At 52.6% G+C, this 49,553-nt stretch carries 43 protein-coding genes, 5 tRNA genes, 1 other RNA gene and 1 pseudogene; 32 read left to right on the top strand and 18 right to left on the bottom strand.

What is annotated here, in order from left to right; genetic code table 11:
- From QZV76_RS05200 to QZV76_RS05175, 6 genes are all read left to right on the top strand, one after another.
- Positions 1 to 2,636 (top strand): UPF0182 family protein (locus QZV76_RS05200; RefSeq protein WP_290598798.1); only part of this gene is annotated, 2,636 nt, incomplete at its 5' end.
- 64 nt (positions 2,637 to 2,700) lie between these two features.
- Positions 2,701 to 2,774: transfer RNA gene (locus tag QZV76_RS05195), tRNA-Met, on the top strand.
- A 961-nt stretch (positions 2,775 to 3,735) separates the two neighbouring features.
- Positions 3,736 to 5,364: an alanine/glycine:cation symporter family protein gene (locus QZV76_RS05190; protein ID WP_290598797.1), complete on the top strand. Its 1,629-nt coding sequence runs from the start codon at positions 3,736 to 3,738 to the stop codon at positions 5,362 to 5,364.
- A 126-nt stretch (positions 5,365 to 5,490) separates the two neighbouring features.
- Entirely contained in the window at positions 5,491 to 6,981 is a 1,491-nt protein-coding gene (locus QZV76_RS05185; protein ID WP_290598796.1) for a DUF1846 domain-containing protein, read from the top strand.
- A 5-nt stretch (positions 6,982 to 6,986) separates the two neighbouring features.
- Positions 6,987 to 7,499 (top strand): GNAT family N-acetyltransferase, encoded by a 513-nt coding sequence (locus QZV76_RS05180; RefSeq protein WP_290598794.1) that lies wholly within the window; start codon positions 6,987 to 6,989, stop codon positions 7,497 to 7,499.
- A gap of 58 nt (positions 7,500 to 7,557) precedes the next feature.
- The gene (locus QZV76_RS05175) at positions 7,558 to 8,148 is read left to right on the top strand and encodes a TIGR01440 family protein (RefSeq protein ID WP_290598793.1); all 591 of its coding nucleotides are present in this window, start codon (positions 7,558 to 7,560) and stop codon (positions 8,146 to 8,148) included.
- A gap of 56 nt (positions 8,149 to 8,204) precedes the next feature.
- On the opposite strand, the gene thiD is transcribed toward QZV76_RS05175, so the two are convergent.
- Positions 8,205 to 8,993, bottom strand: coding sequence for a bifunctional hydroxymethylpyrimidine kinase/phosphomethylpyrimidine kinase (gene thiD / locus QZV76_RS05170; RefSeq protein ID WP_290598791.1), 789 nt, complete (start codon positions 8,991 to 8,993; stop codon positions 8,205 to 8,207).
- A gap of 215 nt (positions 8,994 to 9,208) precedes the next feature.
- Here thiD and QZV76_RS05165 point away from each other — a divergent pair, with 215 nt between their 5' ends.
- The gene (locus QZV76_RS05165) at positions 9,209 to 12,184 is read left to right on the top strand and encodes an aminodeoxychorismate/anthranilate synthase (RefSeq protein ID WP_290598790.1); all 2,976 of its coding nucleotides are present in this window, start codon (positions 9,209 to 9,211) and stop codon (positions 12,182 to 12,184) included.
- Between the two features lie 66 nt (positions 12,185 to 12,250).
- On the opposite strand, the gene QZV76_RS05160 is transcribed toward QZV76_RS05165, so the two are convergent.
- From QZV76_RS05160 to QZV76_RS05150, 3 genes are all read right to left on the bottom strand, one after another.
- Positions 12,251 to 13,099: an inositol monophosphatase family protein gene (locus QZV76_RS05160; RefSeq protein ID WP_290598789.1), complete on the bottom strand. Its 849-nt coding sequence runs from the start codon at positions 13,097 to 13,099 to the stop codon at positions 12,251 to 12,253.
- Between the two features lie 122 nt (positions 13,100 to 13,221).
- Positions 13,222 to 14,079, bottom strand: a complete 858-nt coding sequence (locus tag QZV76_RS05155) for an inositol monophosphatase (RefSeq protein WP_290598788.1) — start codon at positions 14,077 to 14,079, stop codon at positions 13,222 to 13,224.
- A 29-nt stretch (positions 14,080 to 14,108) separates the two neighbouring features.
- The gene (locus tag QZV76_RS05150; RefSeq protein ID WP_290598787.1) at positions 14,109 to 15,380 is read right to left on the bottom strand and encodes an AMP-binding protein; all 1,272 of its coding nucleotides are present in this window, start codon (positions 15,378 to 15,380) and stop codon (positions 14,109 to 14,111) included.
- A gap of 74 nt (positions 15,381 to 15,454) precedes the next feature.
- On the opposite strand from QZV76_RS05150, the gene QZV76_RS05145 reads away from it, so the two are divergent.
- From QZV76_RS05145 to ssrA, 9 genes are all read left to right on the top strand, one after another.
- Positions 15,455 to 16,609 (top strand): aminotransferase class I/II-fold pyridoxal phosphate-dependent enzyme, encoded by a 1,155-nt coding sequence (locus QZV76_RS05145; protein WP_290598786.1) that lies wholly within the window; start codon positions 15,455 to 15,457, stop codon positions 16,607 to 16,609.
- 112 nt (positions 16,610 to 16,721) lie between these two features.
- Positions 16,722 to 17,243 carry a low molecular weight phosphatase family protein gene (locus QZV76_RS05140; RefSeq protein ID WP_290598785.1) on the top strand — a complete coding sequence of 174 codons (522 nt, stop codon included), beginning with the start codon at positions 16,722 to 16,724 and terminating at the stop codon, positions 17,241 to 17,243.
- 118 nt (positions 17,244 to 17,361) lie between these two features.
- Entirely contained in the window at positions 17,362 to 18,489 is a 1,128-nt protein-coding gene (gene prfB / locus QZV76_RS05135) for a peptide chain release factor 2 (protein WP_290598783.1), read from the top strand.
- Between the two features lie 60 nt (positions 18,490 to 18,549).
- Complete coding sequence (locus QZV76_RS05130) at positions 18,550 to 19,488, top strand: mechanosensitive ion channel family protein (RefSeq protein WP_290598782.1); 939 nt, start codon at positions 18,550 to 18,552, stop codon at positions 19,486 to 19,488.
- The gene (locus QZV76_RS05125) at positions 19,488 to 19,985 is read left to right on the top strand and encodes a hypothetical protein (RefSeq protein WP_290598781.1); all 498 of its coding nucleotides are present in this window, start codon (positions 19,488 to 19,490) and stop codon (positions 19,983 to 19,985) included. Before QZV76_RS05130 ends, QZV76_RS05125 begins: the two co-directional genes overlap by 1 nt.
- 90 nt (positions 19,986 to 20,075) lie before the next feature.
- Positions 20,076 to 20,762, top strand: a complete 687-nt coding sequence (locus QZV76_RS05120) for an ATP-binding cassette domain-containing protein (protein ID WP_290598780.1) — start codon at positions 20,076 to 20,078, stop codon at positions 20,760 to 20,762.
- A gap of 11 nt (positions 20,763 to 20,773) precedes the next feature.
- A complete protein-coding gene (locus tag QZV76_RS05115) occupies positions 20,774 to 21,721 on the top strand; it encodes a permease-like cell division protein FtsX (protein ID WP_290598779.1) in 948 nt (315 codons plus the stop codon).
- 34 nt (positions 21,722 to 21,755) lie between these two features.
- Complete coding sequence (smpB, locus tag QZV76_RS05110; RefSeq protein WP_290598778.1) at positions 21,756 to 22,280, top strand: SsrA-binding protein SmpB; 525 nt, start codon at positions 21,756 to 21,758, stop codon at positions 22,278 to 22,280.
- A gap of 91 nt (positions 22,281 to 22,371) precedes the next feature.
- Positions 22,372 to 22,744: a transfer-messenger RNA gene (gene ssrA / locus QZV76_RS05105) on the top strand.
- A gap of 87 nt (positions 22,745 to 22,831) precedes the next feature.
- Here the strand turns inward: ssrA and QZV76_RS05100 are convergent.
- The 3 genes and pseudogenes from QZV76_RS05100 to nrdI all read right to left on the bottom strand — a co-directional run bounded on the left by QZV76_RS05100 (position 22,832) and on the right by nrdI (position 25,311).
- A complete protein-coding gene (locus QZV76_RS05100; protein ID WP_366664346.1) occupies positions 22,832 to 23,377 on the bottom strand; it encodes a trypsin-like serine protease in 546 nt (181 codons plus the stop codon).
- A gap of 444 nt (positions 23,378 to 23,821) precedes the next feature.
- Positions 23,822 to 24,832: a class 1b ribonucleoside-diphosphate reductase subunit beta gene (gene nrdF / locus QZV76_RS05095; RefSeq protein WP_290598777.1), complete on the bottom strand. Its 1,011-nt coding sequence runs from the start codon at positions 24,830 to 24,832 to the stop codon at positions 23,822 to 23,824.
- Positions 24,833 to 24,889: 57 nt separating this feature from the next.
- Positions 24,890 to 25,311 (bottom strand): annotated as a pseudogene (gene nrdI, locus QZV76_RS05090) (class Ib ribonucleoside-diphosphate reductase assembly flavoprotein NrdI).
- 247 nt (positions 25,312 to 25,558) lie between these two features.
- Here nrdI and QZV76_RS05085 point away from each other — a divergent pair.
- The 4 genes from QZV76_RS05085 (at position 25,559) to QZV76_RS05070 (ending at position 27,945) form a co-directional block, all read left to right on the top strand.
- Positions 25,559 to 26,242 carry a hypothetical protein gene (locus QZV76_RS05085; protein WP_290598776.1) on the top strand — a complete coding sequence of 228 codons (684 nt, stop codon included), beginning with the start codon at positions 25,559 to 25,561 and terminating at the stop codon, positions 26,240 to 26,242.
- Positions 26,243 to 26,304: 62 nt separating this feature from the next.
- Positions 26,305 to 26,859 (top strand): MauE/DoxX family redox-associated membrane protein, encoded by a 555-nt coding sequence (locus QZV76_RS05080; protein WP_290598775.1) that lies wholly within the window; start codon positions 26,305 to 26,307, stop codon positions 26,857 to 26,859.
- Positions 26,860 to 26,902: 43 nt separating this feature from the next.
- Entirely contained in the window at positions 26,903 to 27,679 is a 777-nt protein-coding gene (locus tag QZV76_RS05075; RefSeq protein ID WP_290598774.1) for a thioredoxin domain-containing protein, read from the top strand.
- Positions 27,680 to 27,872: 193 nt separating this feature from the next.
- Positions 27,873 to 27,945 (top strand) — tRNA-Ala (locus QZV76_RS05070).
- A 125-nt stretch (positions 27,946 to 28,070) separates the two neighbouring features.
- On the opposite strand, the gene QZV76_RS05065 is transcribed toward QZV76_RS05070, so the two are convergent.
- Together QZV76_RS05065 and nadE are read right to left on the bottom strand one after the other, a co-directional pair.
- Positions 28,071 to 28,910, bottom strand: a complete 840-nt coding sequence (locus QZV76_RS05065; RefSeq protein WP_290598773.1) for a trypsin-like serine protease — start codon at positions 28,908 to 28,910, stop codon at positions 28,071 to 28,073.
- A 138-nt stretch (positions 28,911 to 29,048) separates the two neighbouring features.
- Positions 29,049 to 29,882, bottom strand: a complete 834-nt coding sequence (gene nadE / locus QZV76_RS05060) for an ammonia-dependent NAD(+) synthetase (protein WP_290598772.1) — start codon at positions 29,880 to 29,882, stop codon at positions 29,049 to 29,051.
- A 133-nt stretch (positions 29,883 to 30,015) separates the two neighbouring features.
- On the opposite strand from nadE, the gene QZV76_RS05055 reads away from it, so the two are divergent.
- The 5 genes from QZV76_RS05055 to serB all read left to right on the top strand — a co-directional run bounded on the left by QZV76_RS05055 (position 30,016) and on the right by serB (position 36,131).
- Positions 30,016 to 31,443 carry a sugar porter family MFS transporter gene (locus QZV76_RS05055; protein ID WP_290598771.1) on the top strand — a complete coding sequence of 476 codons (1,428 nt, stop codon included), beginning with the start codon at positions 30,016 to 30,018 and terminating at the stop codon, positions 31,441 to 31,443.
- Between the two features lie 146 nt (positions 31,444 to 31,589).
- A complete protein-coding gene (gene ykgO, locus QZV76_RS05050) occupies positions 31,590 to 31,712 on the top strand; it encodes a type B 50S ribosomal protein L36 (protein WP_290598769.1) in 123 nt (40 codons plus the stop codon).
- A 321-nt stretch (positions 31,713 to 32,033) separates the two neighbouring features.
- Entirely contained in the window at positions 32,034 to 32,267 is a 234-nt protein-coding gene (gene nrdH, locus QZV76_RS05045; protein WP_290598768.1) for a glutaredoxin-like protein NrdH, read from the top strand.
- 335 nt (positions 32,268 to 32,602) lie between these two features.
- Positions 32,603 to 34,750, top strand: coding sequence for a class 1b ribonucleoside-diphosphate reductase subunit alpha (gene nrdE, locus QZV76_RS05040; protein ID WP_290598767.1), 2,148 nt, complete (start codon positions 32,603 to 32,605; stop codon positions 34,748 to 34,750).
- 175 nt (positions 34,751 to 34,925) lie between these two features.
- Complete coding sequence (gene serB / locus QZV76_RS05035; RefSeq protein WP_290598766.1) at positions 34,926 to 36,131, top strand: phosphoserine phosphatase SerB; 1,206 nt, start codon at positions 34,926 to 34,928, stop codon at positions 36,129 to 36,131.
- Positions 36,132 to 36,138: 7 nt separating this feature from the next.
- Here the strand turns inward: serB and QZV76_RS05030 are convergent, their stop codons facing one another.
- The gene (locus tag QZV76_RS05030; RefSeq protein WP_290598803.1) at positions 36,139 to 38,184 is read right to left on the bottom strand and encodes an ATP-dependent DNA helicase; all 2,046 of its coding nucleotides are present in this window, start codon (positions 38,182 to 38,184) and stop codon (positions 36,139 to 36,141) included.
- 104 nt (positions 38,185 to 38,288) lie between these two features.
- Positions 38,289 to 39,617 (bottom strand): nicotinate phosphoribosyltransferase, encoded by a 1,329-nt coding sequence (locus QZV76_RS05025; protein WP_290598765.1) that lies wholly within the window; start codon positions 39,615 to 39,617, stop codon positions 38,289 to 38,291.
- Positions 39,618 to 39,834: 217 nt separating this feature from the next.
- On the opposite strand from QZV76_RS05025, the gene murI reads away from it, so the two are divergent.
- The 5 genes from murI (at position 39,835) to QZV76_RS05000 (ending at position 43,356) form a co-directional block, all read left to right on the top strand.
- The gene (gene murI, locus QZV76_RS05020) at positions 39,835 to 40,764 is read left to right on the top strand and encodes a glutamate racemase (RefSeq protein WP_290598763.1); all 930 of its coding nucleotides are present in this window, start codon (positions 39,835 to 39,837) and stop codon (positions 40,762 to 40,764) included.
- A 213-nt stretch (positions 40,765 to 40,977) separates the two neighbouring features.
- Positions 40,978 to 41,703, top strand: coding sequence for an MBL fold metallo-hydrolase (locus QZV76_RS05015; RefSeq protein ID WP_290598762.1), 726 nt, complete (start codon positions 40,978 to 40,980; stop codon positions 41,701 to 41,703).
- A 12-nt stretch (positions 41,704 to 41,715) separates the two neighbouring features.
- Positions 41,716 to 42,495 carry a ribonuclease PH gene (gene rph, locus QZV76_RS05010; protein ID WP_290598760.1) on the top strand — a complete coding sequence of 260 codons (780 nt, stop codon included), beginning with the start codon at positions 41,716 to 41,718 and terminating at the stop codon, positions 42,493 to 42,495.
- A 31-nt stretch (positions 42,496 to 42,526) separates the two neighbouring features.
- The gene (locus QZV76_RS05005) at positions 42,527 to 43,180 is read left to right on the top strand and encodes a non-canonical purine NTP pyrophosphatase (RefSeq protein ID WP_290598759.1); all 654 of its coding nucleotides are present in this window, start codon (positions 42,527 to 42,529) and stop codon (positions 43,178 to 43,180) included.
- Between the two features lie 94 nt (positions 43,181 to 43,274).
- Positions 43,275 to 43,356, top strand: a tRNA-Leu gene (locus tag QZV76_RS05000).
- 69 nt (positions 43,357 to 43,425) lie between these two features.
- On the opposite strand, the gene bcp is transcribed toward QZV76_RS05000, so the two are convergent.
- Complete coding sequence (gene bcp, locus QZV76_RS04995; protein WP_290598801.1) at positions 43,426 to 43,905, bottom strand: thioredoxin-dependent thiol peroxidase; 480 nt, start codon at positions 43,903 to 43,905, stop codon at positions 43,426 to 43,428.
- 126 nt (positions 43,906 to 44,031) lie between these two features.
- Here bcp and QZV76_RS04990 point away from each other — a divergent pair, with 126 nt between their 5' ends.
- On the top strand, positions 44,032 to 44,265 hold the full coding sequence (locus tag QZV76_RS04990; RefSeq protein WP_290598758.1) for a DUF3618 domain-containing protein: 234 nt from the start codon (positions 44,032 to 44,034) through the stop codon (positions 44,263 to 44,265).
- Positions 44,266 to 44,397: 132 nt separating this feature from the next.
- Here the strand turns inward: QZV76_RS04990 and QZV76_RS04985 are convergent, their stop codons facing one another.
- The 6 genes from QZV76_RS04985 to QZV76_RS04960 form a co-directional block, all read right to left on the bottom strand.
- Positions 44,398 to 45,561 carry an Ig-like domain-containing protein gene (locus tag QZV76_RS04985; RefSeq protein ID WP_290598757.1) on the bottom strand — a complete coding sequence of 388 codons (1,164 nt, stop codon included), beginning with the start codon at positions 45,559 to 45,561 and terminating at the stop codon, positions 44,398 to 44,400.
- 278 nt (positions 45,562 to 45,839) lie between these two features.
- A tRNA-Lys gene (locus QZV76_RS04980) sits at positions 45,840 to 45,912 on the bottom strand.
- A gap of 171 nt (positions 45,913 to 46,083) precedes the next feature.
- Positions 46,084 to 46,311, bottom strand: a complete 228-nt coding sequence (locus QZV76_RS04975) for a CsbD family protein (RefSeq protein ID WP_290598756.1) — start codon at positions 46,309 to 46,311, stop codon at positions 46,084 to 46,086.
- Positions 46,312 to 46,569: 258 nt separating this feature from the next.
- Positions 46,570 to 46,642 (bottom strand) — tRNA-His (locus QZV76_RS04970).
- A 59-nt stretch (positions 46,643 to 46,701) separates the two neighbouring features.
- On the bottom strand, positions 46,702 to 47,340 hold the full coding sequence (gene orn, locus QZV76_RS04965; protein WP_290598799.1) for an oligoribonuclease: 639 nt from the start codon (positions 47,338 to 47,340) through the stop codon (positions 46,702 to 46,704).
- 2 nt (positions 47,341 to 47,342) lie between these two features.
- Positions 47,343 to 48,152: an SDR family oxidoreductase gene (locus QZV76_RS04960; protein ID WP_290598754.1), complete on the bottom strand. Its 810-nt coding sequence runs from the start codon at positions 48,150 to 48,152 to the stop codon at positions 47,343 to 47,345.
- A 308-nt stretch (positions 48,153 to 48,460) separates the two neighbouring features.
- Between QZV76_RS04960 and QZV76_RS04955 the strand changes: the two genes are divergently transcribed.
- Positions 48,461 to 49,060, top strand: coding sequence for an HNH endonuclease family protein (locus QZV76_RS04955; RefSeq protein ID WP_290598752.1), 600 nt, complete (start codon positions 48,461 to 48,463; stop codon positions 49,058 to 49,060).
- Positions 49,061 to 49,553 lie beyond the last annotated feature (493 nt).

Raw genomic sequence — 49,553 nt, 5'->3', positions numbered from 1 at the left:
TATTCATTACTGTCGCCGTCATTGTGGGTATTGTCTTTGGTTTTTCGCTGCAGCTTAAGTGGCAGCAGATTAGTATCTTTTTCCACTCCACATCTTTTGGGGTGAAAGATCCACAATTCAACCATGACCTTAGTTTCTATGCTTTCCAGCTACCGTTCCTCACTATCCTTTTTGGGTGGCTTATTGGTGTGGCCAGCATAGGTATTGTCCTTAATATTCTGCTTCACTATTTCCAGGGCTCTCTGGAGTTCCGTGTGCGTCAGGGTAAACAGCGTGGCGGTGTTATTTTGGCGGATAAAGCGCGTAAGCAGATATCTATTCTGGGCGGCGTGCTGCTTGTTCTGGTGGGTGTTAGGTATTGGCTGGACCGCTACGAACTACTATCGGGGGATATTAAATTCAAGGGGCAGACGACCACTGGTGCCGGCTATACCTCCGCGAATGTTCTTATTCCGGCGAAACTGCTGCTCACTGTTATCGCGGTGTTGTGTGCGATAGCGTTTTTTGTCAGCTTTGTGGTTAAAGATTTGCGTGTACCCGCATTAGCAACCGCCATCATGCTGATTGGTGAAGTGGCCGTGGGTGGTGTTCTGCCGTGGGCGGTGGAGCAGCTGTCGGTTAAACCTAATAAGGCTAATAAGGAAGCGGAGTTTATTGCACGTAATATTAAGGCCACTCGGTTCGCCTATAACTTGCGTGATGACAATCTCACGGTAATGCCTAGTTTCGGCAAGGAGAATGCTCCGGCGCCGCAACCGGGGGGAAAGGGTGTAGCGTCTACTCTTTCTAATATTCGTCTTTTGGATCCTAATGTTTTGTCGCCTGCGTTTACGCAGTCGAAGCAGTTGCGGTCTTTTTATGGCTTCCCCGATACGCTTACTATTGATCGTTATCATGTGGGTAATGAGTTGCAGGACTATGTGGTAGCGGTACGCGAGATTAATCCAAGTGCATTGTCGGGTAACCAGACGGACTGGATTAACCGCCATACGGTGTATACCCACGGCAATGGTATTGTGATGGCTCCTGCGAATACTGTGGACGCCATTGTTACGGATGCGGGTGACCGTGGCGGTAATCCGAAATATGAAGTGTATGACTTGCAGTCTCTCGCTGCGAAGCAGGGGCAGCAGCATACTACTGCCAATAATGGAACGGCGCACCTCGATCTACGTGAACCGCGTGTGTACTATGGGCCGCTTATCGCTAAGCAGGATCCTGATTACGCCCTCGTTAAAACCGCTGGCGATTCGCAAGAGTATGACGTTGAGGGGGAAAACTACACGTATCAGGGTAAAGGTGGCGTTCATGCGGGTGGTTTCGCGAACCGTCTTGCCTACGCCATTGAATACCATGAGTTGAATTTCATTCTTTCCAACCTCATTAACGGAAATACGAAGATTCTTCTCAACCGGGATCCGCGTGCACGTGTGGAGGCAGTTGCCCCATGGCTTACGGCCGATACGTCCGCATATCCAACTGTTATTGATGGGCATATTAAGTGGATTGTTGATGCTTACACCACTTTGGATTCACTACCGTATGCGCAGAAAATTAATCTTGGTGAGGTTGATACGGACTCACAAACTGCGCGGCGGGAATGGTCCCCCACTATGAAGCAAGTATCCTATCTGCGCAATTCTGTGAAAGCGGTTGTTGATGCCTATGACGGTACTGTGCAACTGTATTCTTTCGATGAGAAGGACCCAGTGTTGCGTGCGTGGAAAGGTGTTTTCCCGGGTTTGGTAAAAGAAAAGTCGGAGATGTCTGAGCAGCTTCGTCAACATATCCGCTACCCGGAGGATATGTTTAAAGTGCAGCGTGAAATCCTCTCCCGTTACCATGTGACGAACCCTATGGGCTTCTACACGGGGGGCTCTTACTGGCAGGTTCCTAATGAACCGACGATGAGTGACAATGAGGCCGCTGTGGGTGCAGACTCGCACGGTATTTTCGACCAACCACCGTACTACGTGGTTTCTGCGGATCCTCGTACGGGCCGGCCCAGCTTCCAGCTGACAACCCCTATGTTGTGGAATCAGCGTGAGTTCTTATCTTCACAGATTTCTGTTTCGTCAGATCCAGATAATTATGGGCACATTACTATTAGGCAGTGGCCTACTAACACCACAACGCAGGGACCTAAGAACGCGCTTGACCGGATGACCTCAGCCGGCGGTTACCAAACCGAGAAACTGCAGCTGGAGGGCGCTAACACTATCATCTACGGTAACCTGCTTACCCTCCCTATTGGGGATGGCGGTGTGCTTTACGTAGAGCCACTTTATGCACAGCGGAAGGGACAAGATTCCGCTTACCCGAAGCTCATTCGTGTCATGGTGATGTATAACAACCGTATGGGGTATGGCAGGTCCCTTGCCGATGCGTTGGAGCAAGTGGGGCTGGACGGGTCGCTAGTTGAGCAGCCAGAAGGTGCCGAAAACGACAGTAGTGTTCCCCCCGTCGCTAAGAAATCCACGCCAGATCGTATGACGCGTGATGCTGCCGCTGCGAAACTAGATGAGGCACTGGCCAATCTGAAACAGGCGCAAGCATCAGGCGACATGAGTGAGTTTGGCAGGGCTTTGGAGAATCTTGATAAGGCGGTACAGGACTACCAAAACGCAGGAAAATAACTCAATAGTTCATGATTAATTTGCTTATTAACCCCACGGTGAACTAACGTTATCCATACAACATCGCGGGGTGGAGCAGCTCGGTAGCTCGCTGGGCTCATAACCCAGAGGTCGTTGGTTCGAATCCAGCCCCCGCTACTAAGAAGGAAGAACTCGGTTCCTAGAAGGAACCGAGTTCTTCCTATTTACTAGAGTTGTTTTTAGTACTCGAACAATACTTTTCATAATCAATTCAATAGAATTTATATTTTTCAAAAAATATTCTTGTTACTATAAATACTGAGTCGGCACGAAATTACTTGTATTGCAGTCTTTTCAAGATAATTTCCAGTAAAGCAGTAGATACTGGCAACCACTGAGATGTTGTCGTAGCGCAAAGAAATTAGATTCGAGGAGTTCAGTTGAAACCATCCATAGCTCTCACGATGGCAGTAATAGCAGTTTCGTGTGGCTTTTCGGTGATAGCTGTTGAACTTACTGTACCCGGTGTTTGGTCTGTTCCTACTTTCATTGGTGCCGTAGGTTCTGTGATTATTGGAGCTTCAGCAATTTTCCGTGTAGTCGGAGGACTTCAAAAAGAACATCAGACCAGTAAAAAATCTCAATTGGAAAATCAGTAGGGATTGGATCTGGAGAGTTTAGTTGAAGAGATCTGCTGTAATTTTCGCGCTATCGATAGGATCAGATGTACTTGTTTTAGCGGCACTCATTATTGTACTCACTGTGCCTGGTGCTTGGTCTCCCTTGAATTTTGTTTTCTGTATGTGCATGGTTTCGTCTGCCGATGTAGTGACTTTTCAGGTTTTTAAGAGGATGAAAGAGGACCAGAGCAGTGACGATCGTCAGTTGGAGGATCGATAACCTCTAGAGGTCGGTCTAGGACAGTCTGTCTCCGTAAATGGTTTTATCCCATTCGGTGATGCTGCTCTGGGTGTCGTTAAGAAGAACTCGGTTCCTAGAAGGAACCGAGTTCTTCTTATTCGTGGGTTTGTTCTCAGTGTGCGAACACGGGCTTTTTATCGTTTTGTTATCTTGCGTGGAAAAAAGTGATCACGTTAGGCTGGGAAAATCTCCTGTTGTGAAGGACGACTTTAATTTTATGATTCTTGCAGCTAGTCCTATTAATAACGCTATAGAAACAGTGATGGTGCCTATTTCCCATGCGGTGTCATCTGTTGTTTTCTGTGATATTCCCATAGGGAGCAATAGGCTCCCTCTTATTCTTGTGTGGCTTCTTGCCGGCTCCGTCTTTTTTACTGTTTATCTTGGAGTTCAGCAGCTTCGCCCTCATTCGCAAAAGCTTTCCTACAATCTTATCCGTGGTCGTTTTGCGCGGGAGACGGATCCTGGTGAGGTAACGTCTTTTCAGGCGTTAGCGACGGAGCTTTCGGGTACTGTCGGGTTGGGCAATATTGCGGGTGTGGCTATTGCTATTACGGCTGGGGGGCCGGGTGCTGCCTTGTGGATTGCGGTAGCGGGCGTGTTGGGAATGTCCGTCAAGATGGCGGAAGCAACCTTGGGGTCGAAGTTCCGTATTGTTCGTGAGGACGGTACTACTGATGGTGGCCCCATGTACTATCTGCGGGATGGTTTGAAGCAGCAGGGGCACGAAAAATTAGGTAAGGTCCTTTCCACTATATTTGCTGTCACAACTGTTTTCGGTATGACTGGCGCCGGTAATATGTTTCAGGCGAATCAGGCCACGTCACAGATTGTGGCTGTTTCCGGGGGAGCGTTAGAGTCTTACCGGTGGGCTATTGGGGTGGCTATCGCAGTTTTGGTGGCCCTAGTTATTTTGGGTGGTATTACCAAAATCGGTAGTTATACGTCCCGCATTGTGCCGATTATGGCGGGTATCTATGTGGTGACGTGTTTAGTGGTTATCGGGTGTAATATTCACCAATTACCTGCCGCATTCCGTGCTATTTTCGAGGGGGCTTTTACTGGTAGGGGCGCCGCAGGGGGAATTGTTGGGGCCATGATTATTGGATTCCGTCGTGCCGCATTTTCTAATGCTGCAGGGGTGGGGACGGCAGGTATTGCCCATTCGGCTGTGAAAACTCGCCGTCCGGCATCGCAGGGTTTTGTAGCTATGTGGGAGCCTTTTGTGGATTCTGTGGTGGTCTGCTCTATTACGTCCCTCACCGTGGTTATTACTGGAGTGTGGCAGAATGTGGGGCCGGGGGCAGAGGGGGTCTCTTTAACGTCTAAAGCGTGGTCAACTGCTGCACCATGGTTGTCGTATGTGCTGGCTGTGGCGGTTGCACTTTTTGCTTTTTCAACAATGTTGTCCTACTCCTTTTATGGCTGCAAGGCGGTAGGTTTTCTCTGTGGGGGATCTCGTAAGGCCGAAAAGATCTACAACATTATTTTTATTCTTCTTATTGTGGTGGGTGCTACAACGTCACTGGCGCCTATTGTGGATTTCTCCGACGCCATGCTTTTCCTCATGTCAATCCCTAATTTGGTGGGACTTTACTTCCTGGCACCGGTAGTGAAGCAGGAAATTTTTGGTTTTGTAGGGCGTGTGAAAGACGGCGATATTGGCCCGGTGGCAGAAGAACACCAGTTGGGCATGCTGTATAGCAAAAGTAGTGATGAGGATCCGGCGGTAACTGTTGGGAATATTCCCGATGGTGGCGGTTCTATGGGGGAAGTTCCTACCGGTTCGGAACCTGGCGAATTTTGTGATGATTTCTACAGTGATGAAGTGCCCTCGGAAGATTAAGTAGTGTCTTAAAAAGCTAGCTGGCTGTTGTTCCGCATAGTGGGAGAGCAGCTGTGTGAAAGAATAATAGGGACAATTCTGTCCAAATTTCATAGGTGAATTCATAATCGAAGAGGAGACGTCGGAGTGAATACTATTGGCTTTGACCGTCAGAAATACATTGCTCTGCAGTCGCAGCATATTAAGGAGCGTCGCGCCCAGTTCGGTGGACGTCTTTACCTGGAAATGGGGGGAAAACTCTTCGACGATATGCACGCATCGCGTGTTCTTCCCGGTTTCACCCCGGACAATAAAATCCTCATGTTGGAGTCGATGAAGGATGAGATGGAAATCCTCGTCGTTCTTAACGCGGAGGATCTCACTCGTAATAAGGTTCGTGCGGACTTGGGAATCTCCTATGAGGAGGATGTTCTTCGCCTGGTGGATGTTTTCCGCTCGCGCGGTTTTCTTGTTAATAATGTTGTTATTACTCGGTGGAGTGATGACAATGCGCAGGCCCAGGATTTCCGTCGCAAACTGGACCGTATGGGGGTGACGGTGCGGCGCCACTATCCTATTGCCGGCTACCCCAATAAGATCAGCCGTATTCTCTCCGATGAAGGCTACGGTAAAAACGAGTACGTGGACACTACCCGTGACCTTGTTGTGGTGACGGCGCCGGGCCCCGGGTCCGGGAAGATGGCGGTGTGTCTTTCCCAGATTTATGCGGAGAATCAGCGCGGTATGAAGTCTGGTTACGCCAAGTTTGAGACGTTCCCCATATGGAATCTTCCCCTGGACCACCCCGTCAATGTTGCGTACGAGGCGGCTACTGCTGATCTGGAAGACGCTAACATTATCGACCCCTTCCACCTGGCTGCCTACGGTAAGCAGGTGGTGTCCTATAACCGTGACGCGGATGTTTTCCCTGTTCTGAAACAGCTTCTGGAAGGCGTGATGGGGGAGTCCCCTTACCAGTCGCCTACGGATATGGGTGTCAATATGGCGGGGTATTGCATCAGTGATGATGAGGCGTGCCGGGAGGCTGCGAAGCAGGAGATCATTCGTCGCTTCTATCATGCGCAAGTGTATGAGAAGCAGCAGGCTCTGGAATCCACCCAGTCTGATCGCATCGCCCTTCTGATGAGCAAGATGCATCTCAGTACGGAGGATCGTGCCGTAGTGACACCTGCCTTGCAGGTTGCCGCCGAAACAGACGCGCCAGCAGCCGCTATCCAGCTAGCGGACGGCACTATTATCACGGGTAAGACGAGCCCGCTACTGGGGTGTTCCTCGGCTATGTTGCTGAATGCGTTGAAGTATTTGGCGGGGATACCGCATGAGGTGGAATTGCTTGCGCGTGAATCTATTGAGCCTATTCAAACTCTTAAAACTCAGCATTTGGGATCCCGTAATCCGCGGCTGCATACAGATGAAGTACTGATCGCATTGTCAGTGTCTGCGAATACCGATGATTATGCGCGCCGGGCATTGGAACAACTGCGCGCATTACGTGGGTGCGATGTTCATACCACTACTATCCTGGGATCAGTGGATACTGGTATTTTCCGTAACTTGGGTGTTCTTGTGACCTCCGAGCCGGTGTACCAGCGTAAAACCCTCTACCGAAAGCATTAATACTTATGACGTTCCCTATTATCAGGCGCGCCACTATTGCTGACGCCCCCGTTATCTACGATCTTGTGTGCAACCTTGCCGAGTTTCAAAAAGCCTCTGACAGGGTAAGGACGTCTCTTGAACAGATTGTGGAGACAATGTTTGGGGACAATCCGCAAGTGTGGGCTGAACTGGTGGAGGACGAAGACGGTGTGCAGGGTATGGCTCTCTGGTTCGTCACCTATTCCACCTGGGAGGGTTCCTATGGAATCCACATGGAGGATCTTTTTGTCCGTCCGGAAGCACGTGGGAAAGGCTATGCGTCACTTCTCTTTCAACGGTTAGCGTTGATTATGGAGGAGAAAGGCTGGGCACGTATGGAGTGGACTGTTATCGACTGGAACCAGCCCGCTATTGACGTGTATCAGCATATGGGCGGGGAAGAAATAGAGGGATGGTACGACTATCGAATGATCGGAGAACCAGTGCATGCACTCGCTGAGCAGGGGCGTCAGAACGGTCTTACCGCTGAGCTTTAGGCTCCAGTTTTCAGCTTCTAGCTTTAATTCTCACTAACCGTATAGGAGGATGACGGATATGTCAGGCTCACTTAAAGAGATTCACCAGCAGGTGTGTGACGCCGCTAGCGAATTATGTGAGAAAAGCGAGATACCAGCCGGCACTCTCTTCGTTGTGGGGTGTTCCTCCTCGGAAATTAGCGGCCACGCTATTGGTGCCCAGCCTGCCCCCATAGTGGGGAAAACGGTAGTGGACGCACTGCTGGAAGTGTTGCAGCCGCGTGGTATTCACCTGGTGGCACAGTGCTGTGAGCATTTGAATCGTGCTCTTGTCGTGGAGCGTGAAGTGATGGTGGGCCGCTGGTGGGCGGAGGAAGTTAACGCCCGGCCCATCCCCACCGCCGGCGGGTCTTTCGCCACTGCCGCCTATGAGACTTTTACACACCCCATGTTGGTGGAGTCCATGCGGGCGGACGCTGGCCTCGATATTGGTTCAACGCTAATCGGTATGCATTTACATGCTGTCGCTGTCCCCGTTCGCTTGGAACACAACCGGGTTGGGGAGGCGTATGTTACTGCGGCTCGGACTCGCCCGAAGTATGTGGGTGGTGTGCGGGCACAGTATAACGATGCTCTCGCACATACACCGGGGTGCCCGCCCCGCCACTAATGTAGCGGTTTGATAGTTCGGCAGCCGGGGCGCCCGTCACACACTATCCCTGCCAGCTATCCCTGCCAGACAACTCCGAAGGGTGTACCGGCACTGAAGGACTGCTCAATACCGTGGGTGACGAACTCTTTTGCAGTAGTAACAGCCGTGTGCAGGTCATTTCCCTTGGCTAGTTCTGCCGTAATGGCGGCGGCCAGGCTATCGCCCGCACCCGAAACACGCAGTTCACCCACCTTAGGGGCGGAGAAGATAGTGGCCTCGCTACCGTCCCACAGCACGTCCACAGCCTTATCCCCGGGAAGGTTCGCGCCGCCTTTAGCCAGAACAGCCTTGGCACCAGTATCAGCAATGCGTTTAGCGGCTTCCGTCAGCTCCTCCACAGTGCTGATGGTATCCATTCCAGAAAGAATTTCTGCCTCAACAAGATTGGGAGTAAGGACAGTGGCGAGGGGAAGAATCTTCTCCCGCAAAGCATTATCAATATCCAGTGCGGCGCCGGGCTCTTGCCCCTTACAGATGAGGACGGGATCCACAACAACGTGGGGGAATGCGTTTGTGGAGAGAATGTCGGCGGTGGCCTCAATTGCGGGGACAGTGCCGAGCATGCCGATTTTGACGGCGTTAATATCCCAGCAGGCCAGAGTGGCTTCCGTTTGATTCTTGATGACGGCCGGGTCGATGGGGACGAAACGGTGGTCCCACCCATTCTGGGGGTTGAAGGCAACAATGCAGGTAAGTGCGCAAGCGCCATAAACACCTAGCTGGTGGAATGTGCGTAGGTCAGCCTGGCAGCCGGCACCACCAGTGGATTCAGAACCGGCGATATCAAGAACAAAAGCGGTCATTCGTGCTTCCTTTTCCTCTCGTAGCGTTACAAGAGGGGCAGTAGCGGGTACTACTCTCCAGCAACAGCAACATGTGGTTTTAGTATACGGGTGCCTGAACACTGTGCTTTAATAGAGCGCTTTAACAGAGTGCTCTTTAACGGGGTGTTGTAGCAGGGGCTTTTAGCAGAGTGTTTCAATGGGGTGTTTTGGTGGTATCGGGATAATGTCAAAGCATGCGTATCCTGCTCGTTGACCATCATGATTCCTACACCCATATTTTGAGCCATCTTTTCTATAGCGCTGGTCAGCAGTTGGGGTATGCGATTGATGTGGATATCGTTCCGCATGATTGTCCCTCATGGCAGGCTGCGCGCATAGAGGAACTGGCGCAGTACCAGCCGGCGCAGTATCAGCTAGCACAGTACCAGCTCATTGTGCTCTCACCTGGCCCGGGCAGTCCGCTTGTGCCGGAAGATGTGGGAGTATCCCGCTGTCTGCTGCACTCGCAGGTGCCGGTGTTTGGCGTGTGCTTGGGGCATCAGCTTATGGCGGTTGTGGAGGGCGCGCAGCTGCAGGAGGGGCATGGTCCGCATCATGGGGTGGTATCGCATGTACGGCATAACGGTGACGGTATATGGCACAGTATTGAGCAGAATGCGCAGGTGGTGCGGTACCACTCGTTGGCGATCGCGGAGCCTCTTCCTACAGGAATAGAAGCAACTTCCTGGGCGGAGGACGGTACCGTCATGTCGCTGCAGTACCAGGCGCAGCGGTGCCAGTGTGCGGGGGCGCCGCGGTGGGGTGTGCAGTTTCACCCGGAGTCCATTGATTCCCCTTGCGGTGTGCAGATAGTGATGAATGTGCTGCGGCTAACCCAAGAGTGGTGGGATCGGAATGGTAGCGGTAACGGTAACGGTAGCGATAACGCTAGTGGTTATAACGATGGTGGATGCAGCATTCGTGAAAGCGTCAGCGTTGAGGGTGTGGCGCCTGCTGAGAGTATAGCAAGGGCTAAGGGTGTGGAGACTGTTGGGGGCGTGACTGCGGAGCAGATTGCTGCGGTGTTCCGGGAGGAAGTACAGGCGGGGGAGAGTCTGCGTTGGTTGGACGACAGTCTAGGGGAGACGGCAAGTCTTATCGCTATATGTGGGGAGCCGCAAAAGTCGGGGCAAAAGCTAGGCTTGCCAGACATTCAGCCTATTCAGCCCATGCGGCCTATCCAACCTATGCAGCAGAGCTCCCCGGCCTATCCTTATGCGGGCTGGATAGGGGTTGTGGACTATGAGGACGATTACACGAATTTTGCTCACACGGAGGTAGTGGCGTGGGGGAGGAGGAACTGTTGGCAGCTTGCTGGCGCGGATCCTGCCCGGGTTACTGTACTGTGTGAGCGCTTGCATGATTGTGTCGGATCCTCGCAGGTAGACGATATGGCAGAAGCAGCTACAGCAGTACCGTCTACAGAGACGCCGACAATACTTGGAACAGAAAGAGTCGCCGCGGTAGCGGTCAGCCCGGCCCGCTATAAAAAGTCCTTCACCACGTGCCAGAATCTTCTTCGCCGTGGTGAAAGCTACGAAATCTGTCTAACGGATACTATTCGCCTACCACGCCGGCTCACCCGCCACCCGTGGGAGGCCTACCAGCAGCTACGACATATTTGCCCCACAAACTTTGGTGCATATCTAGAGTTTCCAACTGGCCCGGTGGAGGCCATAGCGTCTGCCTCCCTCGAACTTTTCCTCCATGTCAGCAAAGATGGGCGTGTCACCACCAGACCGATGAAGGGGACTGCGCCGCGTTGCTTGGATGATCCTGCTGAGGATAAGCGCCGGGCGTTCGCCTTACAGACTGACCCTAAAACGCGAGCCGAAAATCTCATGGTTATCGACATGGCACGAAGCGATGTGGCGCGCGTCTGCCGGCCGGGGAGCGTCACCGTCCCCAAAGATCGGGTTGTGGAAACATACCGCACAGTGCACCAGCTTGTTACAGAAATAACGGGTACACTCCTGCCCGGTTTCACCGTCTGCGACGCACTGCGCGCCTGTTTTCCGCCGGCAAGTATGACGGGTGCTCCCAAAGAACGAACAGTGGAATTGCTTAAAGATATTGAGGCGCAGCCACGCGGAGTCTACTCTGGGATTCTCGGGTTTTTAGGAGATGACGGATCCGCGTCATTCTCCGTTATTATCCGCACGGCCTCCTATATGCGCAGTGGGGATGTGCTGATTGGTGCCGGTGGCGCGATTACCGCAGATTCCTCCTGCCACGCCGAATATGAGGAGATGCTGCACAAAGCCAACTATGTGGTTGGTACGGTAGTGGACCCCGCGCAGTGGACAATGCCTGTAGTGGACTCGTTCTACCTTGTTGACGGCATGTTCGCGCAGGCGGAAAACCTTACGGCACGGATCGGGCAAATGTGGGGGAACGCTGGCACTGTATTTCCATACGCCAACGGTGATGAACGGCGCGGTAGTGATGCTGGCCAAAACAGCAGTGATGCTGCGCGATGGGACAAGCGTCTGCGGGAGCTTCATCAGCAACGGTTTGTGTCCTCCGTCGAGGCTATGTACGGGGTGGAGGCGGCCACGCAAGCTGCAGATTTTTACCAGGACTGTCTCGCCCACTTACCTACAGAGGGAGAGTTCTTCCCGCAAATCCGGTGGGGCGGAACAAGCGCTGACACTATCCAAGCTGCCGCCGCTCAAGCCGATGCTATCCAAGCGACTCACACTAGCACTGCCCAAGTTACTGCCACCCAAGCTGGCAGCGCGGATCTTTTTCGTCCGTGCCCGCCCCGGCTTACCGAGATTGTAGGCATTGTGGGAACAGATCCCGTTTTCAAAGAAACCTATGCGAAACTCGTCACGCCGCGGATCAAAGGCCCCGACATGCCCGCCTATGGGAAACTCCGCTCGTTGGCTATGGAAGGGGGAGCTCATGAAGTGGTCCTTGTTGACCGGTGGGGGATGGTTCGGGAGGGAAGTCACTCCGCTATTCTCTGGTGGGATGGTGACGTGCTGTGTGCACCTCTGCAGGATGCCGTCATGCCCTCCACTATGCGCACTGTAGTGGAGGAGGCGGCGCATCGGCAGGGGTTCCGCGTGGAGGAGCGGTGGCTGCCGGCGGACGAGTTACAGAACTATCGAGTGTGGTCGGTGAATGCTCTGCACGGGATACGGGAGATCACCAGCTGGATATAGCGGGCTGGCTATAACGGGCTGGGTGTGTCTCTGGGCTAGCGGCATCTCTGGATAGTATCGCCGCCGTTACTTGCGCGGAGGGAGTTCACCCAGATTAATGGCGCGCAAAACCTGGTCGTGGAGCAGTCCGTTAGTAGCGACAGCCTCACCATTGTGGGGGCCGGGGCGGCCATCCAGTGAGCTGAAACGTCCACCGGCTTCACGCACTAAAACATCTAGGGCTGCTAAATCCCAGAGGCATACTTCCGGCTCGGCCGCCACATCTACAGCACCCTCGGCCAGGAGACAGTAGGAGAAGAAGTCCCCGTAGCCGCGCATTCGCCAGGAGTAGTTCATCATATTGATGAAATTCTCCATAAGGTTCTTCCGCTTCCAGCCAACCAAGCTGGAAAAAGAAATGGAGGCATGGCAGAGGTTGCTCACTTCGGAAACGTGAATGCGTTTCGCGGGTGAGCTAGCGCAGCAGCGGTAAGCCCCCGCACCTTCAGCCGCCCACCAGCGACGGTGCAGGGCTGGTGCGGACACAACACTCATGCGGGGAACCCCATCTACCATCAGCGCGATAAGAGTGGCCCACGTGGGGACGTTGCGCACAAAATTCTTGGTGCCATCAATGGGGTCAATAACCCACTGTCGTCCTACATATTCCGCAGTGCCGCCGAATTCCTCCCCCACAATGTCATCGTCGGGGCGGTGCTCCTGGAGGTGTGTGCGGATAGCGCGTTCAACAGCTAAATCCGCGTCAGAAACAGGGGTGAGATCGGGTTTAGCATCCACACGGAGGTTCTCTGCCTCGAAGCGATCCATGGTGATGCTATCTGCAATGTCCGCGAGTTCCCACGCAATACGGAGGTCATCATGGTAGGTACCTTCCGTACCGGGAAGAGTGTTGAAGGCGGGCGGGTAGGCATTCACTGCCAGATTCTCCTTATGTTGTGGACCGGGTGGTTACATCAATTCCACTCGCTGTAACCTGCGCTACAACCTGCACAGATTTCTTAAGGCTAGCCTACTACTAGGCTCAGAGTGTACACAGGTTAGTCCCTTTGTAATGCGGCACCTTGTAGCGCAGCAGTCGCTTCCTTCACAAGATGCGGCGCGCCCGCAATAGTCCACACTTCCCCCGCAACCTCAACATCCTGCACGGCTCCACCCACACCTAGTACTAGTGCTGCGCCGGGCAGGCGGTCCCAGTCGGGTAGGCGGTGCTGTATCCAAAGGTCGGTGTCTCCTTCTGCAGTGGAGGCTAGATCGACTGATGCGGAGCCCATCATGCGGTAGGTGGCGCAGCGTTCAATAACGCGGAGGAAAGCCGCATAAACCTCGGGGTTGTGGTAGAAAGTGGGGTGTAGGTAGGTGTTGATGCAGGCAGAGGCGAGACTACTAGGGGTTTCTCGTGCGGGGTCGCCGAAGTGGGGGATGGGTTGCCCGTTGCGGGTGGTGGGAATGTTCTTTCCGCCTACCCAGAGGTTATGGGTGCAGGGCTGGTAGACGGCTCCTGCGGTGACGGTGTTGGAGGGGGAGAGGTAGCGTTCGCGGCTGCGGAGTCGTACCGGATCAGTGGGGTCGTTTTCGGTGAAGGCGATGGCGGAGCACCAGTATTCAAAATTGTTGGCGAAGTTGTAGGTGCCATCTACGGGATCAATGGTCCAGCGGGTGCCGCTTTCCCCTAGCCGGAGGGTGCCTTCCTCGCCCAGGACGGAGTCGTCTGGGCGTTGTTGGATGAGTGTGGAGGTGACGTATTCTTCCGCGGCCCGGTCGGCTTGTGTCACGACGTCGGAGATGGATGTTTTGGTGTCGATGGTAAGGCCTTGTCCTCGCATTCTGTAGGCGAGGTTCCCAGCAGTGTAAACAAGGTGAGTAGCGAGGTGTATGTTGTCGATCGTCGTATTCACACTGTCCACGGTAGTGTCTTTTGGGGTGATTATCGAGGGTGGGAAGAGTGTTTCTGTTGGGCAAGGCTTACCAGTAGTTGGCGGTTGAGTTTGCCGTTACTGCGGTGTGGCAGGTGGGGCAGGATAATGAGGTCTTTCGGGAGGGAATAGTAGTCAAATGTGGATTCGAGTACACCGCATATTTCGTCCAGTGTTGGTGGTGTGGCACCGTCTTCCGGCACGATGACGGCGGTAACGCGGTGCCCGAAATGTGGGTGGGGAAGGCCTATGATGGCGCAGTCTTTCACCTGTGGGTGGGTGAGGAGGAGTTTTTCGAGGGGTTGTGGGATAACCATAATTCCGCCGCTGTTGATGGCTTCGTCGAGGCGTCCGTCAATAATGAGGCGTCCGTCGGCTGTCCAGTGTCCCAGGTCGTGCGTGTGATACCAGCGTCGGCTGTTACTTTGGTCGTCGCTTTCGCAGTTGTCCCCGCTGCTCTCTACAGTCCAGTCGGGGTGGGTGTCCATACCGACGTAGCCGTCTGCGAGGGTATCTCCGCTAATGCTTATACGGTGGGTGGTGGGGTCAACACGGATTTGTGTGGCGGGGCCGGGGCGGCCGTCGAAAAGGACTCCGCCGGCTACTTCTGAACTGCCGTAGCCGCGCACAATGGTGAGTCCGGCAGCGGTGAGGTAGTCGTCTATGTGTTGGGGTAGTGGTGCCCCTCCGGACAGAATGGCATCTAATTGAGCGCATGCGTGGAGGGCTTTTTCGGCAGTGCGGCGAGTGTCTGGACGTGATGAGTGAAGATCCTGGTAGAGGGTGTCTAGTTGGTTGGGAACCAGTGACGCATAGTGTCGCCGCTGTGGCTGTGACTGTGACTGTGTCTGGGGTTGAGACTGAGGTTGAGGCTGGGTGTGGTGACCTTCTAATAGTTCGGTGATGGCGTCGGGGAGGGCAGCTAGTTGGAACCCGTCATCGATGGGCATGGTGACGGGTGGGTAGCCGGTGTGAAGGCTGCGGAGAAGTACTTGCATGCCGATAATGTGGTGGGCGGGGACGGCGAGTAGCCAGCGTCCTGGTCCGCCGAGTGCGGTGTGGGTGCTGTCGATGGAGGCGCGTAGTGTGGCGGCGGAGAGGCGGGCGCCTTTGGGTGTTCCGGTGGTACCGGAGGTTGTCATAATGAGTGCGCTACCCGGCGCGGGTTTGCCAACGAAGTGGTGGTGTAGTCGTTGTGCTTCGACGGGGTTGGCGGGGAGTACGACAAGTGGGGGTGTGGTGCCTCGTAAACACTCTCGTAGAAGTGGGTAGATGGAGTCCATGCGAGAGTATGAGGGTAGATAGAGTGGTTCGATAAAGTGCTGCACAGAGCAATTATTGAACACTGTATAGGTGAATGCAATATGCTTACACCATGCACACTATGCACAATGATGTTCCCCCACCGCTTAGCCAAATGTTTTATGATTCCCCGCATATTATTCGCCATGATGAAGCCCGTCCAACAGAGAGACATTTCATTGACTTAGCGAGTAATAACTATCTCGGTCTAGCGAAAGACCCACGCGTTTGTGCCGCCGCACAGCAGGCAATAGAACAGTGGGGAGTAGGCGCTACCGGATCGCGCGTTGTGTGCGGCACTGTTCCGCCTCACCATGAATGCGAGGAAGCATTAGCAGACTTTCTAGGTTTCCCCGCTGCACTGCTTTTCTCCTCCGGGTATACGGCTAATCTGGCAGCTGTTACATCATGTGTGCAGCCTGACGACACTCTTATCTGTGATGTGCGAAACCATGCCAGTCTTATCGATGCATGTCGGCTTACTAAAGCACCACGAATAGTGTGTGACTGTACAGACCCTCGTGCTCTTACCAATGCACTCCAGTCTGCTGCGTCGGCGGTAGTGGTATGCGATGTTGTCGATTCAACAGACGGCAGTGTCCTCGATATCGCAACTATTTACCAGGCCACGCATGCAGCAGGCCCCCTCCTTATCGCAGATTTCGCCCACGGATTGGGCACTTTAGGAGACGATGGACGTGGGAACCTACACACACTATGGGCTAGGGACATCGCGCCAGATGATTGTGTCATAACGTGTACTCTTTCGAAAGCATTGGGAAGCCAGGGCGGTGCAGTACTGTGTTCTCAGCAGTTACGGGACCATATGGTCACCACTGCTCGTTCCTTCATCTTTGATACGGCATTAGCCCCCGCGTGTGCTGCTGCGGCCACAGAAGCACTCCGTATTCTGTCCGCAGAGCCAGATCGTGTACAGGCATTACATCAGCAGATGAACATGTTTGCGCATGTCCTGGATCTACCTGCTACACGCACAGGGGTAATGGCTATTCCGTTAGGCGATCCGGTGTCTGCATTGGAGGCGCAACGGTGTCTTAGTGCGATGGGGGTAGAGGTTGGTTGTTTCCGTCCGCCCAGTGTGCCATGGCAGCGAAGTGGGTTGCGTATTGGTGGCTGCGCCGGTTTATTTCCATCACAGGCACAACGGGCTATCAGTACCGTAAAAAATGTATTAGACCAGTTGAATTAGTAGATAGTGCTAAATTGCGCTAGTACTTATGTAACTATTAACAGTTGATATGTTGTCTAAAATGCCACATTTGTCTTGGGAATTAGGTAGGTGTGGTTTTAGTATGGGCGGCATGAGCACTACTGAAAATCTCCCTATCGTCTACTTCCTAGGCGCTAATAATGTTGAAAAGAGCGCTATGGCGGAAGCGATTACCAATGCTCGCCACGGCCATCTTTTTAAGGCATACTCTGCAGGCACCGACTGCGAAAAGGGTCTTTCCCGAGACGCGGATTGTGTAGCTGCCTGCGCCGAGATTGGTATCACCCTTGATGGTGTCTCCACCCCTGTTGACGAAGACCTTTTCAAAAAGGCGGATTTCGTTATCGTCGTTTCCTGCAAGATGACTGTTGATCCTGTCCCTGACATGAAGGGCGTCATTTTGCGGTGGGGTGTTGATGAACCCTCCGAGCAAGGCATCACCGGACGTGAGCGTGCCAACCTACTCCGCGACTACCTCATTCGTCGCGGTGACGCACTCGCTGTTGGCGCCATGACAAGTGATGGAACCCTCCGCTCCGGCTACCGCGGAGAGGACATTCTCGACCAAACCGGTGGAGAGAAATCCAGTCGTCGTCTCACTGGCGTCAAGTAATTCACGCACCCAGTCATTCACCTGTACCAATTATTGAGGAAGTCCCCCGCAGCCTACTGTGGGGGACTTCCTTTGTCTCTGCTACCACCTGGTAGTGTGCAGCCGGTATCCTGGCTCTATGACCCCTGAAATTTCCGCTGATATTGAGGATCTTAAAAGCCGGCTTGTTTCCATTGAAAAAGTTCTTAACCCGGAAGAATTACGCCGCCGGGTGGAGGAATTAGAGCAAAAGGCCGCCGATCCAGACTTGTGGAATGACCAGGATTACGCCCAGCACGTCACCAGCCAACTTTCTCAGACACAGGCGCAGCTGAGAAAAATGACGTCTCTACGCGACCGGCTCAATGATCTCCCCGTCATGTACGAGTTAGCAGAAGAAGAGGACGACGCGGCTGCACAGCAGGACGCCAATGATCTTGCCGATGCGGAGCGAAGCGCACTGCGGACGGATATTGAATCTGCAGAAATAACCACACTGCTATCCGGTGAGTTAGATGAACGTGATGCCGTCGTTAACATTCGTTCCGGGGCGGGCGGTGTTGACGCTGCAGACTTCGCAGAAATGTTGCTGCGTATGTATATTCGCTGGGCGGAAAAACGGGGGGCAAAAGTCGATTTATATGACACTTCCTATGCGGAAGAAGCCGGCATTAAATCGGCCACGTTCGTCGTGCATGAGCCGTATGCGTATGGAACCCTCTCCGTAGAACAGGGTACGCATCGCCTTGTTCGTCTCAGCCCCTTCGACAATGCACACCGCCGGCAAACATCCTTTGCAGAGGTAGAAGTACTGCCGGTCGTGGAACAGACTGATCATATCGATATTCCCGACTCGGATATCCGCGTAGACGTGTACCATTCGTCCGGTCCTGGCGGGCAGTCGGTGAACACCACGGATTCTGCAGTACGCATAACGCACTTTCCCACTGGCATTGTTGTTACCTGCCAGAATGAGAAATCCCAGCTACAAAATAAGGCGGCTGCTATGGCAGTGCTGCAATCTCGCCTTCTAGAAAAGAAGCGCCAGGAGGAGAAGGAGGCGCTGCGGGAACTTGGTACCGGCGGTAATGCCAGCTGGGGTAACCAAATGCGCTCCTACGTATTGCACCCCTACCAGATGGTGAAGGATCTGCGAACCGGCTACGAGGTGAATAATCCGCAGGCGGTCCTCGATGGCGATATTGATGGTTTTTTGGAGTCCGGTATTCGCTGGCGCGCAACTGGCGAAGCAGATGCACAAAACTGAGAGAATAACTCGTTAAGCTGTTAGCTGCCCCGAATATATCGTGTGGGAAGAGAGATTATTATGTCTAAGTCTTGGTGGGTTTCTGTTGTCACCTGGCTTGGTACCCAGGGGCTGCAAATCCTCCTCATCATTATTGGGTCCATTCTGCTGGCTCGTCTGGCCGGGTTCGTTAGTCACCGTGTAACACGCAGTATTGCGCGGGGAGAAAAAGACCGCGACAGTCTCGTCCAGTCAGAAACCGCGAAGCACCGTTATGCGGTGGCACAAGTTATTACCTATGTGGTGGTGGCTCTTATTGTCGTCGTTGCGGCAGTAGGGGTTGTTGACCGTCTAGGGGTGTCGCTGACCTCCCTTGTGGCACCCGCTACCGTGCTTGGTGCTGCCCTCGGTTTCGGTGCGCAGCGTGTTGTCCAAGATTTTCTTGCCGGATTTTTTGTGGTGACGGAACGCCATTATGGGTACGGCGACGTAGTGACCATTTGGATTTCCGGGTGTATTGAACCGGCAGAAGGCACAGTAGAAGACGTCACCTTACGCATTACCCGAGTGCGCACCGCAGATGGTGAAGTTGTCACCGTCCCCAATGGGCAGATCATTAAAACAATTAACCGTTCTAAAGACTGGGCGCGTGCAGTTGTTGACGTACCAGTGCGGAATCAGTTTATTTCTGAGGCTACGCAACAATTGCATGACCTCTGCGACGACATTATTAAAGAGCAGCATTTCCGGGATCTTCTACTTGATAAACCCACTGTTATTGGGGTGGAAGAAATTGGTTCGGAAGAAACGGTATTGCGTATTGTGGCCCGTTCTCTTCCCGGTAAACAGTTTGAAGTATCCCGCGAATTGCGGGCACGAGTAGCCCGTAGACTCGCTGATCTGGGAGTGGACTCCACCAAAGTTCACGCAGTGGACTCCATAGGAGATACCGGCACTAGTGTTTCCGAAAACAGTGAGGACGCTACTGCTTCTGCGGGTGTTGGAGAGGAGGATGACTAATGGAGGAGGAAGGAACTGCAGAAACAACAGCAACGGAAACAGTAAAACACCTGCCGACAAAAGATGAGCACGCGTTCGGTACACATCTTAAAGAAGAACATAGCCGTGAGCATCGCGGAAAAACCACGTCAACTATCATCCTCACAGTTGTTTTTATTGCGCTACTAGCAACATATATTTATCTCCACGGATCAGACCGTTTCGACGTTTTTCAGCCAAAACCAACAAGCAGTACCGTACAGCCCGTTCCCATCATTCCCTGGGAAGATTACAAGAAGCAGCATCCGCAGCAATCGTCAACGCCGCAGCCATCGGTCACATCGCCGCAACCGAGTGATAGTTCCACACCATCAAAGACACCCGCTGAGCCTTCACCAGGGGAGAGTACGGGTGAGAATGGGGCAGAGACTCGGCAGCTGTTCCCGCCGGTACACGCACCGGATAATAACGAGCCATCGGCGCCGCCGTCATCCCCAGACTCTGCTGCACGGCCATAGGCTCTGCCACACGGCCATAGTGTCAGTTTTCCCTTATCTTATGAGTTTGGTGGCACTAACCCCTACAAACCTTTTAGAGTGATAACCGTGATGATCGACGTTCAGAATGTATCAGTTGAATACCGAGGCGCCACCCGCCCCGCGCTCGACAGTGTCAGTTTTCAAGTAGATAAAGGCGAATTCGCTTTTATTATCGGGCCATCTGGTTCAGGTAAATCTACTGTGCTATCTGCACTCCTCGCAGACCAGAAGATCCGTTCAGGCACCATCACGGTTGCCGGCCAGCGAGTAGATAAACTCCGCGGCGGGGCAATCTCGCGTTACCGTCGAAACATTGGGTGCGTATTCCAGGATTATCGCCTGCTGGAACGCATGACAGTGGAAGAGAATGTTGCTTTCGCACTACGTGTTATTGGTAAACGGGATCGCTTTATTAAGGATGCCGTGCCCGAGGCCCTCGATATGGTGGGTCTAGCAGGTAAAGGACGTCGATTCCCCAACGAACTTTCCGGTGGTGAACAACAGCGGGTTGCTATTGCGCGCGCATTCGTTAACCATCCACTCGTTCTGCTGGCCGATGAGCCCACAGGTAATCTAGACCGTGCAACTAGTGACGAGATTGTCTCTTTGCTGCAGAAGATTAACCGCACTGGGACAACTATTCTCATGGCCACGCACGACGATCGTATTGTTGACGAACTGCGTCAACACGTTATTGAGATGCGTCACGGCAAAGTTGTTCGTGATGAAATGTCCGGCGTCTATGGGCGCGTGTAAGGAGCCTACCAATGAATGCAAAGTTTCTTTTCGGTGAGGCTTTCCGAGGGCTACGACGTAATCTCACCATTACATTCGCCATGATCGTCACAGCCTCCATCTCCCTCGTAATGCTGGGTGTGGGCATTCTGATTGCGGGAATGGCCGATAATTCTAAACAAGAATGGGTTGATCGTACTGAAATCTCCATTTTTGTTGAGCCAACAGTTGCTGTGAAAGACGCTGACTGCTCCAAGAGTGGGTGTGGTGACCTCCGCAGCGCCCTTCTTGACACAAAGGGAGTGAAGTCAGTCCGCTACCGTAACCAGCAACAATCACTTGATGTTGGTAAAAAAACCGCCCGCGCCGACACTGCTGAACTATTCGATCGGGCGCAGGTTGACGCTATGCCCGGTACACTATTAGTGAAGCTAGACGGCGAAAACACGGATACTACTCCGGTAGAGACAACTGTGGCTCGTTTCCCAGATGTGGCTCAACCTGCAGTGCAGGCGCATAGTGGACAGCCGGCAATCTATATTTCAGATTCCCGAGAGCTCATTAATCGTCTTTTCAGTTTCCTCGATCTCACCCGGAATGGTGCATACGCACTTGCCGGCTTCCTTGGTCTAGGCGCTATTGCCCTTATTGCCAATATGGTGCAGATGGCCGCCTTCACCCGCCGTAAAACTACACAAATTATGCGCCTTGTCGGTGCCAGTAGAACTACTGTTACAGCTCCCTTCACACTAGAAGTTGTCATGAGCTCCTTCATTGGCTCCCTGGTAGCTATCGCTGGCTTATTCGCCGTGCATGCCTGGATACTGACACCACTTTTAAAGAACGTGTGGGAAGGCAGGGCGATAGCGCAGATAACTGCCGCAGATGTGGGGCTTGTGTCCCCCATCCTTATCCTTGTTGCAGTTATTGGTGCCGCACTGACATCAGTAGTGGTACTACCTATTTACGTGCGGCGATAAGTGCGGTAATAGGGTAGTGAAGTAGTGGTATTAGATGGGTAAAAAGTCGAAAAAGGCCCAGCAGAAAAAAGCTGCTGAATTGGCGAAAAATGGTGGCAATTTTACTGTTGCCACTAACCGCTCTGCCCGCCATAACTACAACATTCTGGACACCTATGAAGTTGGCATTATGTTGGTGGGCACCGAGGTCAAAAGTCTACGGGAAGGCAAAGCCTCCCTGGTGGACGCCTGGGCATCCATTGATGACGGGGAACTGTGGCTCCGCGGCCTCCATATTCCCGAATACTCGTACGGAACCTGGACGAACCATTCCCCGCGCCGCACCCGCAAACTGCTTGCCCACCGCCGCGAAATTGACTACCTACAAGGTAAGATCCGCGATGGCCACCTTACTTTAGTGCCGCTAAAACTGTACTTTAAAGATGGTCTATGCAAAGTGGAATTAGGCCTTGCAGAAGGTAAGAAAGCGCACGATAAGCGGCAGGATCTGGCACGCCGCCAGGCTGAGCGCGATGTTATCCGGGAACTTGGCCGGCGTGTGAAAGGCATGCCCGGATAAAAATATTCTGCAGCCTATTGACCATACCTTCACTATTGGATATCCTGAAATATCGCCTGATTTTCAGGTGATAAGCCTTTTGGTTTTCTGAGGGGCTGAACGGTTTCGACTACGTATGTTGCGTCAGGAGAAGCGTGCCGGTGCAGGCTAGAGACCACCGTAAGCGTCGTAGCACCTTATTAAGCGCCGAAAATACTCAGCGCGACTACGCTCTCGCTGCTTAATAGCGACAGCTAGTCTGTGGGCCCGGAAGTGTCTCCGATCCGGTGTTTTCCCACATCATCAAGGGGGCTTACTGCTAACTGCGGCTACGGCAGGTGGCAGGACATCACACAGTAGCTGGGTTCGCCTTCCGGGCTTGTGAGCGTGCTCCGGAGAACCAAGTAAGGGCGTAGTTCACTGCGCACGGAGAAGTCCTGGCAAAGCTGCGGAGGACCCGGGTTCAATTCCCGGCAGCTCCACAATTTGCAAATCCCCTAGTCAGCAACGACCAGGGGATTTCTTTATGTCGTCTTTATTTGTGCTGGTAGTAGCTCTAATAGGTGTGGCGGCTAGGAGGCGTAAATCGTTAAGCCCCAGCGTTGTATGGCTGGCTCAATAGACTGCGCACTTACACGTGTAGAGTCGTCCGGTTGCAGATAAGAAATAATGCCTGTGGCATAAATATTATCGTCGACCAGGCCGTAGACGGGGCCGCCGGAGTCTCCATGGTCAACATAGCCGCGGAATTGGATAATTCCACTTTGCGTGTAGTTCAGGTATGCGCCGCAGGATTGGCCTGTGCGGAATCCTAGATGGCACACGCGTGGGCGTTGATCGTTAAGTTCATCAAGGGATAACCAGCCGTGTAGCTTTTGCGTGAATGGCATTGCCGCAGTGACGTAGTTTGTATTGTAGAGCTCGATGAGACCATAATCGGCTCCGCCTGTTTGGATGTATGTGGACTCTACCATCTCGCCGATGGTTGTCTGGTTTCCTTGAGAGTCGCTGACTGCGAAGCGGTTTCCGACGTGACCGCAGTGTCCGGCGGTGAGAATAAAGCGTCGCTGTTCGCGCCCTACAATCCAGCCAGTGGAGCATGCTGTGCTTTGATCAATGTTTATTATTTGTCCACCGGGAATGACTTTGCCTGGGTAATTAAGCCAGGCCCATTCCTCACTACTGTGATAGATAGGGGAATCTGAACTCCCATCTGGTGAAAATGTTTGGTCGTCGTCAGTATCGTCGTCCGTGAAGGGTGTGGAGTGGGAATGGTGAATATCTTCCTGCTCTTCATCATCGTCGGAGCTGGATGTGTATGGGGATAGAGCACTGTAAGCACTGTAAAGTCCGCAGCCGCTGAGGGGGGAGGAGAACAGCGATAATTGCGAACATTATTAGTGCGCATCTGTGCCATGGTGGGATGGGAGTTTTTTGCATAGCGAAAACTTAATTTATCATATTTCTTTCTTATTAACCGTAGCTGCTTTGTGGGGCCTTTTGAAAAATCTTGGCAAAATCTTGGCACGAGTATGGCACTGTGTAGAGTGGTGGGGATACGGTCAGAAGTCCCAGTCATCGTCTTCGGTTTCTTCGGTGGTTCCCATAACGTAGGAGGAGCCGGAGCCGGAGAAGAAGTCGTGGTTTTCGTCTGCGTTGGGGCTGAGTGACGCCAGAATGATGGGGTCTACTTTTGTGTCGGTGGCGGGGAATATTCCGTCGTAGCCAAGGTTGTTGAGGGCTTTGTTGGCGTTGTAGCGGAGGAATTTTTTCACGTCGTCGGTCCAGCCGATGTCATCGTAGAGGGCTTCGGTGTACTCGATTTCGTTGTGGTAGAGGTCGTTGAGGAGGTCGTAGGTGTGTTCCTCGAGCTCCTTCTTTTCGGCTTGTGACAGTTGGTCTTGGCTGCGCTGGTATTTGTAGCCGATGTAGTATCCGTGGACTGCTTCGTCGCGGATAATCAGCCGAATGACGTCGGCGGTGTTGGTGAGTTTGGAGTGGGCGGACCAGCGCATGGGTAGGTAGAAGCCGGAGTAGAAGAGGAATGATTCTAGGAGCGTTGAGGCGATCTTTTTTCGGAAGGGGTCTTTTCCTTCATAGAAGTCGAGAATGATGGTGGCTTTTTTCTGTAGGTGAGTGTTGTTTTCTGACCATTGGAATGCCTCGTTGATCTGGCTGGTGGAGGTGAGTGTCATGAAGATGGAACTGTAGCTTTTAGCATGTACGGATTCCATGAAAGCAATGTTGGTGTACACGGCTTCTTCGTGTGGGGTGAGGGCGTCGGGGATGAGGGATACTGCGCCTACTGTGCCTTGAATGGTGTCGAGCATGGTGAGCCCGGTGAAAACCCGCATGGTGGTGCGTTTTTCCATGTCGTTGAGGGTTTGCCAGCTGGGGATATCGTTCGAGAGCGGGACTTTTTCGGGGAGCCAGAAGTTTCCGGTGAGGCGATCCCACACTTCTTGGTCTTTGTCGTCGATGAGGTGGTCCCAGTTGATGGCAGCGATGGGGCAAGCAGAGTCGCTGGGGCAGTCGTGTCTGTGGGCGGGGGTTGTTGTGTGCTGGGTGTTCATAAGTGTCCTTTCGGGGTGTTGTTGGTGGTGTGGCTGGGGGCAGACAAAACTAGGGAGTTAGATGTTGGGGAGGGAATCAAAAAATTCTATGAGCCCGTTGCGGACGGTGGTGACATCTTCGTCGTTGCCCATGAGTTCAAAACGGTAGAGGTGGGGGACGTGGCATTTATGGGAGATGAGGTCCCCGGCGGTGCCGTAGTCGGCGCCGAAGTTGGTGTTGCCGCCGGAGATAACTCCGCGAATAAGTGCCCGGTTGGCGGGGTCATTAAGGAAGCGAATGACCTGGATGGGGACAGGGCGAGGTTGTCCCCCGTGGATACTTACGCCACCACCGTATGTGGGGCAGATGAGGACGTATGGTTTGGTGACGGTGAGGGGTCCGTCAGTTTTTTAATGGGAATACGCGCAGATGGTAAGCCTAGTTTGTGAACGAAATGATGAGTGTTTTCGGTGGTGCTGGAGAAATAAACGATGAGCATGGGCTTCCTCCGGCGTAGGTAGAGTACTTCTTTATTTAGGATAGCCTAACTAAATAATGGAGAAATGTCTGGTCCTACGCGACATTGCAAAAGCCCCCACCTGCTCTACAACATTGCAGTAAAAGCTGTTTCATAGGAGGCAGTAGCGGTGTACGTTTAGTAGAAAGTGCCCTATATCAGGGAAGTATCGTTCCTGCAGATCATGGCATTATGTGAATAACTACCACGCAACGTATGGAGATTTTTGATGACGACACCTTCCGACCCGCACAGCACTGACCACAACGCTACCGAGCACAACGCTACTGAGCAGAGCTATCCGAATTATCCAAGCTATCCCCAGCAGGACGTGAATCCGGCTGAAGCGCAGCAGGAGAAGCAAGGGTCGAAGAAGAAGCGTGTTGTGGGATACTCCGTGGGCGCGGTCATCCTGGTTGTCATTATTGTGGTGTGCGCTCTGGTGTTTGGAAAGGGAACAACGTCTGCAAAAACTGCGGATGGTCTTGCGGAGGGACTACAAGCAAATCTGCGCGATGGTACAGGCATTAGTGAGTACCTGTGCGAAGCGCCTGCCCAGCCTCTGAAGTATGGTGCTTTAACCCCCCATCTGGAAGGGGTTATGGCAGATGAGACCGAACAGTCGCAGGAATCAGCAGATTTGCAGCCCTTTATAGATGACATGCTAAAAGCATTGTCGGATAACCCTAATGCCGAGGTAAAAGTCGCGAAGAAGGAAGACTCTAAAGCTATTATTGTCTACAACTTCCATGCCGACGATATTAAGGACAAAATTAGCGATAAGTCCCTTTCTGGAATTCACATGAGCCGTGAAGAAGGAAACCACGCCATTGAAGAGATGACAGCAGATAGGCACACCATCACCTACCATGCTGAGAAACAAGACGATAAATGGTGTGTACAGGATCGTTAGTCTGCTTGTGATTACCGAAGCTAAAAGCGACTAATTGGCTGTTCCTCGCTAGGATAGAACCCGTGACCACTGTAGAAAACGTCGTGAGCGATACCCAATGCTGCTCCGCAGAGGGAACAGAGGGGCAGGATTCTGACGTCCGCCCTTGGGTTACGTGGGTATCTTTCCTCGCCCGTCTTGTGCTCGCTGGGATTTGGATAGTATCTGGTGTCCTCAAAGCCAGTAACATGATGGAGACACGGGTAGCTGTTCGCGCCTACCGGGTTCTACCGGAGGCAGCAGTCGCCAGTGTCGCATTCATGCTTCCGGCATTAGAGATACTGCTCGGTGTGCTCCTTCTCCTAGGCATTAAGAATAAGTGGATGGCAATTGCGTCAGCAGTCGTTTTTACTGTTTTTATTGTCATGATTGCGCAAGCATGGATACGTGGACTACAGATTGATTGTGGATGCTTTGGAGGCGGCGGATACGACCCCCAAGCAGACCATCTCACGTATCTCTCAGAGATCGCCCGCGATCTCGCCTTTATGGTGTTCGCCGTATGGTTGGCATGCTTTCCTCACACACCACTTGCGGTGGAACCTGGAAGCCGTGCCCCGCTCCGCCGTCACCCCTAACATAGCTGTGTGAGTCCGCAGCTGCACTATGAAAGGTTCCTCCGTGGAAAAGAAGAAAAATAAGCGTCGCGCCTCTGCTCCATCCAAGTACGTGCCCTCGACCAAGAAAAACTACGGGTGGCTATGGGGCCTCCTCGTTATTGTGGTCGTTGCCGTCATCATTGGAGTAGGCATCCACATGGGTGTCAAAAGTAAGGACGATTCCGCCGATGGTGCCGATATCACCCTCAAAAATTCAGTAGTGAACGTTTCCGACGACTACATCGAATTCCGCTCCAAGGACGCAAAAAAGGATGCTAAAGTTGTCGAACTATTCGAGGACCCACGCTGCCCACTCTGCTCGGAGCTAGAGAAAACATACGGTAAGCAAATGGCCGACGCCATTGAATCCAATCAGGTTATCCTGCACGTGCATCTGATGGACTTCCTCAACCAGAGCGGTAAAACCCAGTACTCTACCCGCGCCAATGCTGCCCTGGTAACCGCAGCACTAACCGGCGACGCTGAATCCGCCTTCCGCTTCCACTCCATCCTGTGGCACACTGCCCCCGCAGAAGGCCAGGACACCGTAGAGCCCTCCGATGAGGATCTCGCAGACAAAGCAAAGCGGGCCGGCATTAAGGGCGACGCCCTCGACAAGATCAAGTCTGGCCAGTATGACACAATGCGCGCATCAAAGATGGGCAACGATAATATGAAGGACCTCGGTAAGCGCCTTGGTAAGGACTCCGGTACCCCCGCAGTCTTCACTGATGGTAAGCGAATCGATACGCAGAAATCGGACTGGGTCACTTCCCTCTACAGTGAAGAGAAGAAGTAAAGCATAAAACGTTCCCCATAAGGACCCTTTGATAAGTGCCCCGAGAGAGTAATCTCGGGGCACTTATCGTTCATGAGGACGTTACACAGTAGCCTTTTCATATTTTCCCAGAACTCACACTGCAGCTATGACCAGGCGATTTGGTACCGCTGTAAAAAGTGGTGTACTTTAACTAAAGCGGCCGAAAGGCACTGGGGCTATGGCGCAGCTGGTAGCGCACCACACTGGCAGTGTGGGGGTCACGGGTTCGAATCCCGTTAGCTCCACAGAGCAGAAATCCCCTGGTCGTAACTGACCAGGGGTTTTCTTTATTTGTGCTGATGTGCTTTGGTAGGTGCGAGCGCCATAATTCTGCAGGCTGCAATTTTGAGCATTGCAGCTACTGTTGCGGCTAGGCGTGGAGGGTAAGACCCCAGCGTTGCATGACGGTCTGGATGGGTTGTGCAGCAACATCCGTGGCGTTTGTCGGCTGTCCCCAGGAGATAATACCTACCGCATAGGGGGTGCCCTTGATCATTACATAGACGGGATCGCCAGAGTCGCCATGGTCGACGATTCCGCGGAAATGAATGTATCCTAGGTCGTCAACACCTAGATACTGTCCGCATGATTCCCCGGTACGGTAGCCCAAATGGCAAACGGTGCGGGGATGGTTTTGTTTAAGCCATTGAACCCCATACCAGCCAGGTACTTGGTTGTGGCCAGGAAGTCGTGGATCGACGTATTGGAGAGTAGAAAGCTCGATGAGGGCGTAGTCGCCACTGCTGTTGTTGGAGAGGTTTTTCCTTTCCACCATTTGTCCGATAACTGCACTGTTCCCATTGCGGTCTCGGATGGCGAAGCGGTCATACACGCGGCCACAGTGGCCGGCAGTGAGAATAAAATAGCGTTGTTTTTGGGAGACAATCCATCCCGTTGAACACTGTCCACCAGTGTCTATGTTAATAATCTGTCCACCTGGGACCACTTTTTCTGGATAGCTCAGCCAGTCCCAGCGCTCACTATCGTGATAGATAGGAGCGTCCATTGCATAGGGGTTGAAGCTCGAATGCAAAGAGTTAGCAGCGGGAAGATGCGAGTACTGCCGTCCTAGTGTCGGTGCAGCACTTGGTTTACTAGATTCTATTTCTGCCGCATGCGCCAGCGCGAATGGTGAGGCTTGTGAGCTGAGGGGAAGAAGCACTGCGGCGGCAAGAGCGAGGGCAGCCGCATGGTGTTTACGCGAAGCCACGTTAAGGCCTTTCTACTTTTCCTCTATCCTATTGACCGTAACTGTTGGTCGCATTGTGTTGACCGTATTGTGTTGGGATATCAGCGGGCGAGAAAATTACTGTAGTCTCAGTCTAATCGGTTAGTACCCAGTAAAAGACTATGAATTCCACCACGTATCGTAGGGGGCAACAGGGGAGGTTCGCTTGTGCCGGGACCGGAGGAAGTGTGCTTCAATTGTGCCGCACGCCTGCGGGGAGGGTTTTCCGGCTACTCCTTCAAGGTAGTCGTCAATGTCCCGGTAGGTTACTCCCAGCGCGGTTTCGTCAGGTAATGCGGGGCGATCGTCTTCAAGGTCGGCGGTGGGGACTTTTTCCCACGTTGCAGCGGGGGCACCTAGTTCTTGTAACAGTGCGGCGCCTTGTCGTTTTGTGAGCCCGCTAAGAGGGGTGAGATCTGCGCCCCCGTCACCGAATTTTGTGTAGAAACCAGTGACGGCTTCTGCCGCATGGTCAGTGCCCACAACGAGGTAGTGGCGTTGCCCAGCTACGGTGTATTGCGCCACCATGCGTTGGCGGGCTTTCACGTTGCCGCGCACAAAATCGCTAATGTCCTCGCCGCCCAGAGCTGTGGCCGCGGCGGCGACTGCAGCATCGGTAGCGTCTTTAATATTCACGGTGAGGGACACGTCGGGCTGGATGAATCGGAGGGCTAGTTGGGCGTCGTCTTCGTCTGCTTGTATGCCGTAGGGGAGACGCATGGCGATGAATTCAGCATGATAGTTTTCTTGGCGGAGTTCTTCCGCGGCGAGTTGGGTAAGGCGCCCTGCCAGGGTGGAGTCTTGGCCTCCGCTAATGCCTAGCACGTAGCCGTGTGAGCCGGTTGTGCGGGCATAGTTTTTGAGGAAGTCGATGCGTGTGCGAATTTCTTTCGCCGGGTCAATAGTGGGTTGTACGTGGAGTTCTGCGATAATGCGGTCCCGAAGAGTGCTCATGAAGCTAGCTTATCCTTTTCCCCGTACGGCACTGTACTAGGGTGCTGTGCTGTGACACTGTACTGGGGGCGCTGTGCTGTAACACTGTACGGGGTTGTGTGGTGGGAGTGGGTCTGTGCACTACAATGCCATCATGACTACAACTCCCACGAAGGATGCTGCAGTACCGGCGAGCGTCCAGCATAGAACGTCCAGTATTGGCTTGGTATCTGCTATTGCTGCTTTAGGCGGCATTCTTTTTGGCTATGACACCGGTGTCATGTCTGGGGCATTGCTTTTCATTAAGCCTGATTTTGACATGTCTGCCACACAGGAGGGCGTCATCACCTCCATCTTGATGATAGGCGCTGCTCTCGGCGCGCTTTCGGGTGGTCGCCTGGCGGATGCCATTGGCCGTCGGTGGGCTGTATTTTGGGCGGGCATTCTTTTTATTGTGGCGTCTTTGGCGTGTGCTTTTTCGGGGGGTACTTCGGCGGCAGCTGCCACAGTGTGCCTCTCCATTTCTCGTTTCTTCCTTGGTGTGGCGGTTGGTGGGGCATCCATTATTGTCCCCATGTATATTTCTGAGATTGCTCCGCAGGGTGTGCGTGGCCGGTTAGCTACGTTGAATTCGCTCATGATTGTGGTGGGCCAGCTTATTGCCTACGGGGTGAACTCGGCTTTTGCACCATCTGAGAATTGGCGTCTTATGTTGGGGCTGGGGGTAGTACCGGCAGTTGTGCTTGCTATTGGTACGTACTTTTTGCCTGATTCTCCTGTGTATTATCTGCTGCAGGATAGGCCTGATGATGCTGCGGCAGTGTTGCGCCATTTGCGGCGGGGTGATGACGCAGCCCATATTGATGAGGAGCTTGCCTCGTTGGCTGCTGCTGTTGCTGAGAAGAAAAACAAGAAGTCTGAGTGGTCTGCGTTAGGTACTCCGTGGATTAAAACTGTTATGGGTATCGCTATTGTCGTAGCGATGATCCAGCAAGTGACGGGTGTTAACGCCATTGTGTACTATGCCCCCACCATGTTGAAGAATGTTGGGTGGACCAGCCAAAATGCGGTCTTTGGCTCTATTCTTATTGGTGTTGTGTCGGTCATATCCTGCTGGGTTGGCCTGTCCATTGTAGATAAGGTGGGGCGGCGCCCCTTGCTACTGGGTGGTTTAGCGGGCACGGCCGTTTCTCTAGTGGCGCTTACCTTGGTGTATTGGCTTGCTCCCACAGATGAGTTGTGGGCGTCTAGCCTCATGCTTGCGTTAATGGGTGTCTTTATGGTGTTCCAGCAGTCTGCGGTGTCGGTAGCGACGTGGCTGCTGGTATCTGAGCTTATTCCGTCCGCGGTGCGTGGTATTGGCATGGGCATTGCTGGTTTGGCATTGTGGCTTATGAATTTTGTGGTGGCTATGTGCTTCCCGCCGCTTTTGGAAAGTATTGGCGGCGCGTGGACGTTCTTTGTGTTTGCGGTGCTGTGTGTGCTGTCGTTTGTTTTTGTGGACAAGGTAATTCCAGAGACGAAGAATCGGTCGCTTCCGGATATTGAGGAGGAGTTCCGTCTGCGTTATGCGGAGAAGTAGGGTGTATCTGCTGCTTACTTTGGTGTAGTGGGGGAAATCCGGTAAACTCTTTCGAGAGTGTCAGCCAGCATTGTGGTTTTCTCGCGTGCAAATCGGTTGGCAATAGACTTAACTTTATTGTGTTGGCTTAAGAAAGGAGCGTCCGCATGAAGGTCCGTAATTCCCTCCGGTCGCTGAAGAACAAGCCGGGCGCTCAGATTGTGCGCCGTCATGGCAAACTTTATGTCATTAACAAGAAAGACCCTCGCTTCAAAGGTCGTCAGGGTTAATTTGTGAAAGACGAAAAGTAAAGGGCATGGGTGTTTCTCATGTCCTTACTTTTTACCCATTACAGTATGTGATATATATCACATACTAAAGTGAAAGTTTCTTGCGTCAGAATCACATCTTTGTGAGTTGAACGAACGCAAGATGTGGGTGACAGGCTCCACGCATTTCCCGTTAAATCCCAAAAAATGAGATATCGACATGGGAATTTCACTTTTGTAATTCCTATATCTAGTGGTACTAGCGGAAATTTTGCACAAGTTATAGTGTCTTTTGTGTCAGTCACAGTGATGTGAATCAGTTGTCGCTAGCGAAGGATAACAATGAGCGTCGTCGTCTACACCAAACCCGCATGTATGCAGTGCAAGGCCACTCAGAAGGCTCTCAACAATGCTGGTGTTGAGTTTGAGATCGTAGACATTTCCATCGACGATGAAGCCCGCGAGTATGTCCTCGCCCTGGGCTACCTCCAAGCTCCCGTTGTCGTCACCGAAGAAACCCACTGGAGCGGTTTCCGCCCTGATCTCATCAACAAGTACGCTGTGCAAGCCGCCTAAGGTTAGGAAAAGTACGCACAGAGTGAACAGCCACTAACAGTCCCGAATATCATCACTACAGCACCGCTACACAACGTCGTCATCGCGTATTCAGTATGTCGTTGGCGACGTTGATGTGTGTGTTACACCCTTCTGCTAATACTAAAGAATGGCTAAAGCACCTTATTGAGGTGTTGCACTGAATCGCGTTGTACCGTGCTGGATCATATTGAACTGCATGAACGTTCTGTGTGAAGACTGCATGCTGTACGAAGACTGTACACTGTGTGAATACTGCATTGTAAATATTTATTGTGTTGTGAAGACTGCGTGAGGCAGAGGAGAAAATAGGAATTATGGGCGAAAAGAAGATTCTGACTGACGAGAACGGCCAACCGCTTGACTACCATTCACTGAATGCGATGTTGAACATTTACGACGAAAACGGACAAATCCGTTTTGAGTCCGACCGCGAAGCTGTTCGCCAGTTTTTCCTCCAGCATGTTAATCAGAACACTGTTTTCTTCCACACTCTTCAAGAAAAACTAGAATTCCTTTTGGAGAACGGTTACTACGACGAAAAGGTCATTAACCAGTACTCCTTCGCCTTCATTAAGAGCCTCTTCCAGCAGGCCTACGCGCATCGTTTCCGCTTTAAAACGTTCCTCGGCGCCTACAAGTACTACACCAGCTACACACTGAAAACTTTTGACGGTAGTCGCTACTTAGAACGCTATGAAGACCGCGTCTGCATGGTGGCACTAGCCCTTGCAGAAGGTGACGAGCAAATGGCCCGCTACCTTGTTGACGAAATTATTACCGGCCGTTTCCAACCCGCCACCCCCACCTTCCTCAACGAAGGCAAAAAACAGCGCGGCGAGCCCGTTTCCTGCTTCCTCCTGCGTATCGAGGACAATATGGAATCTATCGGCCGCGCCATCAACTCCTCCCTGCAGCTATCTAAGCGTGGCGGCGGCGTTGCTCTCCTCCTCACTAACCTGCGTGAGCAAGGCGCCCCCATTAAACGCATAGAGAATCAGTCGTCCGGCGTTGTCCCCGTCATGAAACTGCTAGAGGACTCCTTCTCCTACGCTAACCAGCTGGGTGCCCGGCAGGGTGCCGGCGCTGTCTACCTGCACGCTCACCACCCGGATATCATGCGTTTCCTCGACACGAAGCGTGAAAATGCTGACGAGAAAATCCGCATTAAGTCCCTCTCACTAGGCGTTGTCATCCCGGATATCACTTTTGAACTCGCCCGCAATAATGAGGACATGTACCTCTTCAGCCCCTACGATGTGGAGCGCGTCTACGGTAAGGCATTCTCCGACATTAACGTCACCGAGAAATACCGCGAAATGGTCGACGACCACCGCATTAAGAAGTACAAGATTAATGCCCGCAAGTTCTTCCAAACACTAGCCACTATTCAGTTCGAGTCGGGCTACCCCTACATCGTTTTTGAGGACACCGCTAACCGGGCTAACCCCATTGAAGGAAAAATCACCATGTCGAATCTCTGCTCAGAGATTCTGCAAGTGTCCACCCCTTCCACCTATAACGATGACCTCAGCTACTCCCATATTGGCCGCGACATTAGCTGCAACCTGGGCTCCATGAACATTGCCATGGCAATGGATTCCCCCAACTTTGAAAGAACTGTGGAAACCGCCATTCGTGGCCTTACCGCAGTATCTGACCAGACCAACATCCAGTCGGTGCCGTCTGTTGCGCGCGCTAATTCAGAAGGCCACGCAATTGGCCTGGGACAGATGAACCTGCATGGCTACCTTGCTCGTGAACACGTCCACTATGGTTCACCCGAGGCCCTCGACTTCACCAACATCTACTTCTACAGTGTGCTCTTCTACGCTCTGAAGGCATCGCACAAGCTGGCGGTGGAACGCAACACCCGCTTCATTAACTTCGAGAAATCTAAGTACGCCACCGGCGAGTTCTTCGAGAAGTACATAGAAAAAGAATGGGTACCGGTTACCGATAAAGCCAAGGAACTCTTCGCCAAATCCAGCGTCCAGATTCCCACCCAGGAGGACTGGAAGACGCTGCGCGACGACATCATGCGTGACGGCATCTACAACCAGAACCTGCAGGCTATCCCGCCCACGGGATCCATCTCATACATCAATAACTCCACCTCGTCGATCCACCCCATCGTGTCCAAAATTGAGATTCGTAAAGAGGGGAAGATCGGTCGCGTCTACTACCCGGCACCCTTCATGGCGAACGACAACCTGGAGTACTACACCGACGCCTACGAGCTAGGCTACAAACCCATCGTGGACACGTATGCTGTTGCCACTCAGCATGTAGACCAGGGGCTTTCTCTCACACTGTTCTTCCCGGATACAGCCACGACACGCGATATTAACAAAGCCCAGATTTACGCCTACTCCAAAGGCATTAAATCCCTCTACTACATTCGCCTCCGCCAAATGGCACTTGAAGGGACTGAAGTTGAGGGCTGCGTTTCCTGCATGCTCTAAAATGGCTATAGAGAAGATATAGGGAAGATGGACGCCCTGCCGGAGAAGCAGGACGTCCATCTTTTAACTATCTTTTGGTCATCTTTTGACCTTGTCCACCTCACCCGGAACAATAGGATATACCGAGCGGCCAGCGATAAAGCTAGCACCATAGCCAGCGATAAAAGGACACAGCATGAAAAAAGCGGACACTGTTCTCGTCACCGTCACAGGACGAGATAAGCCGGGTGTCACTTTTGCCCTCATGAGTATTCTCAGCCAGCATGATGCTGTCCTCCTTGATGTACAGCAGGTTGTCATTCGTGGCCGGCTTATCCTGACTGCTCTCATTGAGCGCCTCCCACAGTGCGGGGAACTTGTTACCGACATTGAAAATGGGATGGCCGCACTCGGCATGGACGCCGATATTGAAATCGGCTCCGACCCCGTAGGCTCCGGCTATACCGCAACCCACACAGTTCTCATCCTGGGCCGACCTATCACTGCGGAAGCCTTCTCCCGTATCGCCGGAACCCTCGCCGACCTAGGGGCTAACATTGCCTCCATTAAAGGCGTCGCCGACTATCCGGTAACAGGTATCGCTCTGCAAATTGTGGCCCGCAATGCTTCCGGTGAACGTATTTCCGGTATCCGTACCGCCCTCGCCTCACTTGCTACCGAACTTGGGGTCGATATTTCCTTCGAGCCAGACGAGTACGCTCGCCGTGCGCAACGCCTTATTGTCTTTGATGTTGATTCCACCCTCATCCAAGGTGAAGTCATTGAAATGCTGGCAGCACACGCAGGTAAAGAAGCAGAAGTGAAGGAGATTACAGACCGTGCTATGCGCGGCGAAATCGACTTTGCGGAATCCCTGCGGGAACGTGTCGCAACACTCCAAGGCCTGCCTGCCAGCATCATTAAAGAAGTATCCGACTCAATTGTGCTCACCCCGGGGGCCCGCACCACCATCCGCACCCTTAAACATTTGGGCTTCAAATGCGGTGTTGTCTCTGGCGGCTTTAACCAGGTTATCGCCCCCCTGGCGGAGGATCTGGAACTCGACTTTATGCGGGCAAACGAACTCGATATCAAAGACGGTGTCCTTACCGGCAAAGTTAACGGCGCCATTGTTGACCGCGCCGGCAAAGCCGCAGCACTCAAAGAATTCGCCGAACGGGAACGCGTATCACTGTCGCAAACAGTGGCAGTGGGTGACGGTGCCAACGACATAGACATGTTAAAAGCTGCAGGTATGGGGATCGCCTTCAACGCGAAACCGGCATTACGCACCGTGGCCGATAACTCTGTTAACTTCCCCTATCTTGATGAAGTACTGTTCATGCTGGGTGTTACCCGCTCCCAAATAGTGGCGGTTAATGGGGACATACGCCACGATTAGTGCAGGATTAGTGCAGTGAGCCAGTAATTCTCCGCAGAGAATTGAGCACTACCTCAGTGTTTGTTGTCTCCCAATAGGGTGGAAGGCTCTTCCGCAGGTAGCTACCGTAGCGTGCCGTCACCAGGCGGGAATCCATAACTGCAATAACGCCCCGGTCCGTGCTGGAGCGCAGCAGGCGGCCTGTTCCCTGGGCCAGAAGAAGTGCTGCATGAGATGCGGAGACGGACATGAAGCCGTTTCCGCCGTGCTCATTAATAAAGTCAAGCCGCGCCGACATAAGTGGATCATCGGGGCGGGGAAAAGGGATGCGGTCAATAATAACGAGGGAACAGGACGGCCCGGGAACATCCACACCCTGCCAGAGCCCCAGCGTTCCTACCAGGCAACTTTCTTCCTGCTCGGCGAAGTCCGTGATAAGCGAGCTCATAGTGGCTTGCCCCTGGCAGAGCACTGGGTAGGATACGTGGTCGTCTAGATAGCTGGCTACCTCGTCTGCTGCGCGCCGGGAACTACACAACACCAGTGTGCGGCCACCGGCTGCGTTAATAAGATCCTCCATCCGCTGCAGTGTGGCAGGGGAGGTGGTGCCCTGCGCAGGGCGGGGCAGATCTGCGGCAACGTAAAGAATGCCGGATGATCGGTGGTCAAAAGGAGACCCCACATCCAGGCTTTCCCACGTAGAGGTTGTAGAAGCGGGCGCAGGCGCGGTTGGGGACGCCGACGCGGGTGAAGATGCCGTCGCGGACGTGTCAGAGTCTTGGCTTTGGCTCGGCAGCCCCCATTGACGTGCCATTGTTTGGAATGAGCCGCCTGCCTGCAGTGTGGCAGAGGTAAGAATGACGGTGGAATCCGCGAAAAGATGGTCGCGTAGTACCGCCGAAACAGATAGTGGCGCCACATGAATTTCGTAGCCGCGGCGCTCATCGTGGCTCATCCACACAACATGGGTGGGGGAGCTAGCCATCACCACATCACACACGTCAACAATCTGGTTCAAATTGCCAATAGTTTGTTTCTTCGCAGTGGCTTTTTTCGGGTTGGAGAGAATATCGGCTTCTTGGACGGGACCAATAGATGTTAGAAGCGCACTGGCGGAGGAGCGGAGCACAGTAAGTGCAGCTGTCTGTTGGTCGGTAAGGCTGTCCCAGCGTCCAATGGGACTATTCTCCATGGCAGTAATAGTGTGTTCAATAGTGTCCTGGAAATTGTCGACGTCTTCTTCGCCGGCATAGTGAATAAGGCGCTTCCCCAGCATTTCTAACCCGGTAGCGGAGAGTGTTCCGGCAATAACGTTGGTGACGCGACTCTCTAACTCGTGCGCCTCATCAATAATGACAACATCATGGTCGGGAAGAAGATTGATGGGTGACGCTGCGTCGATAGCCAACATGGCGTGGTTAGTCACAACGATATCTGCTTGATAGGCCTGTTGACGGGCCTGCTCCGCAAAACATTCGGCGCTGAAAGTACAGAGGGAAGAGCCAATACAGGATTGTGTATCTACTGAAAAGGTTTTCCACACAACATCGGAAACACCTGGTTTGAGGTCGTCGCGGTCGCCAGTGTCCGTGTTTAACGCCCACTCGTGGATACGCTGCGCCTGCAAACCCTTTTCAGAGGGAATAAGTGCAGTAGTCCCCTCATCGTCTGTGTCAGGATCGTTACCGGCGTCCAACGCGTTTAGGCACAGATAATTATTGCGTCCCTTTAAGAGCGCAAAAGTGGGTCGCCGCCCAAGGTCTTCCGCAAGCGCATCCACAAGAAGCGGAAGATCACGCCGACATAGCTGGTGTTGCAACGCAATGGTGGCGGTGGACACCACTACAGTGTGTCCAGTTTCCACCGCGTGGCGCAGTGCCGGAACCAGGTACGCCAACGACTTACCGGTACCCGTGCCCGCCTGCACCGCCAAATGCTTGCCGGTAGCCATAGCGCGGTCTACCGCGGTTGCCATCTGCTGCTGGCCGGTACGTTCCTGACCCCCTATAGCCGTCACCGCTTTTTCTAACAGCTCTTCCACACTGGGAAGCGAACTGTGAAGTGAACTAGACAGTGAATCGGGAAGTGAGTCAGATGGCGAGCTAGACGGTGAAGGGGAGTCTGATGCCGGTGAGGAAGCCACGTCAGAGAGATCCTCCACGAGTCCCATAGTCTCCGTTAGAAACCAACAAACTGGGTGGGGATAGCTGGCTCACCACGTGATAGAGAGAGCCCCTCCCACGGCAACTGTTTGAGATTGTCATACAGTAGGCTACGGGCATCATCGAGGGTGGGGAGACCGTCCTGAACTTCACCGTTCACCATGTAGTCAATGGTGAGCTTTTCACAGTTCAGTGTGCCAGTGTCAGGTGTGTCAGCACCCAACGGGGTAACAATTTCGGACACCATCGTGCCAGTGGCGCGAGACGTACGGAAGCCCTGCTTACTACCGCCACGGGTTTCCTTATGGCTGGAGCGTTTCGCAACGCGCTGACCATCCACCTCAACAAGCTTGAAAACAAGCTCGGCAGTGGGAGCACCAGAGCCAGTCACCAGGGACGTCCCCACCCCGTAGGCGTCAACAGGTTCAGCACGAAGCGCCGCAATGGAGTATTCATCCAGGTCACCAGAGACAACAATGTGCGTATTGTGGGCGCCCAAAGAATCAAGCTGCTGACGCACCTGCCGCGCCAGTACACCCAGATCACCGGAGTCGATACGCACCCCGCCCAGTTGCGGGCCGGCTACCTCAATAGCGTTGGCAACACCCTGAGTGATGTCGTATGTATCCACAAGGAGCGTGGTATCCGTCCCCATCGCCTTGATCTGGTGGCGGAAAGCAGCCTTTTCATCGGCCTGGTTATCGGTGGTGTGCAGCAGTGTGAAGGAGTGTGCAGACGTTCCGCCCACGGGGATATTCCAGCGGTAGCCGGCGGCAAGATCCGACGTGCTGGTGAAGCCCGCAATGTAGGCGGCGCGGGCACCAGCCACAGCACTTTCTTCATGGGTGCGCCGGGCGCCCATTTCAATGATGACGCGGCCATCTGCGGCGGCTGCCATGCGTGCGGCGGCGGTGGCGACAGCGCAGTCATGGTTCAGAATGGAGAGCGCGAGTGTCTCTAGGATCTGACATTCAGCAAAAGTGCCTTGCACGGTGAGGATGGGGGAGCCGGGGAAGTAGAGGTCGCCTTCGCGGTAGCCGCTGATGCTTCCGGAGAAGCGGAAGTTCCGCATCCATTCGAGGGTGTCGTCGGAGAGGAAGTCACTGCAGTAGTCAATTTGCTCGTCAGTGAACTGGAAGTTTTGCAGTTGTTCTAGCAGTCGTCCGGTGCCAACAACAACCCCATAGCGGCGGTCGTGGGGCAGACGGCGGCCAAAGATCTCAAAGGTGGTTTGTCGGCTTGCCATGGGTGTGCCATTGGCTTTTTCGGCGGCGAGAGCCGCATCCACCATGGTGAGTTCGTACATATCCGTTAGCAGCGCAGGGGCGCCACGGTAAGTGTCCATAAATACTCTTCTCAGAGGTTTTTACGCGGGTTATGTCTCTAAGTTTACTCACCTCCAGGGGGTATCGAGCGAACTGTCTATAGTGAATAGCAGAGTGAATTACACTGAGGTCGATTACTGAAGTGGATTGTTCTAGCAGTCAACAGTATGAGGGCGTTCACGGATAAGTGATTGATCAGTGCATGATGTGTGGCGGGAAAGGATAAGGATTTCGCGCATGGTAAGCAGTGCGGCAGGGGGCAGTGCGAAAGACGGCAGTGTGGCAGGGGGCAGTGTGGCAGGAGAGAAAACCGCACCCATTGGGGTTTTCGACTCCGGGGTAGGGGGGTTGACGGTTGCACGCGCCATTATTGACCAACTGCCGCACGAGGCTCTTCTTTTCGTGGGTGATGGGGCGCATGGTCCCTACGGTAATCAGTCGATGGAGGCAGTACAGGGGTATGCCGTTGCTATCGGTGATTATCTGGTAGACCAGGGCTGTAAAGCCATTGTTATGGCATGTAATACCGCTACGGCAGCGGCTTACGAGACGTTTCAAAAGCGTTACAGCATCCCCATTGTGCAGGTGATAACTCCGGCAGTGAGGCGTGCTGTGGCGACCACACGATCGGGCAAAGTGGGGGTAATTGCCACACAGGCGACGGTTGATTCAGGTGCCTATGCGCGCGAATTCGAGCGCTTGTGTCAACGCCAGCCAGAGTGCGGGGACGTCACAGTGTTGAGCGTGGCTTGTCCGCGGTTTGTGGATTTTATTGAGCGTGGTGTCACGACGGGACGGCAGGTTTTAGGTTTGGCGGAGGGGTATCTGTCGCCGTTGCAGGAGGCGGGGGTGGATACGCTTGTTTTGGGGTGTACGCATTATCCGCTGCTTTCCGGCATTATTCAGATGGCTGTCGGGATGGATGTTGCACTGATTAACTCTGCGGAGGAAACGACGAAGGATCTTGTGCGGTTTTTAACGGAGCAGGATCTTCTGGCGCCAACTATCCCGGATGACGAAACGGGTGTTGATGAAGTGGGTGTTGTGGGAGGTCCGCTGCACCGTTTTGAAACAACTGGCGATCCAGTATTGTTTGAGCACTTGGCGCACCGATTTTTGGGGCCGGTAGTGGGGTTTGTAGAAGCGACGCGGTTATTGGATTACTAAATTACTAGCCGGATGGTAAGCGGTTTTGTCGTTTTAGCGTTCTCTATTTCGTATTGTGGAACCCTATTTTCATTTAGTGATTGATCCTTGTCGCTTTCCTCACACCTTCTTCCTGTTGTGCTATTTTGCCTCGATATTGGCCTCACACTTGAGCTGGAAAACTGGAACCATGGAGACATGCGTTTGACTGTGATTGGTTGTTCAGGAAGTGTCGTGAGTCCCCATTCACCCGCATCCTGCTACCTTCTCCAGTCCGCCGGCCAGCGCCCCATCATCATGGATATTGGTAATGGATCAATGGGAACTCTGCAAGAACTTGTTGATCCCAGCGGCTGCGATCTTGTTAATTCGCATCTTCACCCCGACCACACAGCTGATATTCCCAGCCTTATTGTGTGGAGACGGTATTCGCACCGGTCAACAACACGGCCAGCTACTGTCTTCGGGCCGTCCACATTCCTTAAAAAAGTGGGGGAGTGGTTTGCTGATGATTACGGTTCCTGCCACGACCTTACTGATACTTTTGATTTTCACCCGTGGGATGTAGCTGCGCCCCAGCATCTCAACGGCTGTACTTTTCAGGCTTTTCCTGCCGATCATCCCGGGGAGGCCTACTGTATGCGGGTAACGGAGGATACCACTGGGGCAACATTCTGTTTCTCTGGGGATACTGGGCCTTGCGAAGGTGTTTACAAGGCTAGTAAAGATGTTGATGTCTTCTTGTGTGAGGCAACGTGGACAAGTAATCCTAATCTGCCTGAGCACATGCATCTTACGGGAGCGTTGGCGGGCGCGCTGGCGTCAGAGAATCATGTTGGCCGCTTGTTGCTCACGCATATTTCTCCCTGGACCGATAGTGAAGCTGTTTTGGCGGAAGCTAGGGAGACGTCAACTGTGCCTACTGAACTGGTAAGTCCCCGGGCGGTTTATGAGTGGTAGTAGGCTCTAGGTGTGTCTACTACTGTAAATTCTCGCGCCGATGGGCGTGCTGTTGATGAACTTCGTCCCGTTACTATCACTCGTGGTTTTACCGAGAATCCGGCAGGCTCTGTGCTGATTTCTATGGGGAATACCCGCGTTATGTGCACTGCGTCTGTGACGCAGGGAGTACCCCGTTGGCGTAAAGGATCCGGTCTAGGGTGGCTAACAGCTGAATACTCTATGCTTCCGGCTGCCACGAATGAACGCTCTCAGCGTGAATCCACACGCGGCAAGGTGGGGGGTCGTACGCACGAGATTTCTCGCCTTATTGGCCGTTCTCTGCGGGCAGCTATTGATCTATCGGCACTGGGAGAAAACACTATTGCCCTTGACTGTGATGTACTGCAGGCAGATGGTGGTACGCGGACTGCATCCATCACCGGCGCCTATGTTGCACTTGCTGATGCTGTTACCTATCTACTGTCGCAGGGGCTTATTACCGGTGGTAATCCGCTGAAAAACAGTATTGCGGCAATCTCTGTGGGCGTTATTGACGGCGAAGTACGTCTTGATCTTCCCTATGAGGAGGACTGTCGTGCGGAAGTTGATATGAACATCATCTGCACTGGTGATGGTCGTCTGGTGGAAGTACAGGGTACTGCGGAGGGTGAGCCTTTTGACCGGGCTGTTATGAATAGTCTGCTCGATATGGGGCAAATGGGGTGTGCCGCGTTAAGTAAGACACAAAATGATGTTCTCGCTGCCCCGTATCCCTTCCCCGCTAAGCTCGGTACTGGCAACTGCGTTTAATCACTGCTCCCTAGCGTTATAAGGAGAAACCGTGAAATTACTTGTTGCTTCCCGCAATAAGAAGAAATTGTCTGAACTGGAACGGGTATTAGCTGCTGCGCATCTCACCAGTATTGAAGTCGTCGGTTTAGACGAGGTGAAAGAATATCCAGAAACGCCAGAAACTGGTGCTACGTTTGCCGAGAATTCTCTTATTAAAGCCCGTGACGGTGCCGCTCATTCCGGTTGGGTGACAGTTGCTGATGATTCTGGTCTACAAGTTGATGCCTTGAACGGAATGCCGGGTGTCTTGTCAGCTCGCTGGTGCGGGGAACACGGCCGCGATGAGGACAATCTGCACCTGGTGTTGGGTCAATTGCGTGATGTTCCCGATGAGCGTCGGGGGGCAGGTTTCGTTTCTGCAGTAGCTATTGTGGTACCGGAGTCAGTGGCTAGCGCGGCAAAACTTGCTGAGTATGACCTTCAACCGGAGATGGTTGTTGAGCGGGAATGGCGTGGCAGTATTACACGCCAGCCACGTGGTGACAATGGTTTTGGGTATGATCCCATTTTTCGGCCGTGTGATGCTGATGGGCGCACATCGGCAGAATTAGCACCTGCGGAGAAAGATGAGCGTTCGCATCGTGGCCAAGCTTTACGTGCTGCGCTTCCTCTTTTTACGGCTTTAGCACAGCTGGAAGCATAAATATGCGGCTAGGTTAGCTTAACGATTTGGTATTAAGGATACTGTGACCTGTACAGTATGAGAGTCCCTTATGAGAATTTCTTGTACAGGACATGCGCGAGTGGCGGAATTGGCAGACGCGCTAGATTTAGGTTCTAGTGTCTAAGGACGTGCGGGTTCAAGTCCCGCCTCGCGCACAGAAAAGCCCTTCGGAACGTGGTGTTTCCGGAGGGCTTTAGTGTGTTTACGCGCTTTGAGATGCTGTTTTACAGATTGAGTTCTTTAATGATGCGCGCAACGTGGCCGGTTGCTTTGACGTTATACTTCGCCAAAGCGATAGGATCAACAAGGAAGGTGGAGCGAATAACTCCCTGTACTACTTTCCCGTAGTTTTTCTTCTCTCCGAAGGCTCCCCATTCTTGCATGACAGTCTTATCGGGGTCTGAGAGGAGGGGAAAAGTGAGGTCATATTTGTCGCGGAAGGCGGCAAGTTTTTCTGGTTTGTCGGGAGAAATGGCAATAACGTCAATTCCGGCAGTGTTGAGTTGGGCAAGATTGTCGCGGAAGTCGCAGGCTTCTTTTGTACAGCCGGGAGTGTTGGCGCGTGGATAAAAGTAGACGATAACTCGTTTACCTGCGTAATCGTCAAGGCTGACGGTGTTGTTGTGGTCGTCGGTAAGCGTGAAGCGGGGAGCTTGTTCGCCTGCTGAGAGAGTTACCTTATTCGGTGTTGTAGAAGTGTTCATAGTCACAGCGTAGCGACTTTCCGTTGATTCGTCGGCTATTAGGCCATAGTGCAGTACGCTAAAGGGGGAACACTATCTAAAGTGTGTACGTGAAAATATAGCTGGAAAATATAGCTGGAGGACATTATGGCTCAGGACTTCGACGATATTGAGCTGAACATTGCTGCTGCTCGCGATAACCTTGCGGCAACTCTTGATGAGATTGCCGATCGCGTAGATCCCTCTAACGTTATGGAGAAGGGTAAAGCTGCTGCGAAGGATGCATTGCAGAAGGTTGAGGTGCAGATCGCATTAGGTGTCGCTGCTGCTGTCGCTTTGGGGTCTATCGTTATTTCTATTGTTCGCCATCACAAGAAGTAGCGATTGCATGTAGTGCTTGTGAAACTACGCATTGTCGGTAGTTTTACTTGTTAGCGTGAAAAATAAGGGGTGGGGCTCACACCTATGTGAGCCCCACCCCTTAATGCTTGCTAGCTGTCTGTTGCCTGCTAGCTAGTTGGTGTTCTGGTTAGCATTTCCGGCTTTCCATTGAGACCACGGAATGTTCCAATCTCCTAGGCCTTCAATACCTTCCAAAGTTCCACCCTTAGTATTCTTTACGAATACGGGGTCTCCAGCTTTCATCGTGTGATAGACCCATTCACCGTTTTCGGGGGACACGTTAAGGCACCCGTGGCTAGTATTACTGGATCCTTGTGCCCAAAGGGACCATGGTGCAGCGTGAATGAAGATACCGCTGTATGACATGCGGGTGGCCCAGTAAACAGTGGTTTTGTAGCCTTCTGGCGAGTTTGTGGGAACTCCGAACGTGGAGGAGTCCATAATCATGGATTCGTGCTTGTCGCCAATGTAGTAGATGCCATTAGGGGTTGGATGAGCATCCGATCCCATAGAAATGGGGATAGTCTTAATGACTTGGCCGTTCTTCTTAATAGTGAGTTGGTGCGTGTTATCGTCGGCAAAGCCTTCAACTCGATCCCCAATGGTGTAGGCGGAGTGGAGATCTTTCTGCCCGTAGAGACTATCGCCGAGGTCATGACCATAGCACTTGACGTCAATGTTGATCTTGGTTCCAGGCTTCCAGAAGTGTTCGCCGCGCCAGCGTACTTCAGTATCGCTCATCCAGTAGAAAGCTCCGTCTACTTTCGGAGAGGTCTTAATGTGGATGCAGTCTTGTGCAGCCTGGCGGTTACCAATGGGCTCATCAAATTTCACTGCAACGGGTTGTGCTACACCGGCAACTGTTCCATCGAGGGGATAGATCCAGGGCATTGTGAAATTGTCTGGCTTAACAGTGTGGAAGTTTCGCTGGAAGTTAAAACGCTTATCGCCTTTTGTAGCGAAAGACTTAATGGTGTAGCTCTGGTCATAACCTAGAGGCTCTGTGCTAGACCAATGATTCCCCTCCTGCGTACCCTTTACTTCTTTGCCTGTTTCATCATTGGTAAGCCGTACAGAGCCGAGAGTACCGCTGGTGGCTTGGACCAGGATGGGGGAAACAACGTTAACGTTAGTTGCGGCTTCCCCCACAGATGCCTGTATTGATGGTGGTTTCCCAGAATCTTCTGTTGCGTGGCAGCCAGTTAAGCCAACTGTTAAAGCAACAGTCGCAGCAATAGCTGCGAGAGCGGGATGACGTCGAACAGCACGACGCATAGAGGAACCTCCGAAAAGCAAAAATAATGTGCGCGAAATACACGGAATGTACAGAATGTGTGGAGTACACGGCACCTAATCCGTAGTACTTAACGTGCGCCCAATCTGCACCTAAGCTGTGTCCAAGCTGCGTTCAACCTGTACGGTAGCAATCACGGTATTAATCGCGGTATCAATTTATTCCCTGATAAAGGATGTATCGTTTGCAAGTTTAGCTGTGCCGTGTAACAACAGAAAAACTCCCAGCTAATACTTTTTAGCCGGGAGTTTCTTTCTCGTGCACCACCAGGGACTCGAACCCTGAACCCACTGATTAAGAGTCAGTTGCTCTGCCAATTGAGCTAGTAGTGCATAACTTGTTGCTTTTCACTCTTGCTGTGTGCAACAGAGAAAACTTTATAACGTTCTTTTCCTAGAAACAAATTGACTGGTAAGGGCAGGTAAACGAGAGGGGCGGCAGGCGGTTGATATCCCGCATGCCTCCCCTCGTTGGATATTATGTCCTCATATAAGTGAGGATTATTACTTTTTCAGACCGTTAATGAAGCCCTTGGCTTTATCGGCAACTTTCCCGGCTTTTTCAGCAGCAGCATCTTTTGCGTCGGATAGGGCGTCCTGTGCAGATGCAGCGGCCTGATTAACCTTTCCTTCTGTCTTTAACTGCTCGTCGCCAGTGACGTCTCCAAGGCCTCCCTTGGCTTTACCAGCGATATCTTTAGCGGAGTTTTTGATTTTGTCATCGAGAGACATATAAAGCCCTTTCACATTCTTTCGCAATAGTGTGCAGTCTTTCGCGATGCGAACAGAGCTACGTATTCATGCATACGATCCTGTTCGTGTGGCTATAGCGGCTACATTTTCACGCTAACAAAGTTTCCTCATACGACAAGAGGAAAGGTCAATGATTTTTAGTGATGAAGAGTACAGGGGTATGAGCTGTGTGAACGATGCGTCGATTGAGAGAAATGAAAAGGATCCCCATACGTCGTGTACGGGGATCCTTCTATGGGTGAGTGACGAGACTCGAACTCGCGACAGCCAGGATCACAACCTGGTGCTCTACCAACTGAACTACACTCACCATCAACTCATTATGAGTGCTGCTTCAGGCAGCAAGCTAATACTAGCGAAGATTGTGGTTTAGGAAAAATCGGCAAGTTTTTCTTTAATATCATCTTCGCTGGGACCAGGCTCCGGAACAAAGGCTACAGCGCGGTAATAGGCCAGTTCGCGAATAGATTCTTTAATGTCTGCCATGGCGCGGTGGTTCATACCTTTAGGAGGCTGGTTGACATAGATATAGGGGAACCAGCGGTGGCATAGTTCCTTAATGGTGGAAACGTCAATCATGCGGTAGTGCAGGAAGTTATCGAGCTCCGGCATATCGCGGGCGATGAAAGCGCGATCCGTGGCAATACTGTTGCCAGCTAGTGGTGCGGTACGCGGTTCTTTCACGAAGCGCTTAATGTAGTCCAGTACCTGTTTTTCTGCTTCCGCAACTGTGACGGTACTGCGGCGAATCTCCTCGGTAAGTCCCGAGCGTGCATGCATCTCTGTAACAACATCATCCATGCTATTCAGTAGTTCGTCAGAGGTGTGTATGACTATATCGAGTCCGGGAGTCTGGCCGTCTTCGTCACCGAGGATGTTGAGGTTGCTGTCGGTGACAAGGACGGAGATTTCTACAAGTGCGTCCTTGGCACGGTCAAGGCCGGTCATCTCGCAGTCTATCCAGACAATACGGTCGAGTTTTTCGGGAAGGTGCGTGGGGGAAATCATGGTCATTTGTTATCACCTGCTAGTGCCCCATAACTGAGTTTATTGATGGGGCTTGTAATCATATGTGGAAGGTATCCCACGGCATTCAGCATTTTGCCAATAGCACCAGGAACAATACGCCGTTTGTTACGTGCTAACGCAGCAAGAGACTGTTCTGCAACTTGATCGGAGTTTGCCCACATGAAAGCGGGGATCATGCGGTCGAGGAAGGTTTCTTCACTCTTCGGTTTATCAGAAGGACGAACTGGGCCAGGAGCCAACAAAGTGACATTAATACCGTAGCCTTTGAGCTCATCATGAAGTGACTCAGAGAAGATATTGACGAATGCCTTAGTGCCGGCATAAGTAGCGTTATAGGCAATAGGCATATTGCCTGCGGCGGAACCGACATTCAGAATGGCTCCTTCTCCGCGCTCAATCATGCGTGGGAGTACCGCGAGGACAAGTTCATGAACAGTACTGGCATTGAGCTGGAACTGCAAGTGTTCTTTCTCCTCTGGCAGTTTAGCGACACTGCCGAATGTAGCGGTTCCTGCATCATTGCAAAGGATAGTGACGTCGAGCGTGCGGAGCTCATCGGTAAGTTCTTTACGAGACGCGGGATCGGAAAGATCGCAGGGACGGCACAGTGCCTCCACCCCGTAGGTGGTAGTGATCTCGGTGGCTAATTCTTTAAGGACGTCTGCGCGGCGTGCTACAAGAATAACGTTGTAGCCACGTTGCGCCAGATGTAGTGCGAGAGATCGGCCAATGCCTTGTGAAGCACCAGTAACGACGGAGTAAGTCTGTGTGGTAGGTTGCGGAAATGCCATGTGCCTAAGTCTAGGCTATAACCATGCACAGTACGTTTCTGCATGCCATTCCCCGAGGCGATTCCCGTTGTAGCAGGTCTGTATCTCTACGGTTCATAGGGTTAGTAAGTGCTGCTGTCGTTACGGTGGCAACAGCAGGATGCGCCATAGATGTAGACGGTACGCAAACAGGGGATTCTTCTGGGGAGAGTACTAGTAGTTCGCCCAGTAGTAGCTTACAAACGCATCACTCGGGTAAACCACGTACGCCTGTTTCGCCGCGAGTATCACGGAGGAATAAGAATAAGGCAGCAGGAATTAGGTTTACTGTGCTGCGCGATTTTGGGCTGCATAGTTACCACGATGCGCTTACGCACGCTCGTTTTCTGACGGTAAAGGGACGCGCACCTAAAACTGGTTATAAACGCGCTCAGTATGGGCGAAGTTGGGATGACAATAACGACGCTCCGTTAGGACACAACGGATGTCGAACTCGTGAAGACATTCTGCAACGAGATCTAGTGAATGTGACATTCCGTCCGCGTACGCACGGTTGTGTGGTGGAAACAGGTGTACTGCATGATCCATATACAGGTGATGTTGTCTACTTCCAGCATGGTCAAAAGACAAGTGCCCTAGTGCAGATAGATCATGTGGTTGCACTTGCTGACTCATGGGTTAAAGGTGCGCAGTCGTGGAGTGCGGATGTGCGTCGCGCGTTCGCTAATGATCCCCGTAATCTTTTAGCTGTGTCAGGATGGGTCAATGCACAAAAGGGATCGGGGGATACGGCCACCTGGTTACCACCCAATAAGATTTATCGCTGTGAGTATGTTGCGAGACAGGTTGAGGTAAAGAGGCTTTACGGTTTGTGGGTTACCAAGGCTGAACAAGCTGCAATGATCACTGTGTTGCAAAAGTGTTCATAGAATATCTCGCCGTTATACAAAATTAATGATTGCAACAGATGCAATGTCTCTTAGGTTTAAATGTCCTTTCTGAGTTATAAATAATAAAGCCTGCTCATTTGTGCAAAAACTATTTTTATTATCTACAAATGCTAAGTTTGGTGACATTGTGAATACTTCTTCGAAGGCATGGTGTTGTGTACACCCGTAGTTCGCCTAGATAGCGAAATGATTTCGGGGAAGTGGCAATAAGGTTCTCTTTTCTTAAGAAATTGTAGGAATAACTAAATCGTTCTTGTAACAAGATATCTTCTGTAGAAGACAATTGCGGTGACTACAGTATTGATGTTTGCAGATCAGCGTATGTCGTTGAATAAATAGCTACATAACGCTGTCATCTGCATAATCAGGGGAGGGTTTACCTTCTACGAATGAGAGCGCGCATACGGCATCTCTGAATCATCTAGATGAACCCATATACTTCCCGTGGGGGCAAGCATCTCATGCAAGGCAT

The organism is Lawsonella sp., assembly GCF_011525565.1.
GTDB lineage: Bacteria > Actinomycetota > Actinomycetes > Mycobacteriales > Mycobacteriaceae > Lawsonella > Lawsonella clevelandensis_A.
This window is presented reverse-complemented; position numbering and strand designations above follow the sequence as displayed.

Excerpts from the sequence above, each read along its gene's own strand:
- QZV76_RS05190 (WP_290598797.1), top strand. The coding sequence starts at position 3,736 with ATGATTCTTGCAGCTAGTCCTATTAATAACGCTATAGAAACAGTGATG.
- QZV76_RS05180 (WP_290598794.1), top strand. The coding sequence starts at position 6,987 with ATGACGTTCCCTATTATCAGGCGCGCCACTATTGCTGACGCCCCCGTT.
- QZV76_RS05175 (WP_290598793.1), top strand. The coding sequence starts at position 7,558 with ATGTCAGGCTCACTTAAAGAGATTCACCAGCAGGTGTGTGACGCCGCT.
- thiD (WP_290598791.1), bottom strand. The coding sequence starts at position 8,993 with ATGACCGCTTTTGTTCTTGATATCGCCGGTTCTGAATCCACTGGTGGT.
- QZV76_RS05165 (WP_290598790.1), top strand. The coding sequence starts at position 9,209 with ATGCGTATCCTGCTCGTTGACCATCATGATTCCTACACCCATATTTTG.
- QZV76_RS05150 (WP_290598787.1), bottom strand. The coding sequence starts at position 15,380 with ATGGACTCCATCTACCCACTTCTACGAGAGTGTTTACGAGGCACCACA.
- QZV76_RS05145 (WP_290598786.1), top strand. The coding sequence starts at position 15,455 with ATGCAATATGCTTACACCATGCACACTATGCACAATGATGTTCCCCCA.
- QZV76_RS05140 (WP_290598785.1), top strand. The coding sequence starts at position 16,722 with ATGAGCACTACTGAAAATCTCCCTATCGTCTACTTCCTAGGCGCTAAT.
- prfB (WP_290598783.1), top strand. The coding sequence starts at position 17,362 with ATGACCCCTGAAATTTCCGCTGATATTGAGGATCTTAAAAGCCGGCTT.
- QZV76_RS05130 (WP_290598782.1), top strand. The coding sequence starts at position 18,550 with ATGTCTAAGTCTTGGTGGGTTTCTGTTGTCACCTGGCTTGGTACCCAG.
- QZV76_RS05125 (WP_290598781.1), top strand. The coding sequence starts at position 19,488 with ATGGAGGAGGAAGGAACTGCAGAAACAACAGCAACGGAAACAGTAAAA.
- QZV76_RS05120 (WP_290598780.1), top strand. The coding sequence starts at position 20,076 with ATGATCGACGTTCAGAATGTATCAGTTGAATACCGAGGCGCCACCCGC.
- QZV76_RS05115 (WP_290598779.1), top strand. The coding sequence starts at position 20,774 with ATGAATGCAAAGTTTCTTTTCGGTGAGGCTTTCCGAGGGCTACGACGT.
- smpB (WP_290598778.1), top strand. The coding sequence starts at position 21,756 with ATGGGTAAAAAGTCGAAAAAGGCCCAGCAGAAAAAAGCTGCTGAATTG.
- nrdF (WP_290598777.1), bottom strand. The coding sequence starts at position 24,832 with ATGAACACCCAGCACACAACAACCCCCGCCCACAGACACGACTGCCCC.
- QZV76_RS05085 (WP_290598776.1), top strand. The coding sequence starts at position 25,559 with ATGACGACACCTTCCGACCCGCACAGCACTGACCACAACGCTACCGAG.
- nadE (WP_290598772.1), bottom strand. The coding sequence starts at position 29,882 with ATGAGCACTCTTCGGGACCGCATTATCGCAGAACTCCACGTACAACCC.
- QZV76_RS05055 (WP_290598771.1), top strand. The coding sequence starts at position 30,016 with ATGACTACAACTCCCACGAAGGATGCTGCAGTACCGGCGAGCGTCCAG.
- ykgO (WP_290598769.1), top strand. The coding sequence starts at position 31,590 with ATGAAGGTCCGTAATTCCCTCCGGTCGCTGAAGAACAAGCCGGGCGCT.
- nrdH (WP_290598768.1), top strand. The coding sequence starts at position 32,034 with ATGAGCGTCGTCGTCTACACCAAACCCGCATGTATGCAGTGCAAGGCC.
- nrdE (WP_290598767.1), top strand. The coding sequence starts at position 32,603 with ATGGGCGAAAAGAAGATTCTGACTGACGAGAACGGCCAACCGCTTGAC.
- serB (WP_290598766.1), top strand. The coding sequence starts at position 34,926 with ATGAAAAAAGCGGACACTGTTCTCGTCACCGTCACAGGACGAGATAAG.
- QZV76_RS05025 (WP_290598765.1), bottom strand. The coding sequence starts at position 39,617 with ATGGACACTTACCGTGGCGCCCCTGCGCTGCTAACGGATATGTACGAA.
- murI (WP_290598763.1), top strand. The coding sequence starts at position 39,835 with ATGGTAAGCAGTGCGGCAGGGGGCAGTGCGAAAGACGGCAGTGTGGCA.
- bcp (WP_290598801.1), bottom strand. The coding sequence starts at position 43,905 with ATGAACACTTCTACAACACCGAATAAGGTAACTCTCTCAGCAGGCGAA.
- QZV76_RS04990 (WP_290598758.1), top strand. The coding sequence starts at position 44,032 with ATGGCTCAGGACTTCGACGATATTGAGCTGAACATTGCTGCTGCTCGC.
- QZV76_RS04985 (WP_290598757.1), bottom strand. The coding sequence starts at position 45,561 with ATGCGTCGTGCTGTTCGACGTCATCCCGCTCTCGCAGCTATTGCTGCG.
- QZV76_RS04975 (WP_290598756.1), bottom strand. The coding sequence starts at position 46,311 with ATGTCTCTCGATGACAAAATCAAAAACTCCGCTAAAGATATCGCTGGT.
- orn (WP_290598799.1), bottom strand. The coding sequence starts at position 47,340 with ATGATTTCCCCCACGCACCTTCCCGAAAAACTCGACCGTATTGTCTGG.
- QZV76_RS04960 (WP_290598754.1), bottom strand. The coding sequence starts at position 48,152 with ATGGCATTTCCGCAACCTACCACACAGACTTACTCCGTCGTTACTGGT.